Below are 56462 nucleotides of genomic sequence, written 5' to 3' on the forward strand. Positions count from 1 at the left end.
CCGTACTGGATCTCGACGCCCGGCTTCGCGCTGGTCGCGGTGAGCCTGGTCGGCCTCTGGTCGTCCCTCGGCTTCTCGATGATCATCCTCGGCGCCGGGCTCAAGGACATCCCGCCGGAGCTCTACGAGGCCGCCGAACTCGACGGCGCGAGCCGGTGGCGGCAGTTCCGCTCGGTGACCGTGCCGTTGCTCAGTCCGAGCATCTTCTTCGTGGTGATCGTGACGACGATCTCGAGCTTCCAGCTGTTCGACCTGCTGTACGCGATCCTCGGCAGCACCAACCCGGTGATCCCGAGGACGATGTCGCTCGTCTTCTACTTCTACAACGCCGGGTTCATCGACAACGACAAGGGCTTCGCGGCTGCGATCGCGATGGTGATCTTCCTGCTCATCGGCATCGTCACGCTCGTGCAGTTCCGCGTCCAACGGAAGTGGGTGCAGGGATGACCGCCACCGTCACACCACCCCGGGCAGCACGCCGGCCCGGCCGTCGAGGCGGCAGCCACTGGTGGATCCACGTCGTGCTGGGCATCGGCGGCTTCGCGATGGCGTTCCCGTTCCTGTGGCAGATCATCATGTCGCTGTCGACGAACGCGCAGGTGCAGTCCGTCACGCCGGTCTTCTGGCCGGGGGAGCTGCAGTGGCAGAACTACGCGCAGGTCTTCGAACGCCTGCCGTTCCTCAGCCAGCTCGGCACGTCGGTGTCCGTCACGATCATCCGCACGATCGCGCAGATCGTCCTGTGCACGCTCGCCGGGTACGCCTTCGCCCGGATGCGGTTCCGCGGCCGGGCGGCGCTGCTCGCGATCGTGCTCTCGATCCTGCTCGTGCCCTCGCAGGTCTACCTGATCTCGCAGTACCAGATCGTGCAGGGCCTCGGCTGGCTCGACACCCTGATGGGGATCGTCGCACCCGGGCTGTTCAGCGCCTTCGGCACGTTCCTGATGCGGACCGCGTTCCTGAACATGCCGCCCGAGCTCGAAGAGGCCGCGCGGATGGACGGCGCGAACCCGTTCCAGACGTTCTGGCGGATCATGCTGCCCCTGGCCCGTCCGTCGATCAGCGTGCTCGCGATCACGACCGTGCTGTGGTCGTGGAACGAGCTGCTCTGGCCGCTCGTGGTCTCCACCCGCGCCGAGGACATGCCGCTCGCCGCCGGCCTCGCGACGCTGTCGAGCGACCGCACGATCGACTACCCGGTGCTGATGGCCGCGAGCCTGATGGCGATGGCGCCGGTGCTCATCATGTTCGTCGTGCTGCAGCGTCGGATGATGGACGGGCTCGCCTCGTCCGGTCTGAAGTGACCACCGCGACCCCCGGCCTGGAGGCCCGTCCCGCGTCCGTCGCGGTCCTCGCCGCCGCCGTGGGGTCACCGGACGACTCCGCGACGGTGGCGGCCGCAGTGGCCGCCACCGTCGCCGACGCCGGACCCGCGGAGCGGGACGCACTGCTGGTGGCAGCGCTCCGCGCCGCGGTGCCGGACACCGCCGATGCCCTCGCGGGGCGTGGGCTCCCGCGCGCGCTCGCCGAGGCATCCGTCGCCGACGTCGACCGCAAGCTCGCGCGCTACGGGCTGCACGGCACCGGGGTGGAGTGGCTCGTCGCCGTGGTGACCGGGCGCGTGGTGGCCGTGGGGCGCCTCCAGTTCGAACTCGGCGACCACCTGGCGGACGGCACGTCGGCCTGGGGTGTGCACGTGCCGGAGACGGGGCCGCTCGACCCGGTGGCCTGCGACCGCTCGTTCGCCGACGCACCCGAGGTCCTGCGCGGCTTCGCGGGGCACCTCGCTGCGGACCGGTGGCAGTGCCGCTCCTGGATGCTCGACCCGGGGCTGCCCGCCGCGCTCGGTCCCGATGCCAACCTCGTGCGGTTCGCCCGGCGCTTCAGGCTCGTCCCGCCGGGGGAGGACGATGCGACCGAGGGGGACGCCAGCGTCGCGAAGTTCGTCTTCGGGGTGCCGTTGGCGACCGCTCGCTCCGCGGCGCCGTCCGGGCGGTTGCGTGCGGCCGTGCTCGACCGGTGGGCGAGCGGTGGGCACTGGACCGAGCGGACCGGAACGGCGCCGGTCGCGTGACCGCCCGCAGCCGCGGCCGCGTAGCGTGCACGGCATGACGAAGCCCGACCACGACCACCTCGACGACGGCGTCGACATGACGTTCGAGGAACGCCGACAGGACACGTTCCGTCGCATGTCCGGATCCGACGAGCACGACGCCGATCCGCGGGTCGAGGTCTCCCGTGCCGAGGACGGCGACGTCCGCATCGACGTCGCCGACACCGCGGCGGTCCGACCCGGCGAGTGACGCCCGTTCCGGCCCTGGTCCGCCGGGGTCGGTGGGGCACGGCATGATCGTGTCGTGCACCTCGTCCTCCGCCGCGTCGACGGCGGCGTCCTCGCGACGCCCCTGACCGACGCGGGGACCGCCGGGGGTGAGCCGGTCCGCCTGGACGAGCCGGGCCTCCCGGCCTTCGTCGCGGTCCACGACGCACCGGGCGTGCGCTGGGTGTGGGACGACACCGCGCGCTGGTACCCGGCCGTGCTCGCCGCCGGGGGTCGGGTCGGTCGCTGCGTCGACCTGCGCCTCGGTCGTCGGGTGCTGCGGGCCGCGCTCGCTGCTCGGGGATCCGTGCTCGCCGCTGCGCCGGCCGACGGCCTGGACGCCCCGGTCGCCGAAGCCCGCGTGGTCCGCCCGACGCAGGCCCAGCTCTTCGACGACGCGTTGTTCACCGCCGCCGTGCCCGACGACGAGGTCGACCCGGTGGCAGAGTTCCGCGCGCAGCTCGCCGCCGTTGCGGGGTCGAGCGCGCCCGGCGCCCTGCGCCTGCTGCTCACCGCGGAGTCAGCCGGTGCGCTCGTGGCGGCCGAGATGCTGCACGCCGGGCTGCCGTGGCGGGCCGACGTGCACGAGCGCCTGCTCGAGGACGCCCTCGGGCCGCGCGTGCTCTACGGCGTGCGGCCGCGACGGCTCGAGGAGATCGCCGCCGTCGTGCGGGAACGCCTCGACGATCCCGGTCTCAACCCGGACTCGCCCGCCGACGTGCTGAAGGCGCTCCGCCGCGTCGGCCTGATGGTCACCAGTACCCGGAAGTGGGAGCTGCAGGAGATCGAGCACCCCGTCATCGAGCCGCTGCTCGAGTACAAGCGCCTGGCGCGACTGCTCACCGCCAACGGCTGGACGTGGCTCGACGACTGGATCCGCGACGGCCGGTTCCACCCGAAGTACGTCGTCGGCGGTGTCGTCACCGGTCGTTGGGCGGCCGACGGCGGGGGAGCGATGCAGCTGCCGAAGGGCATCCGCGGAGCCGTCATCGCCGACCCCGGGTGGAAGCTCGTCGTGGCCGACGCCGCACAGCTGGAGCCCCGGGTGCTCGCCGCGATGTCCGGCGACCGGGCGATGGCCGCGGCCGGCGACGGACGCGACCTGTACGACGGCGTGGTGGCCTCGGGCGCGGTCGAGACCCGGCAGCAGGCCAAGGTGGCGATGCTCGGCGCGATGTACGGGGCGACCCAGGGCGAGGGCGGTCGGCTCGTGCCGCGCCTGGTCCGGGCGTTCCCGCAGGCGCTCGACATGGTGGAGCGCGCGGCCCGTGCGGGGGAGCGCGGCGAACCGGTGACGACGCTGCTCGGGCGGACGTCACCGGTGCCCGAGGACTCGTGGTTCGAGGCCCGGAACCAGGCCTACACGGTCGAGGGGACCCCGGCCATGCAGCGTGCCGTCGAGTCCCGCGCCCGGAGCTGGGGGCGGTTCACCCGGAACTTCGTGGTGCAGGGGACCGCGGCGGAGTGGGCGCTCGCGTGGATGGGGTCCCTGCGATCGCGGCTCCTCGCGCGGTTCCCCGGTGCCGTGACGGACGGGCCGCACCTGGTGTTCTTCGTGCACGACGAGATCGTGGTGCACGCCCCGGCGGAGCATGCGGACTGGGTGGCACAGCAGATCCGGGAGGCCGCCGTCGACGCCGGACGGCTGCTGTTCCAGGACTTCCCGGTGACGTTCCCGCTGTCGGTCGCGGTGGTGGGGGCGTACTCGGAGGCGAAGGACTGACGCTGCCGGGACGGCTCCCGGCGGCTTCGGGCAGGGTGGACGGATGCACACCGAACGCGGGGACGCCGCCGACCGCACCGTCGGCGAAGTCGACCTGACCCGCTGGCGCTCCCGGGTCGGCCGCGGTGTCGCCGGTGCGTGGACCGCACTCGGCAAGCGCTTCGGTGCCATGCCCGTGCTGCTGCTGACCCTCGCCGTGGGTCTCGGTGTCGCCGTCCTCGCCACGTGGATCGCCTCCGAGGTCTACGACGCCGTCCGTGAAGCCGACGACGTCGCGGTGCTCGACCGGCCCGTCCTCGACTGGGCCCTCACGCTCCGATCACCAACGGCCGACACGGTCGTCACCTGGTGGACCGACATCGCGGGCACGATCGGGATGCCGATCGTCGCGCTCGGGTTCCTGGTCGGCTTCACGATCCAGCGGCGTGCGTGGACGCCACTGGTGCTCCTCGTCGCCGCGAGCGGTGGTTCGCTGCTCATGACGATCGCGGGCAAGGACCTGATCGGTCGGGCGCGTCCGCCGCTGTCCGACGCGGTGCCGCCGTACGAGACGTCGCCGTCGTTCCCGTCGGGGCACACGCTCAACTCCACGGTGATCGTGGGCACCATCGTGTACCTGCTGCTCCTGCGGCAGTCGCGCGTCGTCACCCGGGTGCTGACGATCGTCGTGGGCACCTTCTTCGTGCTGTCGGTCGGTGCGTCGCGCGTGTTCCTCGGGCACCACTGGCTCACCGACGTGCTGGCGGCGTGGGCGCTCGGGCTGGCGTGGCTCGCGCTCGTGATCACGGCGCACCGGTTGTACCTGACGGCGATCCACCACGGTGCCGAGCCCGCGCCGGACGTCGACCGCGTCATCCACTGAGCAGAAGAAGTCGGGTGGCCGAGAGCGACCCGACATCTTCTGCTCACTCGACGGCCGCCCGGGCCGCCCGGGCCCGCCCGCGCCGCGCCGCCGCGCTCCGGCAGAGCGCCGTCAGCCGCGACCGGTAGGTTGCCGGGCATGGAAGAACGGGTCTTCGGCGGCAGGTACCGCGTCACGGGCACGCTCGGACACGGTGGCATGGCGTCCGTGTACCGGGCGGTCGACGAGCAACTCGGTCGCGAGGTCGCGGTCAAGGTGTTCCGCATCGGCCCCGTCGACCGCGGTGAGCGCGCCCGCGCCGAGGCGGAGATCCAGACCCTCGCGACACTCCGTGCCCCCGAGCTCGTCACGCTCTACGACGCCGCCCTCGACGACGTCGACGGCGACTCGTACCTCGTCATGGAACTCGTGCCGGGCAGCGACCTGGCGACGCGTCTGCGCGAGGGGCCGCTCGACCCCGCGACCGCCGCCCGCCTGGGTGCGCAGGTCGCCGACGGCCTGGCTGCCGTGCACGCGCAGGGGATCGTCCACCGTGACGTGAAGCCCGCGAACGTGCTGCTCGAGAGCGACGGCCGGCACGTGAAGCTCGCCGACTTCGGGATCGCCCTGCTCCGCGACGCCTCGCGCGTGACGGGGACGGGCACCGTGATGGGCACGGCCGCGTACCTGGCACCGGAGCAGGTCCTGGCGCAGGAGATCACCGGCAAGGCCGACGTCTACTCGCTCGGACTCGTGCTGCTGGAGTGCCTGACCGGCCGCCAGCCGTTCCCGGGCAGCGCCGTCGAGTCCGCCACCGCCCGGCTCACCCGCTCGCCCGAGATCGACCGCCAGCTGCCGACGGCCTGGCGGACCCTCCTGCACGTGATGACGGCGCAGGACCCGGCGGAGCGCCCGACCGCCGCCGAGGCAGCCGAGCGCCTGCGTGCCCTGGGCCGCGACGAGCCCACCAACGCCACGCAGCTCCTGCCCGGTGCGCCCGGTGCGGTGACGGCCGCGGCCGCCGGCGCGGCTGGTGCCGCAGTCGGCGCCGCCGCAGCGGCGAACGCCGACGACCGGACGCGGGCGATGCCGGCGAGCGAACTACCGAACGGCGGCGCGCAGCCGGGTGACGACGCCACGCGCGTCCTCGACACCCACCGTCCGAACGCCGCTGACGACGTCTCGACGACCGTCCTCGGCGCCCAGGCGAACGGCCGCGGTGCATCGGGTCCGAGCGGGCCGACCCCGCCGCCGGTCGCGCCCCGCCCGGTCCGGGGCGACCAGCCGGAGGACCAGCCGGCGAAGAAGAAGCGCGGGCCCCTCATCGCCGCGATCATCGTGATCGTCCTGGTGCTCATCGGCATCGGTGTGGCCGTGTTCGCCCTGAACGGTGACGGTGACGGCACGCCGGCTCCGACGGACACCACCTCGACGGCTCCGACGGAGCAGCAACCGACCGAGGACCCGGGGCAGGAACAGCAGCCGAGCGAGCCGGCGGAGCAGCAGCCGTCCCAGGAGCAGCAGCCGTCGCAGCCGGCCGAGGAGCCCAGCGAGCAGCCGAGCGAACCGACCGAGCCGGAGCAGCCCACGCAGGACCCGCCCGTCGGCCCGGAGCCGAGCACCCCCGCCTCGAACCCGGTGCAGGCGCCCCAGGACGGCACCGGCGCGGTCGACACCTCGTCGGACAAGGGCCCCGGTGCCGGCCCCGGCAAGTCCGGCAGCGCCCCCGGGCAGAACAGGGACTGACACGCCGGGGTTTTCGTCCAGTTCCTGGAGCAAATAGGCTCGCACGGTGCGAGAACTGCAACGGAGCGGTGGTCCGACGACGGCCGTGGCCGCTCGGAACGGTGTCGGCTTCGGTTCTGCCGCGGGCTGGCTCGTCGAACGACCAGCGGGCGCGTCGGTGGCCGAGGCGATCGTCCCCGGCCTCACCGGACGCACCATCGCCCCCGGCGACGAGCTGTCCTGGGTCTGGTTCCCCGAGCGGACCCTTCCCGACGGGGCGACGGAGCCGTCGGAAGCGGACCTGCCGCACTTCTGGGACGCCACGGCCTTCGCCGTCGACGTCGTCTTCACCGACGGCTCGCGGCTGCGTGAGCACGCGGGGGCCCGCGACCAGTACGGCGACGTGGTCACCCCGGGCGCGCAGGACACCGCACGCAAGCAGTGGGCGGACCAGTGGAACCGTCGCGCGGTCGACCTCACGCCGTTCGCGGGGCTGGTCGTCGACCGCCTGGAGGCCCGGCTCGGCTCCGACACGTCGGCTGCGGTCACCGACGGCGAGCGTCCGGCACTGCGCGGCTGGCTCGACGCCGTCCGGATCGGTCCCGCGCGCCCGACCCCGACGACCGCGCTCGGCCACGTCCGGACGACCCGCGGCACCCAGGCGTCGTCCCGGTTCTCCCGCGGCAACAACGCGCCGCTCGTCGGCGTCCCGCACGGCGGCGTGTTCGGGCTGCCGATGACGGACGCCTCGAGCAACCGCTGGCCGTACGCCTACCAGGAGCACGACCGGCTCGACGACCAGGGACGACTCCGTCCGGCGATCCAGGCCTTCGCGACGAGCCACATCCCGTCGCCGTGGATGGGCGACCGCGGGGTGTTCCAGGTGATGCCCTCGCCGCTCGACACCCCCGACGTCGACCGGGCCGCCCGCGCGCTCGGGTTCGACCACGAGGACGAGCAGGACGGCCCGCACCGCTACCGGGTCGCGCTCGACCACGGTGTGACGGCCGAGCTGACCGCAGGGGAGTTCGCCCTCGGGTTCCGGTTCACCGGTACCCGCAGCGTCGTGCTCGACCACCACGGCCGGGTGTCCGACGTCTCCGTGACGGTCACCGACGGCACCGCCGTGGTCGAAGCTCTGCTCGACGACCGCCCCGGCACCCCGCCGCACCACGTGCACCTGCGGGTCGCCGGGGTCATCGCCGACCACACCACGATCGGCGAGCACGAGCTGCGCGGCTGGCTGTCCGTGGGCCAGGCCGGGGATGTGGACGGCCCGGTCGACGTCCTGCTCGGCATCTCGACCGTCTCGATCGAGGACGCCCGCGCGAACCTCGACGCCGCCGGCTCCTTCGACGCGATGCGCTCCCGTGCCGAGGCGCTGTGGACCGAGAAGCTCGCGACGCTGTCCTTCGACGGTGCGACCCCCGACCAGCTGACGAGCCTGTACTCGGGTCTGTACCGGCTGTTCCTCTACCCGAACCGTGCCGGCGAGACCGCGCTGACCGGCACCCCGCGGCACCGCTCCCCGTACGGCGACGTGCTGGCGGAACCGATCCGCGACGAGCCCGGGCCGGAGATCCTCGACGGCCCGTTCACCACCACGAACGGCTTCTGGGACACCTACCGCACCGCCTGGCCGCTCCTCGGACTCCTGACCCCCGACACCGCGGGCGAGCTGGCCCAGGGCTTCGTCGAGCACCACCACGACGGCGGGTGGACCCCGCGCTGGAGTGCGCCCGGCGCCGAGGACTGCATGACCGGCACCACGAGCGACACCGTCTTCGCCGACCTGGCCGTGAAGGGCGTGCGTGGCTTCGACCTGGCCGAGGCGTACCGGAGCGCGGTGCGGAACGCGACCGTCCCGCCGCGGGACGAGCGCGTCGGACGCAAGGGGAGCCTCCCGGGCGCCTTCCGCGGCCACGTCGACACGGCGACCCACGAGGGGATGTCGTGGACCCTGGACGCGGCCATCAACGACTGGGGTCTGGCCGTCATGGCGGGCCTGCTCGCATCGCGTGCGCGGACGCCCGCCGACCTGTCCCGGTACGAGGCCGAGGCCGAGTGGTTCGCCCGCCGGTCCCTGCAGTACCGGCACGTCTTCGACTCCGAGCGCGGGTTCTTCATCGGCCGCGACCCGGACGGCTCGTGGCGGGTCGGCACCGAGTTCGACCCGCGCGACTGGGGCGACGACTACACCGAGACGAACGCGTGGGGCACCGCGTTCACGGCGCCGCACGACGGCGCCGGCATCGTCGACCTGCACGGCGGACCGGAGCGCTTCGACGCCGCCCTCGACGCCTTCTTCGCGACCCCCGAGACCGGCGCCCTCGCACGCTCCGGGTCGTACGGGTTCCCGATCCACGAGATGACCGAGGCCCGCGACGTCCGGATGGGCATGCTGGGGCTGTCGAACCAGCCGGCGCACCACATCCCGTTCTTCCCGATGTTCACCGGGCGCCACGACGACGCGCACCGCATCGTCCGCGAATCGCTCGAGCGCCTGTTCGTCGGGTCCGACCTCGGCCAGGGATACCCCGGCGACGAGGACAACGGCGAGATGAGCGCCTGGTACGTCTTCGCCACCATCGGCCTGTACCCGCTGGCGCCGTCGACCGGCACCTACGTGCTCGTGCCGCCGTCGGTCCGCAGGACGGTGCTGCGACAGCCTGGGCCCACGCCGCCGGATCCTGACCGACGCGCCAGCGGCGGGCAGGCTGTGCCGGTGGGGAGAGGAACGGAGACGGTCATCGAGATCGCCGCCGGCTCCGCAGGCCGGTACGTGGCGTCGGTGACGGTCGACGGCTCGCCCTGGACCTCGGTCAGCATCCCGCACAGCGTGGTCGTGGCCGCGTCGCGGATCGAGTTCACCCTGTCCGACGAACCGCAGGGCTGGGCATCGGACACCCGGCCGGTGTCGGCCTCCGAGGTCCACGGCTACCGGGACGCCCCGGTGGACGTCCTGCCCGTCGGCGCCTCGGCGCTCACCGACGACACCGGCCGCACCGTCACGGCGCTCGCCGCCGGGGAGTCCGTCTCGTTCGACGTGTCGTGCGCCACCGCTTCGCTGTACACGGTGACGGTGGCATCGCCAGGGTCGTACTCGTGGCAGGTCGGCCTCGACGGCACCGTCACCGCGGTCGACGGCGCCGAGTTCACGTGGGCCGGCCAGACCCGGGTGTTCCGCATCATCGGCGGGGGTTCGTCGTTCACGTTCACCGCCGGCACCGACCTGGCGCTGACGCAGCTCGAACTCATCGCGGCCGACGGACAACGCTGACCGCGCGTGCACCGAGCGGGAGCATGCTCGCCCCATGTCGATGAGCGCACCGTTCGATCCCGAACAGCAGGGCCGGTCCATCCCCGTGGACGGCAGTGACGAGTCCGAGCTCAAGGTGGAGGAGGACCGCGGCGCCGACGTCGGCGACGATTCCGCCGACCCGAGCGTCTCGCCCGTCAGCCACCACGACGAGGACGAGGCCGGCGGCGGCCCGGTGTTCCGGCGTCCGCACGCCGGCGAACGGCTGCACCCGGACGACCTCTGACCGTTCCGGGGGTCCTCCGGGGATTCTTGGGCGATTGCCAAGCGGCTCGGGCATGCTCGTGCGCATGTCGATCGCGAACTCGTGGGACCCGTCCGGTGGCCGTGCAATCCCGGAGGACCAGGTCCGTCAGGACGGGCTCGAACTCGACGAGGACCCGGCGATGCTCGGGATCTCGTTCGACGTCGTGGGTGGTGCCTCCGCCGATCCCGCCGGGGTGTCCCCGGTCGACGTGAACGTTCCGACGCCGAGGTCTGCTGGTTCCGCCTCCGACGACTAGCGCGCCTGGTCGAATCGGGCGTACCTGGTCGAATCGGGCATACCTGGTCGAATCGCGCATACCTGGTCGGAAATTTCGACCAGGTACGCCCGAAAGCACCTTGCATCGCACGCGTTCTGGGAAAGAACGTCAGCGCGCCGAAGGGTCGGGGACCCGGTACTTGAACCCGACGTGCGAGCCGGTGAAGCCGAGACGCTCGTAGAACCGGTGCGCATCGGTCCGTGCAGCGTCCGACGTGAGTTGCACGAGCGGGGTCCCGAGGGCCGGCGCCGCGACGTCGGTGACCCAGCGCATCAGCGCACTCCCGATGCCGGCAGATCGGCGTGCACTGCTGACCCGCACCGCCTCGACGAGCAGTCGGGTGGCACCACGACGAGCCATCCCGGGGATCCGGGTGAGTTGCAGCGTCCCGACGAGCCGCCCGTCGGCGTCCTCGGCGACGAGCAGCGCGTTCGCCGGGTCGTCCACGATCGATCGGAGTGCCTCGGCGTACCGCGGTCGGTCCTCCGGCGCGGCGACGTCACCACGTGCAGCGCTGATCGGGTCGTCGGACAACAGTGCCATGAGCGCATCGAGGTCCTCGTCCACCGCGTCCCGCAGCGTCACCTCGCCGGAGCGTGTGGTCAGGCGGACAGGCAGGGCGAGGTCGTTGAGCACGATCCCACCCTGCCCGACCTGACCGGGCGGTCCCGGTTCAGGGAACGGTGTGTCCGGCCGCGGTGAAGATCCGGTACCACTCCTCGCGCGACAGCTCGACGTCCGAGCCGGCGGCCGAGTCCCGCACGCGCTGCGGGTTCGTCGTGCCGAGGACGACCTGGAAGTGCGCGGGGTGGCGGGTGATCCACGCGACCGCGATGCCGGTCGGGGTGACTCCGTGCGCGGCGGCGACCTCCTCGAGCACGTCGTTCAGCTCGGCGTACTGCTCACGGTCGCCCAGGAAGACGCCGTCGAAGAAGCCCTTCTGGAACGGCGACCAGGCCTGCAGCGTGATGTCGTTGATGCGCGAGTAGTTGAGGATGTCGTTGTCGCGGTCGACCGACTGCTCGAGGCCGCCCATGTTCGCGGTCAGGCCCTGCGAGATCACGTTGGCGTGCGTGATGCTCAGCTGCACCTGGTTGAACGCGAGCGGCTGGCGGACGTGCTTCTTGAGCAGGTCGACCTGGCCGGGGGTGTGGTTCGAGACGCCGAAGTGGTGCACCTTGCCGGCGGCGTGCAGCTCGTCGAATGCCTTCGCGACCTCTTCCGGCTCGACCAGGGCGTCGGGGCGGTGCAGCAGCAGCACGTCGACGTACTCGGTCTGCAGTGCCTCGAGCGACTCGTGCACGGACTCGAGGATGTGCTCGTACGAGAAGTCGAAGTACGCGCCCTTCGGCGTCGGCCGGATGCCGACCTTGGTCTGCAGCACGATCTCGGCGCGTTCCGCGGGCGTCAGCGTGACGGCGGCGCCGAGCCGCTCCTCGCAGCCGTGCCACTCGCCGTAGACCGCGGCGTGGTCGAACATGTTCACGCCCGCATCGCGCGAGGCGCTGTAGAGCGAACGGATGCCCTCGTCGCTCATGTCGTTGATCCGCATCAGTCCGACGACGACGTCGGAGGCGGTGAGGTCTGTCTGTGGCAACTCCAGTGTCTTCACGTCGTCGATCCTGCCAGCCGGTCCCCGGCACAGGCAGGCCCTGCCAGTACCTCAGGCGCGTTCGGGCAGCAGGACGGCGAGCACCTCGGAGCCGTCCGTCCACGTCCCGGTCAGCGTCTCGCCCTCGGGCAGAGCCGTACCGACGACCCGAGCGACGACGATCGTGCCGTGGTCGGTCGCGATCGACGTCAGGGCGTCCGCAGTGGTCGCTCGCACCGAGGTGACGCTGGGGGAGTCGGGTTCGGAGCCGCTCCCGCTGGCCCAGGCGTCCTTCGGCCGCTGCCCGGCGCCGTTGGCCATCTCGAGCGAGGCTTCGTGCCCGCCGGTGACGATCGCCCGGCGCAGGACGTCGGCGTGCACGGCATCGCCCACCGCGTCGTACACCCACCGTCGCCCGAGCACGGAGTGGTCCATCTCGGTGACCAGGAACGCATCGGCGCCGGGCAGTGGTGCGTCCCGGTAGGTCAGTGGCGCCTGCAGGACCCGGCCGTCATCGGTGCGGACGAGGAGGACCTCGACGCCGACCTCGCCGGCGGGGTCGTCGAACCGGAACTGCCCGATGACCCGGATCGGCGCTCCCGCGACGACGCCGCTCCACGTCTGGTCGGGGAGCCAGGCGGCGAGCGCCTCGGCCTTGGACGGACGGAGCGTTGCCTGTTCGATGACTGCCATGTCCTGACCGTACTGCCGCGCAGGCAGCGACATCCGGTCAGGGTGAGCCAGCCCCGTACGCTGGGCCGGTGCGTGACGACCTGCTGCCGATGCTCGCCTGCCCCGTGTGCGCCGCGCTGCTCGGTCGCGTCGACGGCGGCCAGGTCGGCTGCCCGAACGGGCACCGGTTCGACGAGGCGAAGCAGGGCCACCTGACGCTCCTGCCCGCGAAGCGGCGTGCGCTCACCGCGGACACCCCGGAGATGGTGGACGCGCGGCTGCGGTTCCTGGGGCGCGGCCACTACGCGCCCGTCGAGCGGGCGCTCGCCGTAATCGTCGCGGACACGACCGCGCCCGGCATCGTCCTCGACGTCGGTTCCGGCCCGGGGACCTACCTGGCGCGTGCGCTGCGCGCGGCGGACGGGAGGCTCGGGGTCGCGCTCGACCTGTCGGCCGTCGCGATCCGGCGTGCGGCACGCGCCCACGAGCGCGCGGGGGCCGTCGTCGGTGACGTGACCGAGCGCCTCCCGGTCGTCGACGGCGCTGCCGCCGTCCTGCTCGACGTCTTCGCACCCCGCAACCAGACCGAGTACGCCCGCGTCCTGCACGCCGACGGCGTGCTCGTGGTGGTGACCCCGCGGACCGGCCACCTGGCGGAGCTCGCCGAGGCGACGATCAGCGTGGACCCGGAGAAGGAGCGCCGACTGCACGACTCCCTGACGCCGTCGTTCGCGCTGCGGTCCTCCGAGGACCTGATGTGGTCCATGGAGCTGTCGGCGGAGGACGTCCACGACGTCGTGCACATGGGGCCGAGCCACCACCACGTCTCGGCGGAGCAGGTGTTCGCGCCGACGAGCGTGACCGCGACCGTGACGGTCAGCACCTGGAGCCGCTCGGGCTGATCCTCCGACCGGGTCAGCGCTCGCCCACGTCCCGCGGACTGTCCTGTTCGGCCCGCCGACGGGCGGTGTGGGCTCGCCCGCGCACACGGTCGACGGCCATCCCGATCCGGGCGAGCAGGAGGACGACGCCCAGGCTCCCGGCTCCGATCGGCGTCACGAACAGCCCGAGGTCGATGCCGGGCATCCGCCACCAGTCGATCGACCACGCGGCGACGAGCGCGAACCCGAGCAGGAGCGCGCCCGTCCACCACCACCGCCCGGGGACCCGGACGGTGCCGAGACCGGCGAGCACGAGGAGCGCCCAGCACCCCTCCGGCGCGAAGGACCGCGGGTCGCTCGTGCCGCAGGTGGACACCGCGCACTCCCACTCGACCTGGTCGGCCACGCCCGCGTACCAGTGGAACAGCAGCGCGGCAGCGACGACGGCGACGAGTGCGACCGGCGGCCCGATCCAGCGCCACACGCTGCCGAACCGGGAGCGGCGTCGGCGGGCGGCCACCCATCCGTGGCCGAGCTCGTAACCGGGCATCGGGCGGAACTCGGGCATGCCAGCACGCTATCGGCGGCCGGATTCCGTGGGGAAGTGGTTCACAAACGTCCGAGCGTCGGTGCGGGGCGGGACCATCCGGGCCGCACCGCCGCGTCACTCGGTCGGGGCCGCGACGTCGAGCTGCCAGACCACGCCGAAGCGGTCGCGCAGCTGCCCGGCCAACGGTGCCCAGGCCGAGGGTTCCAGGGGCTGCCGTACTTCGGCGCCCTCGGACAGTGCCGCCCAGTACCGCTCGATCTCGGCCGTGTCGTCGCCGTGCACGAACACGTAGAAGGCGTTCGACCCCTGGTCGTAGGGCTGCCCGGGCCAGACGTCGAAGGCCATGACACGGAAGCCGGCGGGCGTGGAGACCTGCCCGAAGACGATGCGGTCCGCCCAGGCCGGGTCGTCCAGGGCGCCCATCTGGCCGTAGGTGGCGGCGGTGACCTCGCCGCCGAAGACCGATGCGTAGAAGTCGAGCGCCGCGCGGGCGTCGCCGTCGAAGTTGAGGTGGGTTGTCGTTTCGATGCTCATGGGACGAGGATCTCGGGCAATGCGGTCAGATCATGTCCGCTTCTCGGACGAAGATGGACGCCATGGCCGGACCCTCCGCACGGATGCTCGCGCTGCTCTCCCTGCTCCAGGTGCACCGCGACTGGCCGGGCGACGAGCTCGCCGGTCGGCTCGAGGTCAGTCCCCGAACGGTCCGCCGCGACGTCGACCGACTCCGCGGGCTCGGGTACCGGGTGGAGGCGCTCCGTGGCCCGGCCGGCGGCTACCGGCTCGAGGCCGGCTCCGACCTGCCCCCGCTGCTCTTCGACGACGACCAGGCGGTGGCGATCGCCCTGGCGCTCGCCGTGGCACCGGCATCGGGGGCGGACGTCGCCGAGTCGGCGGCCCGCGCCCTGGCGACCGTCCGGCAGGTGATGCCCGCGCGGCTGCGGTCCCGGGTCGACGCGGTGCAGGCCGTGACCGCGACGAGCCGGACCACCACCGACCCGGAGGTCCTGGTGGCGGTGAGCGAGGCCGTCCACCTGCACGAGGTCTTCCGCTTCGGGTACGGAGAGGACGAGACTCCGCACCGGGTGGAACCGCACGCCGTCGTCGCCCGGAACGGTCGCTGGTACCTGCTCGACTGGGATGCCGACCGCGACGACTGGCGCACGCACCGCATCGACCGGATCACGCCGCGGATGCGCACCCGCGTCCCCTTCACGCCGCGACCGATCCCCGGTGGCGATGCGGCCGCGTTCGTGTCCGCGCGGTTCAAGGGGGCGGCGGTCGACGACGTGTGGCCGTGCACCGGGTCGGTGACCACGACGGCGGGCGATGCGCGGCGGATCGCGCCGTACCTGCCCGAGGACGCCGTGGTCGAGCAGCTCGAGGACGACCGGGCCCGCGTCACCCTCGGATCGTGGTCGTGGGACGGGCTCGCGGGCGTGGTGTCAGGATTTGCGGTCGACTTCGTCGTCGCGGGTCCGGAGGAGCTCGTCGAGGCCGTGGCAGACCTCGCTGACCGGTTGCGCACGGTCGGCACGCGTCGCCCAGCGTGATCAGTGGGGACCTGTCCAGAGCGCGTGGTCCAGCCAACCGCCGCCGACACCCATCGACGAGAGATCGAGGTGTTCGTTGCTCGGGAAGGCCCCGAGGAGAGCGGCCACGCGCTCGGCCCAGTAGTGGTCGGACGGGACCGACCTGAGCAGGTAGGCCATCACCGCCAAGGTGTTGTAGACACCGAACTGCTTCGGGGCATCGGTTCCCGAGAGATGTGCGAGGAGCGGTACCGCACCGGACCTCGGCCGTTTCGGGACCACGACCAACTTCCGGTTGAACAGACGCGCATGGTGTGCTGCGACGTTCCGGACGTAGTTGACCGAGGCGAGCCAGCTCAGCATCGTCTTCTTGGTCGGGACGCCGAACTCTCGGGCGATCCGGGTGGCGACGTCGTTCCGGAGACCGCCGTACAGCCGAGCGAGGTGTCCCAGTTCGAGGATTTCGGTGAGTGCCCAGATGGGCATCCGGTCGTCGTACTCGGTTCGGAAGTGTGCGACGAACTGTTCGTCAGAGGAATCCTGTCGGTCTCGCACTCGCTGCAGCCACGCCGTGTGTGCGCTGGAGCCATCCGGTGGGTCGGGCCGAGGTGCAGTGAACGCTCCGGTGTCCGGCTGCTGCGAACTCCGTCCCTGCTCGGTACCGGTCCTGGACCTCGATGTGCCGACGGCCGTCGTCGTCGATCTCGAACGAGGATTCACGGAAGGGATAGAGGTATCCGGTGAGGCGGTAGTAGCCGACTTCGCGCAGTACCGATCCCGCGACGCCCCGATCACCGATGCGGACTCCCTTGGAAGCCAGCTTCTCGATCTGCTCACCGATCGAGAGCCACGGTTTCACGTACTCCATGCGCCCCCCGAGACAAGAAAATCGGCCCGAGCCGTGAGGCGAGCGGGCCGATCGTGATGCTGAAACCCTACCAGGATCCGCGTCACGGGATCGAGCGCTCTCCACAGGCGTTAGGAGCGTGCATGCGTCCGCCAGGGCGGCGTCAGGGATCCGTTAGGAGCGGCCTGGAGGCCCGGCGCAGGATCCAGCATCGGTTCGGCACCACAAGTGGTGCCGGTCCGCGTCACCCGGCGCGGACACCGCAGACCTTCTGGAGTCCCTCGTGTTCGACGTGTTCGTCGTCGCCGGTGTCCTCGCCGTGTTCGGCGTGGTGGCACTGATCGCCAAGGGGGTGGAACGGCTGTGATCGGCATCACCATCGCGGCCGCCGTCCTCGGCATCGCCGCTGTCGTGTACCTCGTCTGGGCGCTCGTGCGTCCGGAGCGCTTCTAGTGGGCGCCGCGGACCTCTGGGCGGGCATCGCCCAGGTAGCCACCCTCGTCCTGCTGCTCGTCGTCGCGTACCGCCCGCTCGGCGACTGGATGGCGAAGGTCTTCACACCCGTCCGGCACAACCGGGTCGAGCGCGGGGTCTACCGGCTGATCGGCGTCGACCCGGACGCCGAGCAGTCCTGGCCCGTGTACCTGCGCGGCGTGCTGCTCTTCAGCGTCGCCGGGCTCCTGCTCGTCTACCTGCTGCAGCGCATCCAGGTCGTCCTGCCCGGCGACCTCGGACTGCCCGGTGTCGGACCCTCGCTCGCGTTCAACACCGCGGCGTCGTTCGTGTCGAACACGAACTGGCAGTCGTACTCGCCCGAGGCCACCCTCGGCTACACCGTGCAGATGGCCGGCCTCGCGGTGCAGAACTTCCTGTCCGCAGCCGTCGGCCTGGCGGTCGCCGTGGCGCTGGTGCGCGGGTTCGCCCGTCGCAAGTCCGGCACCCTCGGCAACGTGTGGGTGGACATCGTCCGCGGGCTCGGCCGGCTGCTGCTGCCCGGGGCGTTCGTCTTCGCGATCGTGCTCGTCGCCGGCGGGGTCGTCCAGTCGTGGGGGAGCGGCACCGACGTCACCACGCTCATCGGTGGCACGCAGCACATCCCCGGCGGGTTCGTCGCCTCGCAGGAGGCGATCAAGGAACTCGGCACGAACGGTGGCGGCTACTTCAACGCGAACTCGGCGCACCCGTTCGAGAACCCGCAGGCGTGGACGAACCTCGTCGAGATCTTCCTCATGCTCGTCATCCCGTTCTCGCTCCCGCGCACGTTCGGGCGGCTCGTCGGGGACGACCGCCAGGGCTACGCGATCCTCGCCGTGATGGGCGCGATCTTCCTCGTCTCGCTGTCGGTCATGTCGATCGCCGAGCTCGGCGGCGGCGGGATCGCCACACACGCCGCCGGGGCCGCGATGGAGGGCAAGGAGAGCCGCTTCGGCATCCTCGGTTCGACGCTCTTCTCGACCGCGACCACCTCGACGTCCACCGGCGCCGTCAACGCGATGCACGACAGCTACACCCCGATCGGCGGGATGATGGCGCTCGTCAACATGATGCTCGGCGAGGTCACCCCCGGCGGCGTCGGCTCCGGCCTGTACGGCATGCTCGTGCTCGCCGTCATCACGGTGTTCATCGGCGGCCTGCTCGTCGGCCGAACCCCGGAGTACCTCGGCAAGAAGATCCGCGCCAAGGAGATGACCTTCGCGGCGCTGTACATCCTCGTCACGCCGACGCTCGTGCTCCTGGCCACCGGGCTCTCGCTCGTGATCCCCGGGGTCCGCGAACAGGTGCTCGGGACGTCGATCTTCAACCCCGGCAACCACGGGCTGACCGAGCTGCTCTACGCCTTCACCTCGGGCGCGAACAACAACGGCTCGGCCTTCGGCGGACTCACCGCGAACACCACGTGGATGAACTCCTCGCTCGGCGTCGTGATGCTGCTCGGCCGCTTCGTGCCGATGGTGTTCGTCCTGGCGCTCGCCGGATCCCTCGCGGCGCAGGACCGGGTGCCGGAGACCGCCGGCACCCTGCCCACCCACCGCCCGCTCTTCATCGTGCTGCTCGGCGGCGTCGCCGTCATCGTCACCGCACTCACCTACTTCCCGGTGCTCGCACTGGGTCCGCTCGCAGAAGGACTGTCATGACCACCGTGACCTCCGAGCACGAGGCGACCACCGCCTCCAGGCCGGCCATCCGCTCGTCCGCATTCGGACCCCGCCAGCTGGTGGCGGGCCTCCCGGGCGCCCTGCGGAAACTCGATCCGCGACTCATGTGGCGGAACCCCGTCATGTTCATCGTCGAGGTCGGCGCGGCGCTGACGACGGCAGCCGCCGTCGTCGAGCCGTCCGCCTTCACGATCGCCATCGCCGTCTGGCTCTGGCTCACCGTCGTCTTCGCCAACCTGGCGGAGTCGGTGGCCGAGGGCCGCGGCAAGGCCCAGGCCGACACCCTGCGGAAGACCCGCTCGACCACGAGTGCCCGCCGGGTGCTCGGGTACGCGACGTCCGACGCGGCCGCGACCGGCAACGCGACCGAGGAGGTCGCTTCCGTCGACCTGGCCAAGGGCGACGTGGTCCTGGTCGTCGCGGGCGAGGTCATCCCGGGCGACGGTGACGTCATCGACGGCATCGCGTCGGTCGACGAGTCGGCCGTCACGGGTGAGTCGGCACCGGTCATCCGCGAGTCCGGCGGCGACCGCAGCGCCGTCACCGGCGGCACCCGCGTGCTGTCCGACCGGATCGTGGTGCGCATCACCTCGACCCCGGGCGAGACCTTCATCGACCGGATGATCCGTCTGGTCGAGGGTGCGGCACGGCAGAAGACGCCGAACGAGATCGCGCTGAACATCCTGCTCGCCTCGCTGTCGATCGTCTTCGTGATCGTCTGCCTGACGATGCAGCCCATCGCGGGGCTCGTCGGTGCGACGGTCAGCGTGCCGGTGCTCATCGCCCTGCTCGTCTGCCTCATCCCGACCACCATCGGGGCCCTGCTCTCCGCGATCGGCATCGCAGGCATGGACCGACTCGTGCAGCACAACGTGCTCGCGATGTCGGGCCGCGCGGTCGAGGCCGCCGGTGACATCACGACGCTGCTGCTCGACAAGACCGGCACGATCACCTACGGCAACCGCCGGGCATCCCGCGTGGTGCCCGTGCCGGGCGTGACGACCGCCGACCTGCTCGAAGCTGCAGCGCTGTCGAGTGCCGCGGACAGCACCCCGGAAGGTCGCTCGATCGTCGACCTGGCGCGCGAGGACGGCGCCGCCGTGGGCCTGCCGGACGGGGCCGTCGAGGTGCCGTTCACGGCGCAGACGCGCATGTCCGGTCTCGACCTGCCCGACGGATCGCAGATCCGGAAGGGCGCCGCTGCGGCTGTCCTCGCATGGGCGGACACCACCGAAGCCGGTGTTGTTTCGGCCATCGACGCGACCGTCGCGGAGATCTCCGACCAGGGCGGCACGCCGCTCGTCGTCGGCCGTCGGTCGTCGACCGGTGCGGTCACGCTGCTCGGCGTCGTGCACCTGAAGGACGTCGTCAAGGACGGCATGGCATCACGGTTCGCCGAGCTCCGGTCGATGGGCATCCGCACGGTGATGATCACCGGTGACAACCCCCGCACCGCGGCAGCCATCGCCCACGAGGCCGGCGTCGACGACTTCCTCGCCGAGGCCACCCCGGAGGACAAGCTCGCGTACATCAAGCGCGAGCAGGAGGGCGGCAACCTCGTCGCCATGACCGGCGACGGAACCAACGACGCCCCGGCCCTGGCCCAGGCGGACGTCGGCGTCGCGATGAACACCGGTACGACGGCGGCGAAGGAGGCGGGCAACATGGTCGACCTCGACTCCGACCCGACCAAGCTCATCGACGTCGTCCGCATCGGCAAGCAGCTGCTCATCACCCGCGGTGCCCTGACCACCTTCTCCATCGCCAACGACGTCGCGAAGTACTTCGCGATCATCCCGGCGATGTTCCAGGCCGCGTTCCCGGGCCTCGCGGCGCTCAACATCATGGGGCTGCACAGCCCGTCGTCCGCGATCCTGTCGGCGGTCGTCTTCAACGCGCTCGTCATCGTGGCGCTCATCCCGCTGTCCCTGCGTGGCGTCAAGTACCGCGCAGCCGCAGCGTCGTCGATCCTCGGCCGCAACCTGCTCGTCTACGGGCTGGGCGGCGTGGTCGTCCCCTTCATCGGCATCAAACTGATCGACCTCGTGGTCGGTCTCATCCCGGGGTTCTAGTCATGGCATCTGCACGTTCCACCTTCCGTTCCGCCGGTGTGGCGATCCGCCTCACCCTCGTCGCCACCGTCGTGCTCGGCGTCGGGTACCCGCTCGCCGTCTGGGGCGTCGGCCAGGCGGCGTTCCACGACCAGGCCAACGGCTCGATGGTCACGGACTCGTCCGGCAAGGTCGTCGGTTCCTCGTTGATCGGGCAGTCGTTCACCGGCAAGCAGGCCGACCGCTGGTTCCAGTCGCGGCCGTCCGCCGCCGGGGACGGCTACGACGCGGGGGCGTCCTCCGGCTCGAACCTCGGGCCGAACAACGCCGACCTGCTCAAGGCCGTCGAGGAGCGTCGTACCGCCCTGGCGAAGGCCGACGGGGTCCCCGCCGCACAGGTGCCGGCCGACGCCGTGACCGCCTCGGGCTCGGGGCTCGACCCGGACATCAGCCCGGAGTACGCACGCCAGCAGGTGGCGCGCGTGGCATCGGCACGGGGGTTGTCCGTCGCCACCGTGCGGCAGCTCGTGCAGTCGCACACCGAGTCGCGGCAGCTCGGGTTCCTCGGTGAGCCCGTGGTGAACGTGCTCGCGCTGAACCTGGCGCTGGCGAAGGCGTCCTGAGCGTGGGCGACCCCTCCGCAAGACACCGGTGCTCGCGCGTCGAACACCCGCAGACCGCGGTGCGACAGGTGAACACCGGTGTTTTGCGGAGACCGACCCCCGCACGCGAGAGGATGAGCACGTGAAGCGCGGGAAGCTGCGGGTCCTGCTCGGTGCAGCGCCCGGTGTCGGCAAGACCTACACGATGCTCGAAGAGGGGCGTCGGCTGCTCGACGAGGGTCGCGACGTGGTCGTCGCCGTCGTCGAGACGCACGAGCGCGCCGCCACCGCGGCCCTGGTGAACGGGCTCGAGGTGGTGCCCCGCCGCACCGTCTCGCACCGCGGCGTCGACCTGGACGACCTCGACCTCGACGCCGTCATCGCCCGGGCACCCGAGGTCGCGCTCGTCGACGAACTCGCCCACACGAACGCCCCCGGCAGCCCGAACGAGAAGCGCTGGCAGGACGTCGAGGCGCTGCGGGACGCCGGCATCGACGTCATCTCGACGGTCAACGTGCAGCACATGCAGTCCCTCGGCGACGTGGTCCGCGAGATCACCGGCACCGTGCAGCGCGAGACCGTCCCCGACGCCGTGGTGCGCGCGGCCGACCAGATCGAGGTCGTCGACCTGGCCCCGGCAGCGCTGCGCGAACGGCTCTCCGACGGGCTCGTGTACCCGGCGGCCCGGATCGACGCCGCGCTGTCGAACTACTTCCGCCTCGGCAACCTCACCGCCCTGCGCGAGATCGCCCTGCTCTGGCTCGCGGACGAGGTCGACGACGCGCTCAAGGCCTACCGCGCCGAGCACGGCATCGAACACCGCTGGGAGACCCGGGAGCGCGTGCTCGTCGCCCTGACCGGCGGCCCCGAGGGCGAGACCCTGCTGCGCCGCGGCGCCCGCATCGCCGCCCGCAGCGCCGGCGGCGAGCTCGCCGCCGTCCACGTGACCACGAACGACGGCCTGCGCGTGCGGCACCCCGGCGCGCTCGGCAAGCAGCGGACCCTGCTCGAGCAACTCGGTGGGACGTACCACCAGGTCGTCGGCGACGACGTACCGAGCACCCTGGTGCGCTTCGCACGGTCGATCGACGCCACCCAGATCGTGATCGGGGTCAGCCGCCGCAGCCGGCTCGCGGCCGCCATGACCGGTCCGGGCATCGGCAACACCGTCATCCGGGAGTCCGGCGACATCGACGTGCACGTCGTCACGCACGAGCGGGCCGGCGGCGGGATCACCCTGCCGAAGCTCGGGGGCAGTCTGTCCCGCGGACGCGTGATCGCCGGGTTCGTGCTGTCGGTCCTGGTCGGCCCGCTGCTCACCTGGGTGCTGTCGATCGGCAGCGACCCGGACGCCATCACCGTCGACGTGCTGGCGTACCAGCTGCTCGTGCTCGTCGTGGCGCTCGTGGGCGGGATGTGGCCGGCGGTGTTCGCGGCCGTGCTGTCCGGGCTGAGTCTCGACTACTTCTTCGTGCAACCCCTCTACATGGTGACGGTTCAGCAGCCGTGGCACCTGTTCGCGCTGGTCATGTACGTCATCAGCGCGGTGCTGGTCAGCTTCGTGGTCGACCGGTCCGCCCGCCGGTCACGTGCCGCCCGTCGGGCCTCGGCCGAGTCCGGGCTCCTGATGGGCATCGCCGGCAGTGTGCTCCGTGGTGACGACGCCCTGCAGGCGCTGCTCGACCGCACCCGTGAGGCCTTCGGCTTCGCCGGCGTCCGGATCCGCCAGGGCGACGAGGTGCCGGCGACCTCCGGCGAGTTCGGTGCGACGCCGGACGCGTCGACGACGCTCGCTTCCGGCGCCGTGCTCGAGTTCGCCGGCGCACCCGACGACCCGACCCAGCGCCGCCTGCTGCGGGTCGTCGAGCAGCAGCTCGACGCCGCCGTCGAGCACCGCGAGCTGACCCGCACGGCCGTCGGTGCTGAACGCATCGCCGCCGCCGACCGGGTTCGCAGCGCACTGCTCGCGGCCGTCGGCCACGACGTGCGCCGACCGATCGCAGCGGCCTCCGCCGCCGTGCAGACGCTGCGTGCGCCCGACATCGACCTGTCCGGACCCGACCGGGAGGCGCTGCTCGCGACCGCCGACGAGAGCCTCGGTCAGCTGGCGGTGCTGTTGGCAGACCTGCTGGACGTCAGCCGCGTGCAGGCCGGTGTCCTCGCGGTCACCCCGGCGTCGATCGCACTCGAGACGGTGGTCGCCCCCGCACTCGACGAGCTCGAGCTCGGCCCCGACGACGTCGACCTCGACCTGCCCGCCGACCTGCCGCCGGTGCTCGCCGACCCCGTCCTGCTGCAGCGCGTCGTCGTGAACCTGCTCGCCAACGCCGCCCGGTACGCCCCGGATGGCACCCACGTCCGGGTCGCCGCCAGCGCCTTCGCCGGCGTGGTCGAACTCCGCGTCGCCGACCACGGCCCCGGGATCCCCGCGGACCGCCGCGACGAGGTGTTCCAGCCGTTCCAGCGGCTCGGCGACACCGACAACGAGACCGGCCTCGGGCTCGGCCTGGCTCTGGCACGCGGGTTCACCGAGGGCATGGGCGGCACGATCGAGGTCGACGACACCCCGGGCGGTGGCCTCACCGTCGTGGTGCGGCTGCCGATCGCCGGGCACGTGGGAGTGGAGATCCGATGAAGGTCCTGATCGCTGACGACGACGCGCAGCTCGTCCGTGCGCTGTCGGTGACGCTCTCGGCGCGAGGGTACGACGTCGTCACGGCTCGGGACGGGCGCGAAGCGATCGACGCCGTCATCACCGAGCGCCCCGACCTGGTGCTCCTCGACCTCGGCATGCCCCGACTCGACGGCATCGGGGTGCTCGAGGGCGTCCGGGCCTGGTCGCAGGTGCCCGTCCTGGTGCTCTCCGGCCGGACCGACTCGTCGGACAAGGTCGACGCGCTCGACGCCGGTGCCGACGACTACGTGACGAAGCCGTTCCAGATGGACGAGCTCCTCGCCCGGCTGCGGGCTCTCGGACGACGCCGGGTGGTGGCGACGGAGGAGACCCCGACGATCGCGATCGGACCGCTGCTCGTGGACCTCGTCGCGAAGCAGGTCACCCCGGCCGAGGGTCCGGCGATCCGCCTGACGCCCACCGAGTGGCGCCTGCTCGAGGTCCTGGTCACGAACCCCGACCGGCTGATGACCCGCGAGATGCTGTTGACCGAGGTCTGGGGGCCGACGCACGGCAACGACTCCGGGTACCTGCGCCTCTACATGGCCCAGCTGCGGCGGAAGCTCGAGCCCGACCCCGCGCACCCGCGCTTCCTGGTGACGGAGTCCGGAATGGGGTACCGCTTCGCCCCCGGAGCGTAGGAACCCGGTACGCGTCGCGGTCCCGACGGTTCACGCCCGGGAGCTGAACGCCGCGAGCTCCGCCCGGGTCCGGGCGCCGTGCTTCCGGAGCAGGTTCGCCACGTGGTACTTCACGGTGTTGACACTGATGCCGAGCCCCTCGGCGATCTCCCGGTTGCCGACACCGGTCGCCACGAGCCGCAGCACGTCGCGCTCCCGCGGGGTCAGATCGCCGTCGTCGACCGCGTCCACCTCGGTCGGTCGCGGGTCGAGGGGCAGCGAGATGTCGAGCACGGACCCCCAGCCGGGCGTGCTCGCGACCTGCACCCGCCCGTCGAGCGTGACGACCCGCTCGGCGATCGGTCGCATGGCGTCGTCCTGCACGTCGAGCGTGCCGGAGCCGTCGTCGCGGAGCTGCATGAGCAGGTTCCGGCCGTCGCAGTCCCACTGGATGCGCACCCGCTTCGCCGCACCGTCGTCGACCAGGGCGAGCACCGCGGTCCGCACGATCGCCCGGGCAGCGTGGGCGACGTCACCCGGCAACGCACGCCCGGTGGCCGGCGGCTCGACGAACTGCACGTCGAGGTCCCCGAAGCGCACGAGCGGCCGCAGGTCGGCGCGCAGCCGCGAGAACGCCCCGGTGACGGGTTCGAGCAGGGTGCTCCGCTGCTGATCGGTCACGGTGCGCAGGTCGACGAGGGCGGCCGAGGCGATCTCGACGGCCTCGGCCCGGGCGGCCGCGTCGGTGACCCGCGACGACCGGAGCACGGCGAGGACGGATTCGAGGGTGAGGGCGTGCCGGTCCGCCTGCTCGGCGACGGTGCGGGCGTGCTCGGCGGCCGCGAGCCGGATGGCGGAGCCGCCCCGGGCCTCCAGGGTGTCGACCGATGCGTCCATGGAGGCGACCGTACCCGTCCCACCCGAGCGGACGGGCCCACCCGATGGGATGGGACCCCTGCCGGGGCGGGTAGCGGCGCGCAGGGTCCGCTGACGGAAGGATCGTCGTCATGGCAGCAACCACCGTCTCCGCAGCGCTCGACCTGGTCGTCCGCGAGGTCGGCGACCTGGCGGCCCGCCTCGACGACGCTCCCGCACAGCGTGCACTCGACCTGATCGAGGGCGCCGACCGGGTGTTCGTCCACGGCGCCGGTCGCTCCGGCCTCGCCCTCCGCATGACCGCAATGCGCCTCATGCACCTGGGGCTCGACGCGCACGTCGTGGGCGAGGTCACCACCCCGGCCATCCGGCAGGGTGACCTGCTCCTCGTCGCGAGCGGTTCCGGGACGACCACCGGCATCGTGCAGGCCGCGCGCACCGCGCACGAGGTCGGGGCATCCGTCGTGGCGCTCTCGACCACCGACGACTCCCCGCTCTCCGAGCTGGCGGACGTCACGATCGTGCTGCCCGCCGCGACGAAGACCGACCGCTCCGGCACCGCCTCGGCCCAGTACGCCGGTGGCCTCTTCGAACAGGCGGTCGCCCTGGTGGGCGACGCCGTGTTCCACGCCCTGTGGGCCCGAGGCGGGCAGTCCGCCGACGACCTCTGGCCCCGTCACGCCAACCTCGAATGAAAGGCACACCCATGCAGCTCCAGTTCGCCATGGACACCCTGACCACCGAAGCCGCCCTCGAGCTCGCCGCCGCGGCCGCGGCGCACGTCGACGTCCTCGAGCTCGGCACGCCCCTGATCAAGAGCGCCGGCCTGTCCGCCGTCACCGCGATCAAGGAAGCGCACCCCGACAAGATCGTGTTCGCCGACCTCAAGACCATGGACGCCGGTGAGCTCGAGGCCGACATCGCCTTCTCGGCGGGTGCCGACCTGGTCACCGTCCTCGGTGTCGCCGGCGACTCGACGATCGTCGGCGCCGTCAAGGCCGCGAAGAAGCACGGCAAGGGCATCGTCGTCGACCTGATCGGCGTCTCCGACAAGGCCGCCCGTGCCCGCGAGGTCGTCGCACTCGGCGCCGAGTTCGTCGAGGTCCACGCCGGGCTCGACGAGCAGGCAGAAGAGGGCTTCACCTTCTCGACCCTGCTCGACGCCGGCAAGGACTCGGGCGTCCCGTTCTCGATCGCGGGCGGCGTGAACGCGTCCTCGGTCGCCTCGGTGCAGGAGGCCGGTGCCCGCATCGCCGTCGCCGGCAGCGCGATCTACAGCGCCTCGGACGTCGGCGCAGCCGCCGCCGAGATCCGCGCCGCCATCAAGGCGTAGTCCCGGTCGCCCTTCCCGGGCGACGGCCGACGAGTGAGCAGAAGACGTCGGGTGCGACCACCGCACCCGACGTCTTCTGCGCACTGGATGCGGGACCCTGCCGGTCCCGCCCTGCCGGTCCCGCCCTGCCGGTCGCACCCCGCTCCGCGGTACCGTCGGGACGTGGGGATCGAACTGCGCCGCGTGACCGCCGACGACTGGGAAGCGTGGCGACCCGTGCGCCTCCGCGCCCTCGCCGACGCCCCGCACGCCTTCGGCTCGACGCTGCAGGACTGGGTGGACGCCCCCGAGCACCGGTGGCGCACCCGCCTGTCGATCCCGGGAGCGCTCGACCTGCTCGCGGTCGACACCGATGCCGACGGACCCGGCGCGGTCGTCGGGATGGCGAGCGGCGTCCCGCCCACCGACCCGGACGGCCCCGCCGAGCTCATCTCGATGTGGGTCGACCCGGCAGCGCGCGGCCGCGGCATCGCCCGTGCACTCATCGACGCGATCGCCACGTGGGCGGCTGCTACCGGAGCCACCGAACTCGAACTCTCGGTGCTGCCCGACAACGCCGTCGCCCGTCGCGCCGACGAGCACGTCGGCTTCAGCGCCCGCGACGAACCCGGCGATCCGTTGCCGGACGGCCGGACCGAGGTCCTGATGCGCCGTACGGTGGCCACATGAACCGAGCGCTGCGCTGGACCACCTGGATCGTCGCCGTCGTCGTCCTGCTCGCGGTGGTGTTCCTCGTGTGGGCGCACATCGTCATGCAGGGCACGCGCAGTGCCGCCCTGCAGGTCTGGCGTGACGACCGGATCGCGGTGCGGGACGCCGGTGACTCGGTGGTGATGACCCCGACCGGCCAGGCCGACGGGGTCGGGATCGTGTTCATCCCCGGTGCGAAGGTGGATCCCTACGCCTACATGGCGACGTTCCGGCAGGTGGTCGCCAACGGCACGACGGTCGTCATCACGAAGCCGACGCTCAACCTGGCGTTCTTCGACACCCGGCCGCTCGCCACGTTCGAGGCCCACGCCCCCTCGGTCACGCGCTGGGCCGTCGGCGGGCACTCCCTCGGCGGGGTCCGTGCGTGCCAGCTCGCCCAGGATGCCGACGGTCTGCTGCTCTTCGGCAGCTACTGCGCGAACGACATCAGCCGCTCGTACATCGACGTGCTGAGCGTCTCCGGTTCGCGTGACGGCCTGTCGACGCCGGCCAAGGTCGACGCCGCGCGGGACAAGCTGCCGTCGACCGCCACCATGACCGAGATCCAGGGGGCGAACCACGCCGACTTCGGTGCCTACGGCGACCAGCCGGGCGACCGGACGGCGACCATCAGCCGTGCTGATGCCCGGCAGCAGATCTCGGACGCGGTCGAGGCCTGGGTGCGCGACCTGCGCTGACTCCGCGCGCCGACCGGCGGACGCACCACGGGCCTCCAGACGGTCTGCCTGGAGGCCCGTGGTGCGCGACGTCAGTGGATCACGCCCGCCTCGTGGTCGCGTCCGGAACGGCGCCCGGTGAACCGGGCGATGAAGTAGAGCACCACGCCGACGGCGAGCAGGATCGCGGCGTAGAGCCAGACCTGGCCGCTCTGCTGCGTGAGCAGCAGGACGCACGACAGCACCCCGAGCACCGGGACGAAGGTCCAGACCCGGAAGTGGTCGTGCTCGACGTGGTCGCGGCGGAGCACCAGGACAGCGACGTTCGTGCTGATGAACACGAAGAGCAGCAGGAGCACGACGGTCTCGGCCAGCACGCCCACGTCACCCACCAGGGTCAGGAGCATCGCGACGACCGTCGTGGCGACGATCGCGGTCCACGGGGTCTTCCGGTTCGGCAGGACCTTCGCGAGCAGGGCGGGCAGGAGCCGCTGCTCGGCCATGCCGTAGGTCACGCGGCTCGCCATGATCATCGTGAGCAGCGCGCCGTTCGCGACGGCGACCAGGGCGATGAGGCTGAAGACCCAGTCAGGGATCGGGACGCCGGTGGCGGAGACGACCGCGAGCAGCGGGCCGCTGGACTCGGACAGCTCGGACGCGGGCAGGGCGATCGCGCTGGCGAGGGCGACGAGGACGTAGACGACACCGGCCGTGGCGAGGGCGCCGAACAGGGCCTTCGGGTAGACGCGGCGGGGGTCGCGGACCTCTTCGGCGATGTTGGCGGACGTCTCGAAGCCGACGAACGAGTAGTAGGCGACGATCGCGGCGCTCAGCGTCGCCAGGGCCGGGTTCGCCTCGGACGGGAACGCGCCGATGCGCGAGACGTCGCCGCCGCCCCCGCCGAGCATCACGGCCACGACGACGACCACGATGACGAGGCCGGAGACCTCGATGACCGTCATCACGACGTTGCTCCTGAGCGAGTCGGAGATGCCGCGGGCGTTCAGGCAGGCGATCAGGGCGAGGAAGACGATCGCGGTGGGCACCGGAGGCAGGTCGACGAAGGTGCCGAGGTAGTCGCCGGCGAAGGCGAGTGACAACCCGGCGGCGCTCGTGACACCGGCGGCGAGCATGCTGAAGCCGACCAGGAACGAGACGATCGGCGTCTTGTAGGCCCGTTCGGCGAAGACCGCGGCACCGCCCGCCTTCGGGTACTTCGTCACGAGTTCGGCGTACGACCCCGCGGTGAGCAGGGCCAGCAGGAGCGCGAGCACCAACGGTGCCCAGAGCGCTCCGCCGACGTCCTCCGCCAGGGTCCCCATCAACGCGTAGATGCCGGCGCCGAGCACGTCGCCCAGGATGAAGAGGAACAGCAGCGGGCCGGTGATCGCCTGGCGGAGCTTCGACTGCGAGCCGTCGTGGGGTGCGGCGGTGGTGTCGCTGGTCATGGAGGTGCCTTTCGTCCGGGTCAGCGTGCCGGGGTGTGTCTCGGAGGCCTCACAGGTGCGCCGCGGAGGGGGTTCCCCCTGCACAGTGCAGCCCCTGGTGAACTCTCTCCACAGCGTGCGGCGCGTCGGGACCCGGCACCTGGAGCGGTCCTAGACTCGTCGGGAGCCACACGTCCACCACCAGTCCCCGGAGGACCGCAGATGACGACGCAGGACCAGCGCACGCCCGCTCGACTCAGTGACCAGCGAGCGCTCCTGTTCGACCTCGACGGCGTGCTCACCCCCACCGCCGACGTGCACATGCGGGCCTGGAGCCGGCTCTTCACGCCGTACCTCGAAGCGCACGGGGTCGCGCCGTACACCGAGCAGGACTACTTCACGTACATCGACGGCAAGCCCCGGTACGACGGCGTGCGCTCGCTGCTCGAGTCGCGTGGCATCGACCTGCCGCAGGGCACCCCGGACGACGCGCCCGACACCGACACGGTGTGCGGGCTCGGCAACCGGAAGAACGCGGAGTTCACGGCCGAGCTCGACGAGCACGGTGTCGAGCCCTACCCGGGCTCGCTGCGGTTCCTGACCGCCGCGATCGACGCCGGTCTGTCCGTCGCGGTCGTCTCGAGCTCGGCGAACGCCACCTCGGTGCTCCGGACCGCGGGCATCCTCGACCGGTTCCCGGTGGTCGTCGACGGGCTCGTCGCGCGCCAGGACGGCCTGACCGGCAAGCCGGCACCCGACACCTACCTCGACGCGGCAACCCGGTTCGGGCTCACCGCCGCCGAGTGCGCCGTGGTGGAAGACGCGACGAGCGGGGTCGAAGCCGGCCGCAACGGTTCGTTCGGTCTGGTCATCGGTGTCGACCGCGGCGCCGGGGCGGACGCCCTGCGCGAGCACGGTGCCGACGTCGTGGTGTCCGACCTCGCCGAACTCCTCGACGACCTGCCCGCACCGGTCGCCAGCACCAGCACCAGCACCAGCACGACGTAGGCCACCCGGCCGGGCGCTCCCTGCCTGCCCGCCGCACCGACGTACCCATCTCCCTCCCTTCCCACGGAGCAGCATGAACCCCATCACCTCGGACCCCCTCGACCGCGTCCGCTACCCGATCGACGAGTGGGCCCTCGTCGAGACCGAGTACACCCCCGACGAGCAGGGCGTCGCCGAGACGAACTTCGCTGTCGGCAACGGGTACCTCGGCCTGCGCGGCAACCTCGACGAAGGCCGTGGCGGCGTGCAGTACGGCACGTACGTCAACGGCTTCCACGAGACCTGGCCGATCCGGCACGCGGAAGACGCCTTCGGCTTCGCGAAGACCGGGCAGACGATCATCAACGCGCCCGACGCCAAGGTCATCCGCCTCTACGTCGACGACGAGCCCCTGGTGCTGGCCGAGGCCGACATCCTGCGGCACACGCGTCGGTTGGAGTTCCGTGGCGGGTACCTGTTCCGCGAGACCGAGTGGTCGACGCCGTCCGGCAAGCGGGTCCTCATCCGGTCGCGCCGGCTCGTGTCGTTCACCGACCGGCACCTCGCCGTCATCGACTACGAGGTCACCGTGCTCGACGCGGACGCCTCGATCCTGCTGTCCAGCCAGATCCTCAACCGCCAGGACGTGCAGGACGAGTACCACGCCGGCATGCGGGCCGCGGCGAACGCCTTCGACCCCCGCAAGGCCGAGTCGTTCACCGAGCGGGTGCTCGTGCCGAAGGTCAAGCGCAGCACCGGTGACCGTTCGGTCCTCGGGTACCAGGCGTCCAGCTCCGGCATGACGATCTGCGTCGGCGTCGAGCACCACATCGAGACCGAGAACAGCTGGGACGAGTCGTCGTCGATCGAGGACGACCTGGCGAAGCACGTCTACCGGGTGCAGGCCCGCGCCGGTCAGCCCATCCGCCTCGTGAAGCACGTGGTCTACCACACCTCGCGCGGCGTGCCCGTGCGTGAGCTCGCCGACCGGTGCGAGCGCACGCTCGACCGCGCACACGCCGAGAACGTCGACGAGACCTTCGCGAAGCAGCGCGAGTGGCTCGACGACTACTGGGCACGCAGCGACGTCGAGATCAGTGGCCAGCCCGCGATCCAGCAGGCCGTGCGGTGGAACCTGTTCCAGCTCGCGCAGGCCACGGCCCGCACCGACGGCCACGGCATCGCCGCGAAGGGCGTCACCGGCTCCGGCTACGGCGGCCACTACTTCTGGGACATGGAGATCTACGTCCTGCCGTTCCTGTCGTACACGGCGCCGATCGTTGCCCGGAACGCCCTGCGCTTCCGCTACAACATGCTCGACGCGGCACGGGCGCGAGCCCGCGAGCTGAACCAGCGCGGGGCGCTGTTCCCGTGGCGGACCATCAACGGCGAGGAGTCCAGCGCGTACTACGCCGCCGGCACCGCGCAGTACCACATCGACGCCGACATCGCCCATGCACTCATGCAGTACGTGCGGGCATCGGGCGACCGTGAGTTCCTGAAGCGCGGCGCCATCGACGTGCTCGTGGAGACCGCCCGACTCTGGGCCGACCTCGGGTTCTGGCGGTCCAACGGCGACAAGAAGTTCCACATCGACGGCGTCACCGGACCGGACGAGTACACGACCGTCGTCGACGACAACCTCTACACGAACGTGATGGCGCGTGCGAACCTGTGGTTCGCCGTCAACGCCTGCCGCGAGCTCGCCGCCGACGACGCCGAAGAGTACGACCGCATGGTGCGCCGGACCGGCCTGCGCCCCGACGAGCTCGTCGAGTGGGAGCACGCCGCCGAGTCGATGGAGATCCCCTTCGACCCGCACCGCGGCATCCACCCGCAGGACGCCCAGTTCCTCGACAAGGAACTCTGGGACCTCGAGAACACCCCCGACTCCAAGCGCCCGCTGCTGCTCCACTACCACCCGCTGGTGATCTACCGGTTCCAGGTGCTCAAGCAGGCCGACGTCGTGCTCGCACTGTTCCTGCAGGGGCACGAGTTCACGGCGGCCGAGAAGCGTCGCGACTTCGACTACTACGACGCACTCACCACCGGTGACTCCACGCTGTCGGCGGTCGTGCAGTCGATCATGGCGGCCGAGGTCGGCTACCACGACCTCGCCGACCAGTACTTCCAGACCGCGCTCTACGTCGACCTGGCGGACCTGCACGGCAACACCTCGGACGGCGTGCACATCGCGTCGACCGGTGGCATCTGGGGTGCGCTGGTCAACGGCTTCGGCGGCATGCGCGACCACGGTGGCCGGATGACCTTCAACCCGCGGCTGCCGAAGCACTGGGACCGTCTGTCCTACCGCCTGACGGTGCGCGGCTCGCGGGTGCGGATCGACCTGGAGCAGGACACCATGACGCTCACGGTCGAGACCGGTGCGGGCTTCACCGTGTGGGTGCACAACCAGCAGTGGGACATCGAGGCGGGGGAGCCCACCGTGGTGCCGCTGCCGCACCACGGGCCGCGGATGTCCGGGCACGCTCCGACCACGAGCGACATCCAGGGCACGCTGCGGGCGGACGGCTCGGTGATCACCGCGTCGATCCCGACGATCTCGCTCGAGCGCGACTTCGACCTGGACGAGACGACCGCCTGACACCGGTTCCTCCGCCCGTGGTCACACGTCGCCCCGGTCCCGCCTCGCGGTGCCGGGGTGACGTGCACCGCGGGGTGCTCCCGGCACCTCCGAACGCGTTCAGTCGCCCCCGGGCACCGTGGTCTGCCGTGCCCTTCGGGTCGATGGCGTCTCCCCGGGCACGGTTCGTGCAACGAGAGGAGACATCATGGGCAACCGGTTCGAGGGCAAGGTCGCGATCGTCACGGGCGCGGGTTCGGGCATCGGCGCAGCGACGGCGCGCGCGTTCGTCGACGAGGGTGCGTCCGTCGTGCTGACCGACAGCGTCGAGGAGAAGGTCCGCACGGTGGGAGACTCCCTGCCGACCGACCGTGTCGTCTCCCTGCACGCCGACGTGGCGAGCCCGGAGGACTGGGAGACCGTCGTCTCCGCGGCGATCGACCGCTTCGACCGGCTCGACGTCCTGGTGAACAACGCCGGGACCTTCAGCTCGGGCGACATCACCGACATCAGCACGGCCGAGTGGCGCCGCGTCATCGAGACCGACCTGTCCGGGGTGTTCTACGGCACCCGGGCAGCGTTGCCGTTCCTGCGCGAGACGAAGGGTTCGATCGTCAACACGTCGTCGGTCTCCGGTGAGGACGCCGACTGGCGGATGAGCCCGTACAACGCGGCGAAGGGCGGCGTCACGAACTTCACGAAGGCGGCCGCGCTCGACAACGGGCAGTTCGGCGTCCGCGTGAACGCCGTCGCTCCGGGACTCATCTGGACCGACCTGACCCAGGAGCAGGCCGAGGACGAGGCCCTGCAGTCGAAGTTCGAGGAGCGGATCGCGCTCGGCCGTGGGGGTCGCTCCGCCGAGGTCGCCGAGGCGATCCTGTTCCTGGCCAGCGACGCTGCGTCGTTCATCACGGGCGCGGTCCTGCCGGTGGACGGCGGCACCATGGCGAGCAACGGGCAGCCTCCGCAGGCCTGAGCCTCCGCCGCGTCGGCGGAGATTCGGCCCGGCGGACACTTCGGGCGGTCAGGAACGCCCGGATCGTCCGCGGGAGCGAGTCTCGGCCCGCTTCGAGTGCACGAGCGTCACAGGAGCTTCCGCAGGGTGTTCGTGTTGCGGGTCGTCGTCGTGCGCTTGAAGCGTGCGGCGCCGGCCCGCTTGGCGAACACCGTGTCGGTGCTCGACCCCTTCGGGCACGACCAGTAGACGACGCCGTTCCCACGGGCGACCTGCTCGACCGCGTCGTCGAACTCGAGGTCGGCCACCAGGGCGTCGAGCGCTGCATCCTCGGACCCGAACACGACGTAGTCGTGCCGATCGTCGTCACGCGCGAAGGGGAACCCGTCGACGACAGCGGCGAGGTCGTCGTGCCGGACGAGCACGATCCATGCGTCGTACCCGAACCGGTCGCGCAGCCCCTGCTCGATCGACGTCTTGAGCCGTCCGGCGGGCACGTCGGCTGCGAACACGACGTTGCCCGAGGCGAGCACGGTGCGCACGTCGTCGAACCCGAGCCCCCGGAAGAGTTCCGCGAGTTCGGCGCTCCGGATCGTGACGCCGTTCACGTTGACCCCGCGCAGCAGCGCCACCCACCTGTCCATGTCCGGACGGTAGCGGTCCGAGCTGCTCACGTCCACGTCCGGGCCACGCCCCAACCAGAGCCCTGCGGAACGATGTCGACCACCAGCGCCTCACCGTCGTCGTCGCTGGTCGCCTGGAACCGCCAGCCCACGGTGCGCTCGGGTGCGTGCGTGATCGCGGTCGGCAGTTCGGCGCGCGTCACGGTCAGCCGCGTGGGGGTGTCGCTCACCCGCCAACGCCGTCCGGCCCACACCAGTCGGGTCGGCGTGCCCTCGGACCACCACACCGTGGCGGCCGTTTCGGTGATCATCATCGGGTCTCCTCGTTCGAACGTGTGTTCGAATGGTAGGTGTCGACCTCTGACGTCGCAACCACCGGCAGTGGACCTCGGCGGGTCGTGGACGAACCCCTCGAACGACGCAGCAACCCTCGTGTAGACGGGACCCATGACGAACGACGCACAGGGCCCCGACGCACAGCACCAGGTTCCCGAGGGGGTGTCCGAGGCCACGGTCGAGGCGCTCGGCAGCCTGTCCGCCGCGGTCGAGGTCATCGAGCACGCCCGTGGCCTGCTCTACGGGTTCCACCGCCTGACCGGCACCGCCGACCTGAACCTCGGTGAAGCGGTCGAGCAGCTCCGGAAGGCCGGACACACCGAACTCGCCGAGCGCATCGACACCGAACTCGTGGGCCGCAACGTCATCGCGGGCCGCTGGACGTTCCAGATCGTGGAGGACTACGACGACGGCTACTACGCCCTCGCCAAGGAGCTCGAGCGCACCGCGCGGGACGAGCTCGTGCAGGGCCGCCGCCACCTGTTCGAGGCGGGCATGAAGGAAGACCGACGCACCCAGGACCAGCGCCACCACGAGGCGACGCCGAGCGACCTGCCGGACTGAGCACGGGCCTCCAGGCCGACGCGGCCGACGCCGCAGACGCGGCCGACGGAAGACGCCGGCGTCCTGCGGAAGACGCCGGCGTCATCCGGACACGCCGCGGAAACGTCGAGACGCCGCCGGATTCGGCGGCGTCTCGATGACACGACGGCGTCTTGCGCCGGACCCCGATCAGCAAGGCCCAGCAGCAAGGCCCCGCAGCAAGCCTCAACCGACGCCGAGCATCGTCTCCAGCGGCCCCCGCGCGAAGTACAGCAGGAAGCCCGCGGCGACGACGTAGAGCAGCCACGAGACCTCGCGGCCACGGCCGGACAGCAGCTTGATGAGCACCCAGCTGATGAAGCCGGCACCGATGCCGTTCGCGATCGAGTAGGTCAGCGGCATGACGACGATCGTCAGGAACGCCGGCAGGGCCGAGCCGAAGTCCGACCACGAGATGTCCGCGACCTGCGCGACCATGAGCGCACCGACGACGACGAGCCCGGCGGCGGCGACCTCGAGCGGGACGACCTGGGTGAGCGGCGTGAGGAACATCGACGCCAGGAACAGCAGCCCGGTGACGACCGAGGCCATGCCCGTGCGGGCACCCTCGCCGATGCCGGAGGCCGAGTCGATGAAGACGGTGTTCGACGACACCGACGCGCCACCACCGGCGATCGCGCCGACGCCCTCGACGACGAGCGCCGACTTCAGGCGGGGGAACGTGCCGTCCGGCTTCGCGACACCGGCGGCCTTGGCCAGCCCCGTCATGGTGCCCATCGCGTCGAAGAAGTTCGTGAACACGAGGGTGAAGACGAGCATCGACGCGGCGAGCGGGCCGATGCGGGTGAAGGCGCCGACGACGTCGGCGTGGCCGACGAGCGACAGGTCCGGCACGGCGAACAGTGCGCTCGGCAGACCGGGGGCGTTGAGGTTCCAGCCGGTCTTCGAGTCGACCGAGGTCGGCACCTGGAAGATCGCCTGCAGGATGATCGCGATGATCGTGGTCGCGACGATGCCGATGAGCAGCGCACCCTTGACCCGGCGGGCCATGAGCGTGCCGATGATGATCAGGCCGATCAGGAACACGACGGTCGGCAGGGCGCCGACGGAGCCGTCCTCACCGAGCTGCAGCGGCGGCGACGGGTTCCCGGAGGACCGCACGAAGCCGGAGTCGACGAGCCCGATGAACGCGATGAACAGGCCGATGCCGACGGTGATCGCGGCTTTCAGCTGAGCCGGGACGGCGGTGAAGATCATCGTCCGGATGCCCGTCAACGCGAGGATCACGATGATCACGCCGTTGATGACGACCAGGCCCATCGCCTCGGCCCAGGTGACCTGGTGCACGACGCTGACAGCGAGGAACGAGTTGATCCCGAGCCCCGCGGCGATGCCGAACGGCAGGTTCGCGATGATGCCCATCGCGATGGTCATGACGCCGGCGACGAGGCCGGTCGCCGCCGCCACCTGAGCGTTCTCGAGCCACCCGCCGTTGACGTCCTTCGCGGCCTGGTCGGCGCTGAACCCACCGAGGATGAGGGGGTTCAGGATCACGATGTAGGCCATTGTGACGAACGAGACGAGGCCACCGCGGACCTCGCGGGGGATCGACGATCCGCGTTGCGTGATGGAGAAGAATCGATCGAGGCCGGTCGCGAAGCGGTTCCGGGGCGTGGTGTCGGTCTGCGGGGCGCTCACCACGAGAGTTTAAAGGACGCTGGGTTTCGGGCGTGTCACACCGGTCTCACAGGTTCCGGCGGCCGGGAGGCCCGTCCCACGCGGGTCGCGCACGTCGCGCTGGGTGTCTGCCCGCGTTCTCCGGCCAGGGCTGGTGTTGGATGAGCGGGTGACGTCACACATGGACCGCGCCCGTGTGGAGGCCGCCGTCCGCGAGCTGCTGCTCGCCATCGGCGAGGACCCCGACCGCCCGGAACTCACCCGCACCCCCGCCCGGGTCGCCGACTCGTACTCCGAGTTCTTCTCCGGGATCGGCACCGATGCGGTCGCGATCGCCCGGGACGGCACCGTGCACGCCGAGGACGGCGAACGCGGTCGGCTCGTCATCGTCCGCGACGTGAAGTTCCGATCCGTCTGCGAGCACCACCTGCTGCCGTTCCTCGGGGTCGCGCACCTGGCGTATGCCCCGGGGGAACGGCTCATCGGCCTCGGCACGCTGGCACGGGTGCTCGACGCGGTGGCCTCCCGCCCGCAGCTGCAGGAGCGGCTCGGTGAACAGGTCACCGCGACCATCGCCGAGGGCCTCGGCGCCGAGGGTGTCCTGGTGGTCCTCGACGCGCAGCACCAGTGCGTGACGACGCGTGGGGAGCGCCAGACCGGTTCGACGACGGTGACGGTCGCGGCGACCGGCTCGCTGGCCGACACCGCGGGACGGGCCGAGGCGATCGCGCTCATCGGCGCGGGGCGTGGGACCGATGCCGCGGGTGCGGCGACTGCCGAGGCGGGCGCATGACCGGCCTCCCGCACGTCTCGGGCGAACACGCCGCGGGCGGACCCGACGCGGCCGGACCCGGCTGGGTCGTGCCGGACCTGCGGCACCCGGTCCGGACGTTCGGACGCCGCACCATCGACTTCGACCACCGCATCGCCGTGATGGCGATCGTGAACCGCACCCCGGACTCGTTCCACGACCGCGGCGCCACCTTCGAGCTCGACCGGGCCGTCGCCGCCTCGGTCCGCGCAGCCGAGCAGGGTGCCGACTGGGTCGACATCGGCGGCGTGAAGTTCGCACCCGGCCCGGAGCTGCCCGCGTCCGACGAGATCGACCGGGTCGTCCCCGTCGTCGAGCAGCTCGCCCAGCAGTCCGACGTCGTCATCAGCGTCGACACCTTCCGACCCGAGGTCGCCGCGGCGGCGATCGCAGCCGGCGCGACCGTCGTCAACGACACCACCGGCCTGTCCGACCCGCGGATGGCCGCCGTGGTCGCCGACTCCGAGGCCACCGTCGTCATCACGCACTCGCTCGCCGAACCCCGTCGTCCCCTGCCGGCCCCACCGCAGTACGCCGACATCGCGGGCGAGGTCGTCGCGTTCCTGCGCGAACGGGTCGACCGGGCGCTCGCCGCGGGCATCCCGGAGTCGCGGATCATCGTCGACCCGGGCCACGACCTGCACAAGAACACCGTGCACACCCTCGAGATCACCCGGCGCCTGCCCGAGGTCGTCGCCCTCGGCTACCCGGTGCTCGCCGCGGTGTCGAACAAGGACTTCGTCGGGGAGTCGCTCGGCCGCCCCCGCGGGGAACGGCTCTCCGGATCGCTCGCCGTCGCGACCGTGAGCGCGATGCTCGGCGCCCGGATCGTCCGCATGCACGACGTCGCCGAGAGCGTCGACGCGATGCGCATGGTCGAGGCCACCCTCGGATGGCGCACCCCCGTGGAATCGAGGCACAACACGTGACCGTCCTGCCCCCGTCGATCGCGGACCTGTCCGACGACGACCTGCTCGAGCTCTACACCGCCGACGTCGGGGATCCCTGGCTCCGGGTGAACTTCGTCGCGACGCTGGACGGCTCGGCCTCGGCCGCCGGGGTGTCCGGGTCGCTCGGCGGCGACGACGACCTGCGGGTCTTCGACCTGCTCCGCCGCGTGGCCGACGTCGTGCTCGTCGCCGCCGGCACCGTCCGTGACGAGGGCTACGGGCCGATGGTCCTGCACGACGCCGACGTTGCCTGGCGTCGGGCCCACGGCATGCCGGACCACCCCGTGTTCGCGATCGTCACCGGGTCGCTGTCGCTCGACCCGGCGTCGCGGGTCTTCACCGAGGCGCCGGTGCGGCCGATCGTCCTGACGTCGGCGACGGCGGCTGCCTCGGCGACGGCCCGGGCGCTCGCCGAGGTGGCCGACGTCGTGCCCTGCAGCGCGGACGACGCCCCCGACTCGGTGGACGCCGGACGGATCCGCGGTCTGCTGGCCGATCGTGGCCTCGGGACGATCCACTGCGAGGGTGGTCCGTCGTTCCTCGGGGCGCTCGTCGCCGCCGACGCCGTCGACGAGCTGACCCTGACGATCGACCCGTCGCTCGAGGGCGGGGAGGGGCCGCGCATCGCCCGCGGGTCGTCCCCGGAGCTCCGGCGGATGCGACCGGCGCACGTGCTGCTCGGCGCCGGCGACGTGCTGCTCACGCGGTACGTCCGGGCGCGCTGACCCCCTTGGGCTAGGGTCGGGCGCGTGATCGACATCGTGGCGTCCGGGGTCCTCTTCGACATGGACGGGACCCTCGTCGACTCGACCGCGGTGGTCGAGGCGACCTGGACCCGGTTCGGCCACGCGAACGGCATCGACCCCGACGAGATCCTCGCGTTCTCGCACGGACGGCAGGCGATCGACACCCTGCGGCGCTTCCTGCCCGACCTGCCCCTGGCCGAGCAGCAGCGGATCGCGGCGGAGCTCGTCGCCGAGGAGACCGCGAGCACCGAGGGCATCCTCGAGATCCCCGGCGCCGTCGCCTTCGTGCAGCGCCTCGTCGACCTCGGCGTCCCGGTCGCCCTCGTGACGAGCGCGCCCCGTGACCTCGCCGCGGGCCGGATGGCGGCCGCCGGGTTCGCCGTGCCCGAGGCCTTCGTCCCCTCGGAGGACGTCGAGCACGGCAAGCCCCACCCCGACGGCTACCTGCGCGGCGCCGCCCTGCTCGGTGTCGACCCCGCCGACTGCGTGGCGTTCGAGGACGCCCCCGCCGGCCTGGAGTCCGCCATCGCCTCCGGTGCGACCACGGTCGTCGTCGGTCCCCTCGAGCACCCTGTGACCGCCGGGCTGCACCGAGTGCACGGGTACGACGGGCTGACCGTCGAGCGCGACGGCGTCGCCTTCCGCATCCGGGGCTGAGCCCCGGCCGGTCAGGACACCCCGCCCGGCGTGCGCCGAGTGGTCGCGACCCGTCGGCTGCGCCGCCGCCAGCCGACACTTCGTGGCCACCGCGCGGACCTGAGCGGGGAGTTGCGACCGGCCGCGCTGTCGGCCTGGAGGCCCGTGGCGGGCCCGAACCGTGCCTCCCGTCCGCCCGTGGGCGCGTCCACGGCGCCCCGCCCGCCGTGCGCCGAGTGGTCGCGACCCGTCGGCTGCGCCGCCGCCAGCCGACACTTCGTGACCGCCGCGCGGACCTGAGCGGGGAGTTGCGACCGGTCGCCGTGCGACATGTCGTGACCGCCGGGCGGACCTGAGCGGGGTGTCGTGACCAGTCAGCCGGGCGCCGGACCGCTCCTGGAGGACTGCCCAGCCGACCCCGACGACCCTCGGGTGTGCGGCCGGAACGACCGGGCCGCGGAAGGAGCGATCATGGCAACCCTCGACGGCAAGAAGATCCTCGTCATCACGACGAACTACGGCGTGGAGCAGGACGAGATCGTCGTCCCCACCGAGCAGCTGCGCGAGCGCGGTGCCTCGGTGACCGTGGCGGCCAAGGAGACCGGCACGATCCAGACCCTGGTCGGCGACAAGGACCCGGGGCAGACCCTCGAGCCCGACACCACCCTCGCCGGTGTCGACGCGAACGACTTCGATGCCCTCGTCATCCCCGGTGGCACGATCAACGCCGACACGCTGCGCCAGGAGTCCCGCGCGGCGACGCTCGTGCAGGCCTTCGCCGAGGCGAGCAAGCCGGTCGCGGCGATCTGCCACGGCCCGTGGACCCTCGTCGAGGCGGGCGTGCTGTCCGGCAAGACCGTCACCTCGTTCCCGTCGCTGCAGACCGACCTGCGCAACGCCGGTGCCGAGTGGGTCGACCGGGAGGTCCAGGTCGACGGCGGCTTCATCACGTCCCGCACCCCGGACGACCTGCCGGCGTTCGTCGACGCGATCGAGAGCGCCCTCACCGCCTGAGCGCCTCGTCGCCGAGCCGAGTCTCGGCCGACCGGACACCGTGCGCCTCCGGCTGTCGACGAAGTGTCCGCCGGGCCGAGTCTCGGGTACGCCCGGGCGCCCGACGTCGCCGGCGTCAGCCGAGCGGCACGGGGCGGGCAGTGCGGAGCACCGCCGGACCGAGGGCGAGCACACCGTCGGACTCCGGATCGCACCGCGCGCCGCCCCGGCCGCGCATCGCCCGGAACGCACCGGGGGCCACCTCGTGGTCCATCCAGGCGCAGGGGTTCGCCGCACGGTAGCCACGGAACCGGACGGCACGACCGAGGTCGCCGCTGCCGCTGCCGTCGCCACCGGGGAGCAGGCTCTCCAACGAGAACGGCTGGCCCCGCAGCGCTTCGACGTCGGCGCCGCGCAGGAACACGTTCCGCCGGGTCGCGACGGGGTCGACGGTGGTGCCGATCGCCTGACCGACCGCCTCGAGCCCCTCGAGGCCGATCACGGTGACCGAGGCGTGCACGTGTGCCCGCGCGGCGAAGTAGCGGTCGCCGACGATCCCGAGCCCGGCCCGCAGCTCGATCCGGTCGCGCCGTTCGTCCGGGTCCGTCGACCGGGGTGGCAGCGCGCCGTCGGCGGGGCGCCCCTCGTACCGGTGCCGCGGTGAGACGAGCAGCAGTGCGATCTCGACCTCGGTCCGGAACGGCAGGTCGTCGAGCCCGGCCATGTCGTCTGCTGGGGTCACGCTGCCAACGCTAGCCGGGCCTCCCGGCCGTGCGCTGCCATGTCTGCCTGCTGTGACACGCCGTCGTGGCGCCGGGACGCCGGCTTCTTCGCGAGACGCCGCGTTCTCCGCGAGACGCCGCGGATTCCGGCGGCGTCTCACGCGGTCGGCGGCGTCTCGACGAGACGGCGGCGTCGTGGCCACCTGGCCCTGCGCTGCTCCGTCCGATTCCCGCCAGTCGACGTCGGTGGCGCGTGCCAGGCTGAGGCCATGACCAGCCCGGACACCGACGCGCAGCACGACGCGCTGCACGCCGAACGACACCGCGCCGTCGCCTCGCGCGACGCTCGGTTCGACGGCCAGTTCGTCACCGCCGTGCACTCCACCGGCATCTACTGCCGCCCGAGCTGCCCGGCCCGCACACCGAAGGTCACGGGCGTCACCTTCTACCGAACGAGTGCCGCAGCACACCTGGCCGGCTTCCGCGCCTGCAAGCGCTGCCTGCCCGAGGCGACCCCCGGCAGCCCCGAGTGGGACCTGCGCGAGGACGTCGCCGGACGGGCGATGCGCCTCGTCCTCGACGGCGTCGTCGAGCGCGACGGCGTCCCCGGGCTCGCCGCACGCGTGGGCTACTCGGAGCGGCAGCTCAACCGCATCATGACCGCCGAGCTGGGTGCCGGGCCGAAGGCGCTCAGTCGAGCACACCGCGCGCAGACGGCCCGCACCCTGCTCACCTCGTCGGACCTGCCCGTCGCCGACGTCGCGTTCGCCGCGGGGTTCGCCAGCGTCCGACAGTTCAACGACACCGTGCGCGAGGTCTTCGCCGTCACCCCGACCGAGCTCCGCGCACGCCGGGTCGGCCGAGGCGACGGCGACCCCGACGGCGCACTGCACGTCCACCTGCCGGCGCGCGCACCCTTCGACGCGCAAGGCCTGCTCGACTGGCAGGCGTTGCACGCCCTGCCGGGCACGGAGCAGGTGGACACCGACCCCACCGGCCGGGTCACGTCCTACGGGCGGCTGGTCGACCTGCCCGGAGGCCCGTCCTGGTTCAGCGCGTCGGCCGCCGTCCCCGACGGGGCCGGGCGGGGCACCGGGATCGACCTGCGCGTGCGCGTCGCCGACCTGTCCGACCTGCCGGCGCTCGTGGCGCGGGTGCGCGCCCTGTTCGACCTCGATGCCGACCCGGTGGCGGTCGACGCCGTCCTCGGAGCCGTGCCCGAGCTCGCCGGCCCCGTCGCACGGGTGCCCGGCCTGCGGCTGCCCGGCGCGGTGGACGCCCACGAGATCGTGTTCCGCACCCTGATCGGGCAGCAGGTCTCAGTGGCCGCGGCGCGCACCGCCCAGACCCGGCTCGTGGCCGCGCTCGGTGCGCCGGTGCCCGACGCGATCCGGCCCGGCGGGCTGCTGTTCCCGACCGCAGCGGTGGTCGCCGAACGCGGGCAAGAGGTCCTGCGCGGTCCGGCCGCGCGCGTCGACACGATCCTGCGGGTGGCTGCGGCGCTCGCCGACGGGTCCCTGGTGGTGGACGGCGCGCAGTCCCTCGGCGACCTGCGCGACGGACTGCTCGCGGTGAAGGGCATCGGGCCGTGGACCGCCGACTACGTCGCGCTGCGGATCCGGCACCACCCCGACATCTTCCTCCACAGCGACCTCGCCGTGCGGAACGGTGCACAGGAACTCGGGCTGCCCGGTACGGCGCGTGAGCTCTCCCTATGGTCGGAGCAGGTGGCCCCCTGGCGGAGCTACCTCACGATGCACTGCTGGCGACCGATCATCGACCGCGCGATGACCGCGACCGCCGGCACCCGTGCAGCCCGTGCCCCCGAGGACCCCCGGAAGGACGACCGATGACCGACGCAACCATCCAGACCCTGGACACCCCCGACGGGCCGTTCACCGTGCTCGAAGACGCCGAGGGCAGGGTCCTCGCCTCGGGGTGGACCGACTCCGTCGAGCGGATCCTCGCCCGCCTGGCCGACCGGCACCGCCCCGACCGCGTCCTCGACGGCGTGGTCGCCTCGGCCGAGGCGGTCGACGCCTTCTACTCGGGCGAGGTCGAGCACGCCATGCAGGTGCCCGTGCGGCAGTTCGGCACCGAACTCTTCACCGAGGGGTGGAGGCAGCTCCGCCGGATCCCCGCCGGCGGCACGCTGACCTACACCGGGTTCGCGGCGGCGGTGGGGCGACCGGACGCCGTGCGGGCGGCGGCGAGCGTGTGCGCCCGGAACGCCCCGGCACTGTTCGTCCCGTGCCACCGGGTGCTGCGCTCCGACGGCACGCTCGGGGGTTTCGCGTGGGGGCTCGACGTCAAGCGGTCCCTGCTCGAACGAGAGTCGGTCGGCACCACGGCACTCGTCTGAATTGTACAAAACGCTCTAGAATGTACAGGTGAGCGAAGTGTCGATCTCCGAAGCCCGTGGCCGTCTGGCGTCGATCATCGACGACGCCCGTCACGAACCCGTCTACCTGACCCGGCGCAACAAGCGCGTCGCGGCCGTGGTCGACGCGGCCGTCCTCGACCGGTTGCTCGAGGCGGCGGAGGACCTGGACGACCTGAAGGCGGTGGAAGAGGCCCGACTCGAGAACGAGCGCATCGGCGGCGAGAACGTCAAGTGGGAGGACCTCAGGCGCGAACTCGGTCTGGGATGACCTACGACATCGAGTTCGAGCCGAGTGCGGGGCGTGCCATCCGCAAACTGCCGCCCCATGCCCGACGACTCGTCGAAGGGGTTCTCGCGATCCTGGCTGACGAGCCACGTCCACCAGCGGCTCGTCGACTCGTCAACAGCCCGGAATGGCGTGTCCGGGTCGGTGACTACCGCGTGATCTACCTGATCGACGACGGGCGGCTCGTGGTCGTCGTCGTGCGCGCCGGGCACCGGCGCGAGGTCTACCGAGGTCGCTGAGACGTCAGGCGATCGCGCCGCGCAGGCTGTCCACGTGCAGTTCGACGAGCGCCAGGACCCGCTCGGGCGCACGCGCCGTCGGGGCCCACGTGTGCTCGACCGCCAGCCCGTCGATCAGCGCGTGCAGCCGGTCCGCCTCGTCGGTCAGGTCGCGATCGGCACCGAAGCCGCCGTCCTCGCGCAGGATCTCCAGCGCCCGGATGCACACCCGGCTGACCCCGTCGTTCAGGCGTCGAGCGCTCGCGGCCAGGTGTTCGTCGGTGCGCGCGAGCACGCCGAGCTGCACCTGCGCCAGGATCTCGGTCGTGCGCTCGGCGTCGAGCGGCAGCACCTGGGCGAGGACGTCCAGCGCGAGCGCACGACCCGTCGAACGCAGGGCGGCGAGTCGAGCGATGACGCGTTCCTCGATGATCGTCAGGCAGTGCTCGCGCAGGGAGTGCTGCGTCGGGAACACTCGGCGGAGTGATGCGGGAGCGATGCCGGCCTCGTCCGCGACGTTCCGCACCGACAGTGCGCTCAGGCCGTCCCGCTCCAGGATCCGCAGGCAGGCCGCGGCCACCAGGGATCCCCGTTCCTCGAGGTCGACACGGCGGGGCACCGGGTCAGCCTACGGCTGGCTCGACGCTCCGGCCGGGTCCGCGGCTGCGGTGGTGGCTCGGCGCGGCCAGATCGTGTAACCGATCGCCCACAGCAGTTCGACGCCCAGGACCACCCCGAGCAGTGCGACCGTGCCCTGCAGTTCGTTCGTGCGCTCCGGGTCCCCGACGACGAGGACGAGCACACCGATGACCCCGCTGGCGATCAGCACGGCCAGCCCGGTCCGCAGCACGTCGCCCCAGCAGTGGGCCGTGTGGCGCCGTCCGCTCAGGCGCTCCGGCGCGGGACCCCCGGCGAACCGGTGCGTGAACCGGACGTCGGCCCACGCGATCATCCGGTGCCCGTACGCGACCGAGAAGCCGATGTAGATCGCGGCGAGGCCGTGGTGCCACGTCGCGGTCCCGCCGCCGAGCAGGTCGACCGTGACGACGGCGAGCAGGACGACGTCGATCACGGGGGCCGCGACGAGCATGGCCGCCCCCAAGCGCGGACGCCGCAGCAGGTACCGGGTGGCCAGCCCACCGAGGATCGCGACCCAGAAGGCGATCTCGCAGGCGACGATGGCGATGAGCGTCATGGGATCCCCGATGCAGTGGTGTTGATTGCTGAGTACAGGTGTACTCAAACAGCATGACACGGTGACCACCACGGCGTCGAGCGGCGGTGTTCTGCCCCTGGAAGCGGGGGGAGACACGGACCTCCACGCCTGCGACACTCGGAGCACCGGTAATCCGCACGGTCCCCTCCGAGGCCCGACGCATCGCCGTCGACAGCTCGCAAAGGACCCCATGCTCCCTCCCGTCGACCGAACGGTCGTCTCCTCCGACGGCACCACCATCGCCGTGTCCGAGGCAGGGGACGGACCGGCGGTCGTCGTCGTGGGCGGTGCCTTCGACCACCGGGGGACCCCGTACCTCGACCGCGTGGTCGCCGAGCTCGCTCCGACCCATCGTGTCGTCACCTACGACCGACGCGGTCGCGGTGCGAGCGGCGACTCGGCGTCGTGGGCGATCGAGCGCGAGGTCGAAGACCTCCGCGCCGTCGTCGAGAGCGTCGGCGTCCCCACGACCGCCGTCGGCATCTGCGTCGGTGCCGGTGTCGTCCTGCACGGCCTCGCCACCGGCCTGCCCGTCGACGGCGCCGTCCTGTGGGAACCGCCGTACCGCGCCTCGGTCGACCCGCACGCCGACGACGTCGTCTTCGCCGACCTGCTCGACGAGCACGTGGTCGCAGGCCGCCGCACCCAGGCCGTCCGCGGCTTCCTGACCCAGGTGCTCGGGCTCCCGATGGGCCAGGTCACGGCGCTCCGACTCAAGGGCTCGCTCTGGCGCTCCCTGGTCGTCGACGCCCACGTGCTCAGCCGCGAGGTCCGGGTGCTGAACGGCCTCGCCGTGCCCGAGCGGGTCGCCGCAGCCGTCGGCGTGCCGGTGCTCGTCGGCGCCGGCGGTGACGGTCTCGAGTGGATGCGTCGTGCGGCCCGCGCCGTCGTGGACGCGGTGCCGGGTTCGGAGTACGCGGAGGTACCCGGGCAGGGACACGTCCCCGCCCCCGCCGCCCTCGGAGCACTGATCGACCGCGTCCGGAGCCGGATCGTCTCGCCCAGCAGCTGACTGCGAGAGGATGGGCTGGTGAACGCACCCCGCCTCGGTCTCCTGCTCGACGTCGACGGGCCCATCGCCAGCCCGGTCTCCCGCACCATCGCGATCCCGAGCATCGTCGCGGACCTCGTCGCGCTCGCTGCCGAGGGCATCCCGATCGTCTTCAACACCGGCCGCAGCGATGCCTTCATCCGCTCCGAGGTCGTCGGTCCGCTGCTCGCCGGTGGCCTCGCCGAGGGCGGCCGGGTGCACGCGGTCTGCGAGAAGGGTGCCGTGTGGTGCTCGATCGGCCCGCAGTACGACGGCGGCATGGGTGAGCTGACCGTCGCCGAGGACCTCGCGCTGCCGCGGGACTACGCCGACGAGATGCGCGAGCTGGTCCGCACCGAGTACGCCGACCTGGTGTTCTTCGACGAGACGAAGCGCGCGATGGTGTCGATCGAGCAGCGCGTCGAGGTGCCGAACGCCACGTACCTCGCCCGCCAGCCGGAGTTCGACGCGAAGGCGATGGCCGCGCTCGAGCGTCGTGGCCTCGGTGTCCGCCGCCTCGACGATGTCCGACCCGACGCCGACGGTGCCGTGCAGTGGCGCATCGACCCGACCATCATCTCCACCGACGTCGAGTCCGACCGCAGCGGCAAGGACCTGGGCGCCGAGCGGTCGCTCGCACTCCTCGGGCAGGACGGCGAGCTCCCGATCACCTGGCGCACCGTGGGCGACTCGCGGAGCGACTACGCCATGGCGGACTGGCTGCACGCCAACGGGTACGAGGTCGCGCACGTCGACGTCCGTCCTGCCGACGGTGTGCCGGCCACGCCGTACCCGGTGCTCACCGCGCCCGACGGCGTCATCCACGACGAGGCCGGCGCCCGGTTCCTGGCGGACTGGCGCGCCGCGCGCTGACGCGACCGCGGCCCTGGACGCACCCGTCCGCCGACCGAGCGGTGCGCGCCGGACGGCCATCGCGCCTCCCGTCCGTCCCCGGACCGGCCCACCGTCCGGCCGGACGCTTTGCGTGACACAGTGGTACACCAGTACCCTTCCGAGGTCCGCCGCCAGCCGATGACGGGATCCACCCATGGCAACGAAGATCCGCATCAAGTCGATCGAGGCCTCCCTGGCCGACTCCGAGGAGCAGGGCAGGTCCCTGAAACGCTCCCTGAAGACGTTCGACATCGCCGCGATGGGCATCGCGGTCGCCGTCGGCGCCGGCATCTTCTCGGTCGGCGCGAACGCCGCCGCGAACTTCGCCGGGCCCGGCGTGATCGTCTCCTTCCTGCTCGCAGCCGTCACGTGCGGCCTGGCGATCATGTGCTACGCCGAGTTCGCGTCGACGATCCCCGTCGCCGGCTCCGCGTACACGTTCACGTACGCCACGATGGGTGAGCTGCTCGCCTGGATCGTGGGCTGGGACCTCATCCTCGAGACCCTCACGGCCAGTGCCGTGATCGCGAAGTACTGGGGCATCTACCTCAGCACCGCGTTCGACGTCTTCGGCGTGACCCTGCCCAGCACGATCCAGCTCGGTCCGATCCCGTTCACCTGGGGTCCGGTGCTCATCGTCGGGATCTTCACGGTGCTCCTCGCCTTCGGCACCCGCCTGTCCTCGCGGGTGTCGGCGGTCATCACCGTCATCAAGGTCGCCATCGTCGTGTTCGTCATCGTCGCCGGTGCGTTCTTCGTCAAGGCCGCGAACTTCACCCCGTTCATCCCGCCGGCCGAGCCCGCCAAGGGTGCCGAGGGCAGCGTCTGGACCCAGTCGCTCGTGTCCTGGTTCACCGGTGCGGAGCCCGCCCAGTACGGCGTCTTCGGCCTGCTCGCCGCCGCGTCCCTGGTGTTCTTCGCCTTCATCGGCTTCGACGTCGTCGCCACGAGCGCCGAGGAGACCGAGAACCCGCAGAAGACCCTGCCCCGCGGCATCTTCATCGGCCTCGGCATCGTGACGCTGCTCTACGTCGGCGTCAGCATCGTCATCACCGGCATGGTCTCGTACCAGCGCCTGGCGGAGGAGAAGGCACCGTCGCTGGCCTCGGCGTTCGACATCGTCGGGCTGCCGTGGGCCGCCGGCATCATCGCCATCGGGTCGCTGATCGGTCTGACCACCGTCGTCATGGTGCTGCTGCTCGGCCTGTCCCGCATCGTCTTCTCGATGAGCCGCGACGGCCTGCTGCCCCGCTGGTTCTCCAAGACCAACCCGAAGACGCAGACGCCGGTGCGCGTGCAGGTCGTCGCCGGTGTCGTCGTGGCGCTGCTGGCCGGGTTCACCGCGGTCGACAAGCTCGAGGGCATGATCAACATCGGCACGCTGTCGGCGTTCGTCCTGGTGTCGATCGGCATCGTCGTGCTGCGTCGTTCGCGGCCCGATGCCCCGCGGGCCTTCCGGGTGCCGTGGTCGCCCGTGCTGCCGATCATCTCGGCGGTGCTGTGCTTCTGGCTGATGCTGAACCTCGAGGTCGAGACCTGGCTCCGGTTCGTCGTCTGGCTGGTCATCGGCTTCGTCATCTACTTCGGGTACAGCCGCCGCCACAGCCGCGTCGGCCAGGGCATGCAGTAGGGCCGTCCCGCAAAACACCGGTGTTCGCACGTTGCACACCCGCACACCGCGGTTCGACGTGTGGACACCGGTGTTTTGCAGACCGCAGCGCGCCGCAGCCGCTACGCGCCGACGAGCAGCAGCCCGCCGAACGCGAGCATCACGACGGCGACCAGGCCGTCGAACACCCGCCACGTGAGCGGCTTCTCGAACAGCGGCCGCAGCAGCCGACCGCCGAACCCGAGCGCACCGAACCACAGGCAGCTCGCCGCGACGGCACCGATCGTCCAGAGCCACCGGTCGTCCGCACCCTGCTGGTTCGCCACCGACCCGAGGAACACCAGCGTGTCCAGGTACACGTGCGGGTTCGCCCACGTGAAGACGAGCATGGTCAGCACCGCCGTCCGCATGGTCACCCCCTGGCCGGGAGGCACGGTGCGCGTCCGCCCCGCCGCCACCGTCGAACGCCCGGTCGTGTCGATCCCCGGACCGGCGCCCGCGCCCGTGTCGACCCCCGCGCCTGCGCCCGCACCGGCGCCCACGACCCCGTCGTCGGCCGCCTCGTCGGCGACCCGCATCGCGTCCCCCGACGGCCGCAGCGCACGCCGCGCCGCGAGCACCCCGTAGGTGAGCAGGAACGCGGCACCGACGAACCGGACCACCAGGAGCGCCACGGGGAACCGCTCGACCACGGCGCCGACCCCGAGCACCCCGGCGACGATGAGCAGCGCATCCGAGACCGCGCACACCACGACCGCCGCGGCCACCACCCGGAGTCCTGCGCTGACCGCGAGCCGGAGCAGGTACGTGTTCTGCACACCGATCGCGACGATCAGTGCGAGTCCCGTGCCGAGTCCGGAGAGCAGGGGCAGCAGCGTGGTCACGGATCCGACGCTAGAGCGTCGCCGCGGTGCAGTACAGCTCATGTTCCTGCAGCGCCATAAGCTCAGCTGCATGTCCCGGTTCCAGCGCGAACACCTCGAGACGCTGCTCGCCGCCGTCGACCACGGCACCCTGGACGCCGCGGCTCGCGCGCTGGCCATCACCCCGTCGGCGGTCTCGCAGCGGATCAAGTCGATGGAGCAGCAGGTCGGTCGGGTCCTGCTCCAGCGCACCACCCCGGTGCGCCCGACCGCGGACGGCGAGGTGGTGCTCCGGCACGCGCGGCAGGTCCGGCTGCTCGACGAGGAGACCTCCCGTGCACTCGGCGGTGGCTCCTCGGTGGTGCCGTCGATCCCGCTGGCCGTCAACGCCGACTCGCTCGGCACCTGGTTCCTCGATGCTCTGGCCCTCGTCCGGGCCGACACCGAGGTGGTCTTCGACCTGCACCGCGAAGACCAGGACCGCACCGCCGAGCTGCTCCGCGCCGGCACCGTGATGGGCGCGGTGACGGCCGAGGCGGACCCCGTGCAGGGCTGCTCGTCGGTGCCGCTCGGCATCGATCGGTACCGGGCCGTGGCGTCACCGGCGTTCGTCGCCCGGTACCTCGGCGACACCGGCACCGAGCGGCGGATGCTCCGGCGGCTCGACGAGGTCCCGCTCGTCGACTACGACCGCGACGACGACCTGCAGCAGGGGTACCTGCGCCAGGTCCTGGGGCACGCTCCCGGCGGCCCGCGCCACTTCGTCCCGACCTCTGCCGACTTCGCCCGCGCCGTCACGCTCGGGTTCGGGTGGGGGCTGCTGCCCGAGGCGCAGTGCCTCGACGCGATCGACCGCGGTGTCCTGGTCGAGCTGGCCCCGGGTCGGCACGCCGACGTCGCGCTGTGGTGGCAGCGCTGGAACCTGGCGTCAGCGCTCCTCGAACGGGTCACCGACGCGGTCCGAGTGACCGCCGCGGAGCGCCTGCACCCCGTGCGTCAGGTCTGACAGCGCGGACACCAGTGGGTGTCGCGCAGAGTGAGCTCCGAGTCGCCGAGTTCGCCGTGCCGGATCGGGGTCCCGCAGCGCAGACACGGCTTGCCGGCGCGACCGTAGACCCAGAACCGTCGACCGGGGCGGTCGACACCGGTGGTCACGCGGGCGCTGCGGTCGCGGTTCGCCAGGATCAGTCGGCTGGCGAGCGTGATCGTGCGCGCCGGGTCGGGGACCTGGCCGGCCGGACGCGTCGGCAGCACCCCGCGCAGGAAGCAGAGTTCGTTCCGGTACACGTTGCCGAGCCCGGCGAGCACCCGTTGGTCGAGCAGCGCCAACCCGACCGGCCGTTCGGGGTCCTCCGTCAGGTTGGCGAGGGCCAGGTCGGCGTCCCAGTCGGGGCCGAGCAGGTCGGGCCCCAGGTGTCCGACGACCTCGGACTCCTGGTCGCGCGGGACGACCTCGAGCACCCCGAGCGCGAAGCCGACGGTGGAGACTCCTTCGGCGTCCAGGATCGCCCGGGCTTGGTGCGCCGGACGTCGCCAGCGGTCACCGGGCGCGTAGACGTCCCACCGGCCCTCCATCTTCAGGTGCGAGTGCACGGTCAGGTCGCCGATCCGGTGCAGCAGGTGCTTGCCGCGGGGGACGACCTCGTCGACGGTGCGCCCCACCAGGTCGAGGGTGGCGAAGGCCGGGACCCGGAAGTCGCTCTTCGTCAGGACCTTGCCCGCCAGCGCGGTGTGCAGACGGCGTGCCGCACGGTAGACGGTGTCGCCTTCAGGCACGGGGCACCTCCGGCACGTGGTCACCGCACGGCCGGGAGGCGCGGCTCGCCTCACACACGGAGCCGCAGCCCCTGCGGGGTCGCCGTGAACCCTGCCTGACGGAGCGCGCCGCCGAGCAGCGTCTCGAGCACGAAGTCCCCGTCGACCCGCTCGACCGAGAGCTTCCGCAGCCCGGTCCGGACGATCGAGGCGATCGAGGTGGCGGCAGCGGCGAGGTCGGCCGCGTCGTCGGTGAACGTGAGCACGGACTTGCCGCCCCGCTCGACGTACACGGTGAGCTTGCCGTCGACGGTCGTCACGAGGGCGCCTGCCTTGCGCCCGGGCCGGTGACCGCGGGTGGCCTTCGCGCCGCTCGCAACGCCGCTCGCCGCATCGTTCGCGCCGGTGCTCGCCCCACCGGCTGCGACGGCATCGTCCGCGACTCCGGGGTCGACGTCGCCCGTGGGCCACGGCAACGAGGCCCCGTACGGGTTCGCCGGGTCGGTCGCCGCGAGCGTCAGGGCCTCGCGCTTGCGGTCCGGGTCGTCACGCTCGTCGTCGCCGAGCTCGCGGGCGTAGGTGCGCAGCCGGTCGACGGTCGGGCCGGTGGCGAACTGGGCGGCACCGAGCCCCTCGACGAAGTACCCGCGACGAGCCCGGCCGGACTCCTCGAACCGCGAGAGCACCCGGTACACCCCCGCGAAGCCGCCGCGGACACCCTCGACCTGCACGGCGCCGCGGGTCACGACGCCGTAGCGTTCGAGCAGCTGTTCGGCGGTCGCCGCGGCCCGCACGGTCGAGTCGGACTCGGCCAGCGGCAGGAGCGACCAGCGACCCCCGACGGACGGCGGCCCGGACTGCGTCGGCATGGTCGGCCGCCGACGGCCGCGGTAGGCCCGGGCCCGTGGAGCGCTCGAGCTCTTCGCCTTGCCGCCGAGCATCGACCGCAGCGGGGCGAACGTGTCGTTCGTGATCTGCCCGGCCCAGACCAGGTCCCACAGCGCGGTCGTGAGCGCCTGGTCGTCGCTGCTGCCCACGGCCTGGCCCAGCTGCCGGAAGAAGTAGGCGCCGCCACCGGCCAGCGCACCGAGCACGTCGCGCTGCAGCTCGGTCGTCTCGTCACCGGAGGGCTCGGCGAGCGTCGTCGCCGCGGTGTCGGCCAGGTGCAGACGCACCCAGCCGTCGTTGCCGGGCAGTGTGCCGCCGCCGGACCACAGGACCTCGCCCGTGGCGGTCAGTTCGTCGAGCATGCTCGTCGAGTAGTCGGTGACGCGCGACGGCAGCACCAGGGTCTCCCACGCGCTGGCGGGCAGGGCCACCCCGGCGAGCTGGTCGATCACCTGCAGCACGCCGTCGACGCCACGGAGGCCACCGCGGGTCCCGGGGGTCTGCACGTGCTGCCAGGCCGGCAGGAAGCGGGCGAGGGTGTCCGGCGAGACCGGTTCGACCTCATGCCGCAGGGCCGCGAGGGACTTCGTGCGGATCCGTCGCAGGACCTCGGCATCGCACCATTCGGCACCCTGGCGATCGGGTCGGAACTCGCCCTCCACCACACGGCGGTCGGCGACGAGTCGGCGCAGGGTGTCCTGCACGACGGCGATCCCCAGGCCGAGGCGACCGGCGGCCTCCTGTGCGGAGAACGGTCCGTGCGACCTCGCGTAGCGGCCGATCAGATCGCCCAGGGGATCCGCCACGGGCTCGATGAACGCCGTGGGCACACCGATCGGCAGCGGGACCCCGAGGGCGTCACGCAGACGGGCGGCGTCCTCGATCACGGCCCAGCGCGTCGCCCCGGCGTGCGAGAACGAGAGCACCCGGCGATCACGTTCCAGGGCCTGGAGCGTGCTGCGCAGTTCGGCGGTCGCCCCGGCCCGGTCGGCGGTGTCTGCGAGCCAGCTCCGGTCGACCGCTTCGTCCAGGTCGAGCGCGCCGACCAGCCGCAGGACGTCGACGAGCCCCTCGGCGTCACGGGCACGGCGGTCCGGCGAGAGCCGCTGCAGGTCGCGTTCCACCGACGTGATGACCGCGGGATCGAGCAGCTCGCGCAGCTCCGCACGACCGAGCAGTTCGCCGAGCAGCGTCGAGTCGAGCGACAGCGCCGCTGCCCGGCGTTCGGCGAGCGGGGTGTCGCCCTCGTACATGAAGGCCGCGACGTACCCGAACAGGATCGACCGGGCGAACGGCGACGGCTGCTCGGTCTCGGTCTCGACCAACCGGATCCGGCGCCCGGCGATGTCGTCGGCGATCCCGAGCAGTGCGGGCACGTCGTAGACGTCCTGCAGCACCTCGCGCACGGTCTCGAGCACGATCGGGAACGTCGGGTACTTCTGCGCGACCTCGAGCAGCTGCGAGGCCCGCTGCCGCTGCTGCCAGAGCGGCGACCGCTGCCCGGGGTTCCGTCGGGGCAGCAGCAGGGCGCGCGCCGCGCACTCGCGGAACCGCGCGGCGAAGAGCGCTGAGCCGCCGACCTCGTCGGTGACCAGGGCCTCGAGGTCGTCGCGCTCGAACACGAACAGGTCGGCACCCGGCGGCTCGGCGTCGGTCTCCGGGATGCGCACGACGATCCCGTCGTCGGCCGCCATCGCGTCGCCGTCGATGCCGTGCCGTTCGCGCAGCCGCGCGGCGACGGCCAGGGCCCACGGCGCGTGCACCTGCATGCCGTAGGGCGAGTGCAGGATGAGCCGCCAGTCCCCGAGCTCGTCGCGGAACCGCTCGACGACGAGCGTGGTGTCGTTCGGCACGTGGCCGGTGGCCGCGCGCTGGTCGCGCAGGAACGTCAGCAGGTTGGTGACGGCACGCTCGTCCAGTCCGCCGGCGGCGACCCGGGCGCGGGCGTCGTCGTCCGATGCGCCCTCGACCTCGCGCACGAACGCACCGGTGGCCCGGCCGAGCTCGGCGGGTCGGCCGATGCCGTCGCCCTTCCAGAACGGCACGCGACCGGGCTGCCCGAACGCCGGGCTCACGACGACGCGGTCGTGGGTGATCTCCTCGATCCGCCAGCTCGTGGCACCGAGGGCGAAGACGTCCCCCACGCGTGATTCGTAGACCATCTCCTCGTCGAGCTCGCCGACGCGGGACGCCTTCTCGCCGACCATGAACACGCCGAACATGCCACGGTCGGGGATCGTCCCGCCGCTCGTCACCGCGAGCCGCTGGGCACCGGGCCGCCCGGTCAGGGTGCCGTGCACGCGGTCCCAGACCAGCCGTGGCCGGAGTTCGGCGAACTCGTCGCTCGGGTACCGACCCGTGACCAGGTCGAGCGTCGCCTCGAACGCCGACCGGGGCAGGCCGCTGAACGGGGCGCTCCGCCGCACGAGTTCGAACCAGTGTTCGACGTCGAGGGTGTCGATGGACCCGGCCGCCACGGTGTGCTGCGCCAGGACGTCGAGCGGGTTCGCCGGCACCGAGATCGACTCGATCTGGCCCGAGACCATCCGCTCGACCGTGACCGCGCTGTTGACCAGGTCGGCCCGGTGCTTCGGGAACAGCACCCCACGCGAGATCTCGCCCACCTGGTGTCCGGCACGACCGACGCGCTGCAGCCCGCTCGCGACCGAGGGCGGCGCCTCGACCTGGACGACCAGGTCTACCTCGCCCATGTCGATACCGAGTTCGAGCGAGCTCGTCGCGACGACGCACCGCAGCCGACCGGACTTCAGGTCGTCCTCGATGATCGCGCGCTGGTCCTTCGACACCGAGCCGTGGTGCGCGCGGGCGAGCACCGGGACGGAGGCGTCCGAGCCCCCGCCGGCGGTCTGCCCGGACCCGCCGATGAGCTGCGCCGGCGGCCGTTTGGCCCCCTGGGGCGCGACCGCATGCGCCGAGGTGCGCGCCGGAGACTGCGGCCGCCCCCGTGCAACGGGCAGGCCGTCGTCGTCCGGCGACGCCCCCGCCGGCACCAGGGCGCCGTCGCCGGCGGCGGCGAGCACGCGTTCCTCGTGGATCTCGTTGAGCCGTGCCGTCAGCCGCTCGGCCAGCCGCCGCGAGTTCGCGAACACGATGGTCGAGCGGTGT

56 protein-coding genes (2 of these 56 only partly in view) are annotated in these 56462 nt (G+C 72.1%); 39 read left to right on the top strand and 17 right to left on the bottom strand.

Annotation, left to right across the window (positions count from 1 at the left end; all coding sequences use genetic code 11):
• The 10 genes from BIU95_RS01625 to BIU95_RS01670 all read left to right on the top strand — a co-directional run.
• Positions 1-447: the end of a carbohydrate ABC transporter permease gene (locus BIU95_RS01625; protein WP_071250059.1), read on the top strand. It extends 531 nt beyond the left edge of the window; 447 of the gene's 978 nt are visible here — the last part of the coding sequence; its start codon lies beyond the left edge, outside the window; its stop codon occupies positions 445-447.
• Positions 444-1304: a carbohydrate ABC transporter permease gene (locus BIU95_RS01630; RefSeq protein WP_071250061.1), complete on the top strand. Its 861-nt coding sequence runs from the start codon at positions 444-446 to the stop codon at positions 1302-1304. Before BIU95_RS01625 ends, BIU95_RS01630 begins: the two co-directional genes overlap by 4 nt.
• Complete coding sequence (locus BIU95_RS01635; protein ID WP_052481653.1) at positions 1301-2074, top strand: hypothetical protein; 774 nt, start codon at positions 1301-1303, stop codon at positions 2072-2074. Before BIU95_RS01630 ends, BIU95_RS01635 begins: the two co-directional genes overlap by 4 nt.
• Positions 2075-2108: 34 nt before the next feature.
• Positions 2109-2303: a hypothetical protein gene (locus BIU95_RS01640; RefSeq protein WP_017887924.1), complete on the top strand. Its 195-nt coding sequence runs from the start codon at positions 2109-2111 to the stop codon at positions 2301-2303.
• Between the two features lie 54 nt (positions 2304-2357).
• Positions 2358-4043 (top strand): bifunctional 3'-5' exonuclease/DNA polymerase, encoded by a 1686-nt coding sequence (locus tag BIU95_RS01645; protein ID WP_071250063.1) that lies wholly within the window; start codon positions 2358-2360, stop codon positions 4041-4043.
• A gap of 43 nt (positions 4044-4086) precedes the next feature.
• Entirely contained in the window at positions 4087-4905 is an 819-nt protein-coding gene (locus BIU95_RS01650; RefSeq protein ID WP_042537567.1) for a phosphatase PAP2 family protein, read from the top strand.
• A gap of 138 nt (positions 4906-5043) precedes the next feature.
• Positions 5044-6630, top strand: a complete 1587-nt coding sequence (locus BIU95_RS01655) for a serine/threonine-protein kinase (RefSeq protein ID WP_071250065.1) — start codon at positions 5044-5046, stop codon at positions 6628-6630.
• Positions 6631-6676: 46 nt separating this feature from the next.
• Positions 6677-9889, top strand: coding sequence for a GH92 family glycosyl hydrolase (locus BIU95_RS01660; RefSeq protein WP_254783240.1), 3213 nt, complete (start codon positions 6677-6679; stop codon positions 9887-9889).
• 34 nt (positions 9890-9923) lie between these two features.
• Positions 9924-10154 carry a hypothetical protein gene (locus tag BIU95_RS01665; RefSeq protein WP_071250069.1) on the top strand — a complete coding sequence of 77 codons (231 nt, stop codon included), beginning with the start codon at positions 9924-9926 and terminating at the stop codon, positions 10152-10154.
• A 64-nt stretch (positions 10155-10218) separates the two neighbouring features.
• Complete coding sequence (locus tag BIU95_RS01670) at positions 10219-10431, top strand: hypothetical protein (RefSeq protein WP_139179591.1); 213 nt, start codon at positions 10219-10221, stop codon at positions 10429-10431.
• 129 nt (positions 10432-10560) lie between these two features.
• Here BIU95_RS01670 and BIU95_RS01675 read toward each other — a convergent pair whose 3' ends face one another.
• The 3 genes from BIU95_RS01675 to BIU95_RS01685 are packed head-to-tail and all read right to left on the bottom strand — an operon-like array spanning position 10561 to position 12736.
• Positions 10561-11088: a GNAT family N-acetyltransferase gene (locus tag BIU95_RS01675; RefSeq protein ID WP_071250071.1), complete on the bottom strand. Its 528-nt coding sequence runs from the start codon at positions 11086-11088 to the stop codon at positions 10561-10563.
• Between the two features lie 37 nt (positions 11089-11125).
• The gene (locus BIU95_RS01680) at positions 11126-12064 is read right to left on the bottom strand and encodes an aldo/keto reductase family oxidoreductase (protein WP_139179592.1); all 939 of its coding nucleotides are present in this window, start codon (positions 12062-12064) and stop codon (positions 11126-11128) included.
• 51 nt (positions 12065-12115) lie between these two features.
• Positions 12116-12736, bottom strand: coding sequence for a hypothetical protein (locus BIU95_RS01685; RefSeq protein WP_071250073.1), 621 nt, complete (start codon positions 12734-12736; stop codon positions 12116-12118).
• A 68-nt stretch (positions 12737-12804) separates the two neighbouring features.
• Here BIU95_RS01685 and BIU95_RS01690 point away from each other — a divergent pair, with 68 nt between their 5' ends.
• Positions 12805-13617, top strand: coding sequence for a putative RNA methyltransferase (locus BIU95_RS01690; RefSeq protein ID WP_083389173.1), 813 nt, complete (start codon positions 12805-12807; stop codon positions 13615-13617).
• Positions 13618-13630: 13 nt separating this feature from the next.
• Here BIU95_RS01690 and BIU95_RS01695 read toward each other — a convergent pair whose 3' ends face one another.
• On the bottom strand, positions 13631-14164 hold the full coding sequence (locus tag BIU95_RS01695) for a hypothetical protein (protein ID WP_017887936.1): 534 nt from the start codon (positions 14162-14164) through the stop codon (positions 13631-13633).
• Positions 14165-14260: 96 nt separating this feature from the next.
• Positions 14261-14680, bottom strand: coding sequence for a VOC family protein (locus BIU95_RS01700; protein ID WP_071250075.1), 420 nt, complete (start codon positions 14678-14680; stop codon positions 14261-14263).
• A 62-nt stretch (positions 14681-14742) separates the two neighbouring features.
• Between BIU95_RS01700 and BIU95_RS01705 the strand changes: the two genes are divergently transcribed.
• Positions 14743-15699 carry a YafY family protein gene (locus BIU95_RS01705; RefSeq protein ID WP_071250077.1) on the top strand — a complete coding sequence of 319 codons (957 nt, stop codon included), beginning with the start codon at positions 14743-14745 and terminating at the stop codon, positions 15697-15699.
• On the opposite strand, the gene BIU95_RS19010 is transcribed toward BIU95_RS01705, so the two are convergent.
• The gene (locus BIU95_RS19010; RefSeq protein ID WP_368086284.1) at positions 15700-16515 is read right to left on the bottom strand and encodes an Abi family protein; all 816 of its coding nucleotides are present in this window, start codon (positions 16513-16515) and stop codon (positions 15700-15702) included.
• A 373-nt stretch (positions 16516-16888) separates the two neighbouring features.
• On the opposite strand from BIU95_RS19010, the gene BIU95_RS01715 reads away from it, so the two are divergent.
• The 6 genes from BIU95_RS01715 (at position 16889) to BIU95_RS01740 (ending at position 24649) form a co-directional block, all read left to right on the top strand.
• Positions 16889-16978 (top strand): potassium-transporting ATPase subunit F, encoded by a 90-nt coding sequence (locus tag BIU95_RS01715; RefSeq protein ID WP_017887940.1) that lies wholly within the window; start codon positions 16889-16891, stop codon positions 16976-16978.
• Positions 16978-18660: a potassium-transporting ATPase subunit KdpA gene (gene kdpA, locus BIU95_RS01720; RefSeq protein ID WP_071250079.1), complete on the top strand. Its 1683-nt coding sequence runs from the start codon at positions 16978-16980 to the stop codon at positions 18658-18660. Before BIU95_RS01715 ends, kdpA begins: the two co-directional genes overlap by 1 nt.
• The gene (gene kdpB, locus BIU95_RS01725; protein WP_071250081.1) at positions 18657-20753 is read left to right on the top strand and encodes a potassium-transporting ATPase subunit KdpB; all 2097 of its coding nucleotides are present in this window, start codon (positions 18657-18659) and stop codon (positions 20751-20753) included. Before kdpA ends, kdpB begins: the two co-directional genes overlap by 4 nt.
• Positions 20754-20755: 2 nt before the next feature.
• Entirely contained in the window at positions 20756-21355 is a 600-nt protein-coding gene (gene kdpC / locus BIU95_RS01730; RefSeq protein WP_017887943.1) for a K(+)-transporting ATPase subunit C, read from the top strand.
• Between the two features lie 121 nt (positions 21356-21476).
• Complete coding sequence (locus tag BIU95_RS01735) at positions 21477-23969, top strand: ATP-binding protein (RefSeq protein ID WP_017887944.1); 2493 nt, start codon at positions 21477-21479, stop codon at positions 23967-23969.
• Positions 23966-24649 carry a response regulator gene (locus BIU95_RS01740; RefSeq protein ID WP_017887945.1) on the top strand — a complete coding sequence of 228 codons (684 nt, stop codon included), beginning with the start codon at positions 23966-23968 and terminating at the stop codon, positions 24647-24649. The genes BIU95_RS01735 and BIU95_RS01740 overlap by 4 nt, the downstream gene beginning before the upstream one ends.
• Positions 24650-24679: 30 nt before the next feature.
• Here BIU95_RS01740 and BIU95_RS01745 read toward each other — a convergent pair whose 3' ends face one another.
• Entirely contained in the window at positions 24680-25525 is an 846-nt protein-coding gene (locus tag BIU95_RS01745; protein WP_017887946.1) for a LuxR C-terminal-related transcriptional regulator, read from the bottom strand.
• Positions 25526-25635: 110 nt separating this feature from the next.
• Here BIU95_RS01745 and hxlB point away from each other — a divergent pair, with 110 nt between their 5' ends.
• The 4 genes from hxlB (at position 25636) to BIU95_RS01765 (ending at position 28225) form a co-directional block, all read left to right on the top strand.
• Positions 25636-26199 carry a 6-phospho-3-hexuloisomerase gene (gene hxlB / locus BIU95_RS01750; protein WP_017887947.1) on the top strand — a complete coding sequence of 188 codons (564 nt, stop codon included), beginning with the start codon at positions 25636-25638 and terminating at the stop codon, positions 26197-26199.
• 11 nt (positions 26200-26210) lie between these two features.
• Positions 26211-26837 carry a 3-hexulose-6-phosphate synthase gene (gene hxlA / locus BIU95_RS01755; protein WP_071250083.1) on the top strand — a complete coding sequence of 209 codons (627 nt, stop codon included), beginning with the start codon at positions 26211-26213 and terminating at the stop codon, positions 26835-26837.
• A gap of 162 nt (positions 26838-26999) precedes the next feature.
• Positions 27000-27506, top strand: coding sequence for a GNAT family N-acetyltransferase (locus tag BIU95_RS01760; RefSeq protein ID WP_071250085.1), 507 nt, complete (start codon positions 27000-27002; stop codon positions 27504-27506).
• A complete protein-coding gene (locus tag BIU95_RS01765; protein WP_071250087.1) occupies positions 27503-28225 on the top strand; it encodes an alpha/beta hydrolase in 723 nt (240 codons plus the stop codon). Before BIU95_RS01760 ends, BIU95_RS01765 begins: the two co-directional genes overlap by 4 nt.
• A 71-nt stretch (positions 28226-28296) precedes the next feature.
• On the opposite strand, the gene BIU95_RS01770 is transcribed toward BIU95_RS01765, so the two are convergent.
• On the bottom strand, positions 28297-29652 hold the full coding sequence (locus BIU95_RS01770; RefSeq protein WP_071250089.1) for an APC family permease: 1356 nt from the start codon (positions 29650-29652) through the stop codon (positions 28297-28299).
• 201 nt (positions 29653-29853) lie between these two features.
• Between BIU95_RS01770 and BIU95_RS01775 the strand changes: the two genes are divergently transcribed.
• From BIU95_RS01775 to BIU95_RS01785, 3 genes are all read left to right on the top strand, one after another.
• Positions 29854-30639, top strand: coding sequence for an HAD family phosphatase (locus tag BIU95_RS01775; protein ID WP_071250091.1), 786 nt, complete (start codon positions 29854-29856; stop codon positions 30637-30639).
• 73 nt (positions 30640-30712) lie between these two features.
• On the top strand, positions 30713-33223 hold the full coding sequence (locus tag BIU95_RS01780) for a glycoside hydrolase family 65 protein (protein WP_071250093.1): 2511 nt from the start codon (positions 30713-30715) through the stop codon (positions 33221-33223).
• 187 nt (positions 33224-33410) lie between these two features.
• Positions 33411-34178 carry an SDR family NAD(P)-dependent oxidoreductase gene (locus tag BIU95_RS01785; protein WP_017887954.1) on the top strand — a complete coding sequence of 256 codons (768 nt, stop codon included), beginning with the start codon at positions 33411-33413 and terminating at the stop codon, positions 34176-34178.
• Between the two features lie 107 nt (positions 34179-34285).
• Here the strand turns inward: BIU95_RS01785 and BIU95_RS01790 are convergent, their stop codons facing one another.
• Together BIU95_RS01790 and BIU95_RS01795 are read right to left on the bottom strand one after the other, a co-directional pair.
• Complete coding sequence (locus tag BIU95_RS01790; protein WP_071250396.1) at positions 34286-34801, bottom strand: DUF1697 domain-containing protein; 516 nt, start codon at positions 34799-34801, stop codon at positions 34286-34288.
• 26 nt (positions 34802-34827) lie between these two features.
• Positions 34828-35094 (bottom strand): hypothetical protein, encoded by a 267-nt coding sequence (locus tag BIU95_RS01795; protein ID WP_017887956.1) that lies wholly within the window; start codon positions 35092-35094, stop codon positions 34828-34830.
• A 133-nt stretch (positions 35095-35227) separates the two neighbouring features.
• Here BIU95_RS01795 and BIU95_RS01800 point away from each other — a divergent pair, with 133 nt between their 5' ends.
• A complete protein-coding gene (locus BIU95_RS01800) occupies positions 35228-35680 on the top strand; it encodes a hypothetical protein (RefSeq protein ID WP_017887957.1) in 453 nt (150 codons plus the stop codon).
• A 204-nt stretch (positions 35681-35884) separates the two neighbouring features.
• Here BIU95_RS01800 and BIU95_RS01805 read toward each other — a convergent pair whose 3' ends face one another.
• The gene (locus BIU95_RS01805) at positions 35885-37360 is read right to left on the bottom strand and encodes an NCS2 family permease (protein WP_042537544.1); all 1476 of its coding nucleotides are present in this window, start codon (positions 37358-37360) and stop codon (positions 35885-35887) included.
• 157 nt (positions 37361-37517) lie between these two features.
• Here BIU95_RS01805 and folE point away from each other — a divergent pair, with 157 nt between their 5' ends.
• The 5 genes from folE (at position 37518) to BIU95_RS01830 (ending at position 41493) form a co-directional block, all read left to right on the top strand.
• Complete coding sequence (folE, locus tag BIU95_RS01810; RefSeq protein WP_042537542.1) at positions 37518-38129, top strand: GTP cyclohydrolase I; 612 nt, start codon at positions 37518-37520, stop codon at positions 38127-38129.
• The gene (folP, locus tag BIU95_RS01815; protein WP_235517676.1) at positions 38126-39076 is read left to right on the top strand and encodes a dihydropteroate synthase; all 951 of its coding nucleotides are present in this window, start codon (positions 38126-38128) and stop codon (positions 39074-39076) included. Before folE ends, folP begins: the two co-directional genes overlap by 4 nt.
• Entirely contained in the window at positions 39073-39822 is a 750-nt protein-coding gene (locus BIU95_RS01820; RefSeq protein ID WP_254783244.1) for a pyrimidine reductase family protein, read from the top strand. The genes folP and BIU95_RS01820 overlap by 4 nt, the downstream gene beginning before the upstream one ends.
• Before the next feature lie 24 nt (positions 39823-39846).
• On the top strand, positions 39847-40500 hold the full coding sequence (locus tag BIU95_RS01825) for an HAD-IA family hydrolase (RefSeq protein WP_071250096.1): 654 nt from the start codon (positions 39847-39849) through the stop codon (positions 40498-40500).
• Positions 40501-40950: 450 nt separating this feature from the next.
• The gene (locus BIU95_RS01830; protein ID WP_031259152.1) at positions 40951-41493 is read left to right on the top strand and encodes a type 1 glutamine amidotransferase domain-containing protein; all 543 of its coding nucleotides are present in this window, start codon (positions 40951-40953) and stop codon (positions 41491-41493) included.
• A 115-nt stretch (positions 41494-41608) separates the two neighbouring features.
• On the opposite strand, the gene BIU95_RS01835 is transcribed toward BIU95_RS01830, so the two are convergent.
• On the bottom strand, positions 41609-42196 hold the full coding sequence (locus BIU95_RS01835; protein ID WP_056072099.1) for a hypothetical protein: 588 nt from the start codon (positions 42194-42196) through the stop codon (positions 41609-41611).
• 267 nt (positions 42197-42463) lie between these two features.
• Between BIU95_RS01835 and BIU95_RS01840 the strand changes: the two genes are divergently transcribed.
• From BIU95_RS01840 to BIU95_RS01855, 4 genes are read left to right on the top strand one after another with little or no spacing between them, the layout of a single operon-like run.
• Positions 42464-44047 (top strand): Ada metal-binding domain-containing protein, encoded by a 1584-nt coding sequence (locus tag BIU95_RS01840; protein ID WP_071250097.1) that lies wholly within the window; start codon positions 42464-42466, stop codon positions 44045-44047.
• Positions 44044-44556, top strand: coding sequence for a methylated-DNA--[protein]-cysteine S-methyltransferase (locus tag BIU95_RS01845; protein WP_071250098.1), 513 nt, complete (start codon positions 44044-44046; stop codon positions 44554-44556). Before BIU95_RS01840 ends, BIU95_RS01845 begins: the two co-directional genes overlap by 4 nt.
• 28 nt (positions 44557-44584) lie before the next feature.
• Positions 44585-44845 carry a type II toxin-antitoxin system prevent-host-death family antitoxin gene (locus BIU95_RS01850; protein WP_071250100.1) on the top strand — a complete coding sequence of 87 codons (261 nt, stop codon included), beginning with the start codon at positions 44585-44587 and terminating at the stop codon, positions 44843-44845.
• Positions 44842-45102 (top strand): type II toxin-antitoxin system RelE/ParE family toxin, encoded by a 261-nt coding sequence (locus BIU95_RS01855; RefSeq protein ID WP_071250103.1) that lies wholly within the window; start codon positions 44842-44844, stop codon positions 45100-45102. Before BIU95_RS01850 ends, BIU95_RS01855 begins: the two co-directional genes overlap by 4 nt.
• 4 nt (positions 45103-45106) lie before the next feature.
• On the opposite strand, the gene BIU95_RS01860 is transcribed toward BIU95_RS01855, so the two are convergent.
• Both BIU95_RS01860 and BIU95_RS01865 read right to left on the bottom strand, forming a co-directional pair.
• A complete protein-coding gene (locus BIU95_RS01860; RefSeq protein ID WP_071250105.1) occupies positions 45107-45700 on the bottom strand; it encodes a TetR/AcrR family transcriptional regulator in 594 nt (197 codons plus the stop codon).
• Between the two features lie 9 nt (positions 45701-45709).
• Positions 45710-46276 carry a hypothetical protein gene (locus tag BIU95_RS01865; protein ID WP_071250107.1) on the bottom strand — a complete coding sequence of 189 codons (567 nt, stop codon included), beginning with the start codon at positions 46274-46276 and terminating at the stop codon, positions 45710-45712.
• Positions 46277-46487: 211 nt separating this feature from the next.
• On the opposite strand from BIU95_RS01865, the gene BIU95_RS01870 reads away from it, so the two are divergent.
• The 3 genes from BIU95_RS01870 (at position 46488) to BIU95_RS01880 (ending at position 49851) form a co-directional block, all read left to right on the top strand.
• Complete coding sequence (locus BIU95_RS01870; RefSeq protein WP_071250108.1) at positions 46488-47309, top strand: alpha/beta fold hydrolase; 822 nt, start codon at positions 46488-46490, stop codon at positions 47307-47309.
• An 18-nt stretch (positions 47310-47327) separates the two neighbouring features.
• Positions 47328-48200: a hypothetical protein gene (locus BIU95_RS01875; protein WP_083389175.1), complete on the top strand. Its 873-nt coding sequence runs from the start codon at positions 47328-47330 to the stop codon at positions 48198-48200.
• 175 nt (positions 48201-48375) lie between these two features.
• Positions 48376-49851, top strand: coding sequence for an APC family permease (locus BIU95_RS01880; protein WP_017885839.1), 1476 nt, complete (start codon positions 48376-48378; stop codon positions 49849-49851).
• A gap of 101 nt (positions 49852-49952) precedes the next feature.
• Here BIU95_RS01880 and BIU95_RS01885 read toward each other — a convergent pair whose 3' ends face one another.
• A complete protein-coding gene (locus BIU95_RS01885; RefSeq protein WP_083389176.1) occupies positions 49953-50714 on the bottom strand; it encodes a LysE/ArgO family amino acid transporter in 762 nt (253 codons plus the stop codon).
• A 70-nt stretch (positions 50715-50784) separates the two neighbouring features.
• Between BIU95_RS01885 and BIU95_RS01890 the strand changes: the two genes are divergently transcribed.
• Positions 50785-51699: a LysR family transcriptional regulator ArgP gene (locus tag BIU95_RS01890; RefSeq protein ID WP_071250114.1), complete on the top strand. Its 915-nt coding sequence runs from the start codon at positions 50785-50787 to the stop codon at positions 51697-51699.
• On the opposite strand, the gene BIU95_RS01895 is transcribed toward BIU95_RS01890, so the two are convergent.
• Both BIU95_RS01895 and BIU95_RS01900 read right to left on the bottom strand, forming a co-directional pair.
• The gene (locus BIU95_RS01895) at positions 51690-52469 is read right to left on the bottom strand and encodes an Fpg/Nei family DNA glycosylase (RefSeq protein WP_071250116.1); all 780 of its coding nucleotides are present in this window, start codon (positions 52467-52469) and stop codon (positions 51690-51692) included. The genes BIU95_RS01890 and BIU95_RS01895 overlap by 10 nt on opposite strands.
• A gap of 50 nt (positions 52470-52519) precedes the next feature.
• Positions 52520-56462 carry the 3' portion of a DEAD/DEAH box helicase gene (locus tag BIU95_RS01900; protein WP_071250118.1) on the bottom strand. 836 nt of this gene lie beyond the right edge of the window, so the window shows 3943 of its 4779 coding nt (coding positions 837-4779); its start codon lies off the right edge, out of view; its stop codon occupies positions 52520-52522.

Source organism: Curtobacterium sp. MCBA15_007 (assembly GCF_001864905.1).
Classification (GTDB): domain Bacteria; phylum Actinomycetota; class Actinomycetes; order Actinomycetales; family Microbacteriaceae; genus Curtobacterium; species Curtobacterium poinsettiae.

Bases quoted from the DNA above. Each gene is read 5' to 3' on its own strand.
- BIU95_RS01630 (WP_071250061.1), top strand. From the start codon at position 444: ATGACCGCCACCGTCACACCACCCCGGGCAGCACGCCGGCCCGGCCGT.
- BIU95_RS01640 (WP_017887924.1), top strand. From the start codon at position 2,109: ATGACGAAGCCCGACCACGACCACCTCGACGACGGCGTCGACATGACG.
- BIU95_RS01650 (WP_042537567.1), top strand. From the start codon at position 4,087: ATGCACACCGAACGCGGGGACGCCGCCGACCGCACCGTCGGCGAAGTC.
- BIU95_RS01655 (WP_071250065.1), top strand. From the start codon at position 5,044: ATGGAAGAACGGGTCTTCGGCGGCAGGTACCGCGTCACGGGCACGCTC.
- BIU95_RS01665 (WP_071250069.1), top strand. From the start codon at position 9,924: ATGTCGATGAGCGCACCGTTCGATCCCGAACAGCAGGGCCGGTCCATC.
- BIU95_RS01670 (WP_139179591.1), top strand. From the start codon at position 10,219: ATGTCGATCGCGAACTCGTGGGACCCGTCCGGTGGCCGTGCAATCCCG.
- BIU95_RS01685 (WP_071250073.1), bottom strand. From the start codon at position 12,736: ATGGCAGTCATCGAACAGGCAACGCTCCGTCCGTCCAAGGCCGAGGCG.
- BIU95_RS01695 (WP_017887936.1), bottom strand. From the start codon at position 14,164: ATGCCCGAGTTCCGCCCGATGCCCGGTTACGAGCTCGGCCACGGATGG.
- BIU95_RS01700 (WP_071250075.1), bottom strand. From the start codon at position 14,680: ATGAGCATCGAAACGACAACCCACCTCAACTTCGACGGCGACGCCCGC.
- BIU95_RS01705 (WP_071250077.1), top strand. From the start codon at position 14,743: ATGGCCGGACCCTCCGCACGGATGCTCGCGCTGCTCTCCCTGCTCCAG.
- kdpB (WP_071250081.1), top strand. From the start codon at position 18,657: ATGACCACCGTGACCTCCGAGCACGAGGCGACCACCGCCTCCAGGCCG.
- kdpC (WP_017887943.1), top strand. From the start codon at position 20,756: ATGGCATCTGCACGTTCCACCTTCCGTTCCGCCGGTGTGGCGATCCGC.
- BIU95_RS01740 (WP_017887945.1), top strand. From the start codon at position 23,966: ATGAAGGTCCTGATCGCTGACGACGACGCGCAGCTCGTCCGTGCGCTG.
- BIU95_RS01745 (WP_017887946.1), bottom strand. From the start codon at position 25,525: ATGGACGCATCGGTCGACACCCTGGAGGCCCGGGGCGGCTCCGCCATC.
- hxlB (WP_017887947.1), top strand. From the start codon at position 25,636: ATGGCAGCAACCACCGTCTCCGCAGCGCTCGACCTGGTCGTCCGCGAG.
- hxlA (WP_071250083.1), top strand. From the start codon at position 26,211: ATGCAGCTCCAGTTCGCCATGGACACCCTGACCACCGAAGCCGCCCTC.
- BIU95_RS01765 (WP_071250087.1), top strand. From the start codon at position 27,503: ATGAACCGAGCGCTGCGCTGGACCACCTGGATCGTCGCCGTCGTCGTC.
- BIU95_RS01770 (WP_071250089.1), bottom strand. From the start codon at position 29,652: ATGACCAGCGACACCACCGCCGCACCCCACGACGGCTCGCAGTCGAAG.
- BIU95_RS01775 (WP_071250091.1), top strand. From the start codon at position 29,854: ATGACGACGCAGGACCAGCGCACGCCCGCTCGACTCAGTGACCAGCGA.
- BIU95_RS01780 (WP_071250093.1), top strand. From the start codon at position 30,713: ATGAACCCCATCACCTCGGACCCCCTCGACCGCGTCCGCTACCCGATC.
- BIU95_RS01785 (WP_017887954.1), top strand. From the start codon at position 33,411: ATGGGCAACCGGTTCGAGGGCAAGGTCGCGATCGTCACGGGCGCGGGT.
- BIU95_RS01790 (WP_071250396.1), bottom strand. From the start codon at position 34,801: ATGGACAGGTGGGTGGCGCTGCTGCGCGGGGTCAACGTGAACGGCGTC.
- BIU95_RS01795 (WP_017887956.1), bottom strand. From the start codon at position 35,094: ATGATGATCACCGAAACGGCCGCCACGGTGTGGTGGTCCGAGGGCACG.
- BIU95_RS01800 (WP_017887957.1), top strand. From the start codon at position 35,228: ATGACGAACGACGCACAGGGCCCCGACGCACAGCACCAGGTTCCCGAG.
- folE (WP_042537542.1), top strand. From the start codon at position 37,518: ATGGACCGCGCCCGTGTGGAGGCCGCCGTCCGCGAGCTGCTGCTCGCC.
- folP (WP_235517676.1), top strand. From the start codon at position 38,126: ATGACCGGCCTCCCGCACGTCTCGGGCGAACACGCCGCGGGCGGACCC.
- BIU95_RS01830 (WP_031259152.1), top strand. From the start codon at position 40,951: ATGGCAACCCTCGACGGCAAGAAGATCCTCGTCATCACGACGAACTAC.
- BIU95_RS01835 (WP_056072099.1), bottom strand. From the start codon at position 42,196: ATGGCCGGGCTCGACGACCTGCCGTTCCGGACCGAGGTCGAGATCGCA.
- BIU95_RS01840 (WP_071250097.1), top strand. From the start codon at position 42,464: ATGACCAGCCCGGACACCGACGCGCAGCACGACGCGCTGCACGCCGAA.
- BIU95_RS01845 (WP_071250098.1), top strand. From the start codon at position 44,044: ATGACCGACGCAACCATCCAGACCCTGGACACCCCCGACGGGCCGTTC.
- BIU95_RS01855 (WP_071250103.1), top strand. From the start codon at position 44,842: ATGACCTACGACATCGAGTTCGAGCCGAGTGCGGGGCGTGCCATCCGC.
- BIU95_RS01865 (WP_071250107.1), bottom strand. From the start codon at position 46,276: ATGACGCTCATCGCCATCGTCGCCTGCGAGATCGCCTTCTGGGTCGCG.
- BIU95_RS01870 (WP_071250108.1), top strand. From the start codon at position 46,488: ATGCTCCCTCCCGTCGACCGAACGGTCGTCTCCTCCGACGGCACCACC.
- BIU95_RS01880 (WP_017885839.1), top strand. From the start codon at position 48,376: ATGGCAACGAAGATCCGCATCAAGTCGATCGAGGCCTCCCTGGCCGAC.
- BIU95_RS01890 (WP_071250114.1), top strand. From the start codon at position 50,785: ATGTCCCGGTTCCAGCGCGAACACCTCGAGACGCTGCTCGCCGCCGTC.